This window comes from Streptomyces sp. NBC_00690, from assembly GCF_036226685.1.
Classification (GTDB): domain Bacteria; phylum Actinomycetota; class Actinomycetes; order Streptomycetales; family Streptomycetaceae; genus Streptomyces.
In genome coordinates this window covers 1,266,955-1,323,535 of sequence record NZ_CP109009.1, presented here as the reverse complement: position 1 = coordinate 1,323,535, position 56,581 = coordinate 1,266,955, and the positions used below count along the sequence as shown (strand labels likewise).

At 67.6% G+C, this 56,581-nt stretch carries 50 protein-coding genes and 3 pseudogenes (2 of these 53 running past the window's edge); 31 read left to right on the top strand and 22 right to left on the bottom strand.

What is annotated here, in order from left to right; genetic code table 11:
* The 3 genes from OID54_RS05830 to OID54_RS05820 form a co-directional block, all read right to left on the bottom strand.
* Nucleotides 1-819 carry the 5' portion of a F510_1955 family glycosylhydrolase gene (locus OID54_RS05830; RefSeq protein WP_329014915.1) on the bottom strand. Its footprint begins 57 nt before the window's first position, so only the first 819 of its 876 coding nucleotides appear in the window; the start codon lies at nt 817-819; the stop codon falls past the left edge of the window.
* Nucleotides 820-924: 105 nt separating this feature from the next.
* On the bottom strand, nt 925-1,674 hold the full coding sequence (locus OID54_RS05825) for a DUF305 domain-containing protein (RefSeq protein ID WP_329014912.1): 750 nt from the start codon (nt 1,672-1,674) through the stop codon (nt 925-927).
* 89 nt (nt 1,675-1,763) lie between these two features.
* Nucleotides 1,764-2,432 (bottom strand): hypothetical protein, encoded by a 669-nt coding sequence (locus tag OID54_RS05820; RefSeq protein ID WP_329014909.1) that lies wholly within the window; start codon nt 2,430-2,432, stop codon nt 1,764-1,766.
* A gap of 117 nt (nt 2,433-2,549) precedes the next feature.
* On the opposite strand from OID54_RS05820, the gene OID54_RS05815 reads away from it, so the two are divergent.
* From OID54_RS05815 to OID54_RS05805, 3 genes are read left to right on the top strand one after another with little or no spacing between them, the layout of a single operon-like run.
* Nucleotides 2,550-3,026: a hypothetical protein gene (locus OID54_RS05815; protein WP_329014907.1), complete on the top strand. Its 477-nt coding sequence runs from the start codon at nt 2,550-2,552 to the stop codon at nt 3,024-3,026.
* Between the two features lie 37 nt (nt 3,027-3,063).
* Complete coding sequence (locus OID54_RS05810; RefSeq protein WP_329014904.1) at nt 3,064-3,432, top strand: BlaI/MecI/CopY family transcriptional regulator; 369 nt, start codon at nt 3,064-3,066, stop codon at nt 3,430-3,432.
* Nucleotides 3,429-4,337 carry a M56 family metallopeptidase gene (locus OID54_RS05805; protein ID WP_329014902.1) on the top strand — a complete coding sequence of 303 codons (909 nt, stop codon included), beginning with the start codon at nt 3,429-3,431 and terminating at the stop codon, nt 4,335-4,337. Before OID54_RS05810 ends, OID54_RS05805 begins: the two co-directional genes overlap by 4 nt.
* 345 nt (nt 4,338-4,682) lie before the next feature.
* Here OID54_RS05805 and OID54_RS05800 read toward each other — a convergent pair whose 3' ends face one another.
* Together OID54_RS05800 and OID54_RS05795 are read right to left on the bottom strand one after the other, a co-directional pair.
* Complete coding sequence (locus tag OID54_RS05800; RefSeq protein ID WP_329014900.1) at nt 4,683-5,366, bottom strand: HAD family hydrolase; 684 nt, start codon at nt 5,364-5,366, stop codon at nt 4,683-4,685.
* 25 nt (nt 5,367-5,391) lie between these two features.
* Nucleotides 5,392-5,871 (bottom strand): Lrp/AsnC family transcriptional regulator, encoded by a 480-nt coding sequence (locus OID54_RS05795; RefSeq protein WP_329027283.1) that lies wholly within the window; start codon nt 5,869-5,871, stop codon nt 5,392-5,394.
* A gap of 986 nt (nt 5,872-6,857) precedes the next feature.
* Between OID54_RS05795 and OID54_RS05790 the strand changes: the two genes are divergently transcribed.
* From OID54_RS05790 to OID54_RS05760, 7 genes and pseudogenes are all read left to right on the top strand, one after another.
* Nucleotides 6,858-7,721, top strand: coding sequence for a metallophosphoesterase family protein (locus OID54_RS05790; RefSeq protein ID WP_329014899.1), 864 nt, complete (start codon nt 6,858-6,860; stop codon nt 7,719-7,721).
* Nucleotides 7,722-7,770: 49 nt separating this feature from the next.
* Nucleotides 7,771-9,359: pseudogene (locus OID54_RS05785) on the top strand (acyl-CoA carboxylase subunit beta).
* Nucleotides 9,360-9,466: 107 nt separating this feature from the next.
* Complete coding sequence (locus tag OID54_RS05780) at nt 9,467-9,700, top strand: acyl-CoA carboxylase subunit epsilon (RefSeq protein WP_329014897.1); 234 nt, start codon at nt 9,467-9,469, stop codon at nt 9,698-9,700.
* A 226-nt stretch (nt 9,701-9,926) separates the two neighbouring features.
* The gene (locus OID54_RS05775) at nt 9,927-10,370 is read left to right on the top strand and encodes a DUF3093 domain-containing protein (RefSeq protein ID WP_329014893.1); all 444 of its coding nucleotides are present in this window, start codon (nt 9,927-9,929) and stop codon (nt 10,368-10,370) included.
* A 329-nt stretch (nt 10,371-10,699) separates the two neighbouring features.
* Nucleotides 10,700-12,202: an FUSC family protein gene (locus OID54_RS05770; RefSeq protein ID WP_329027281.1), complete on the top strand. Its 1,503-nt coding sequence runs from the start codon at nt 10,700-10,702 to the stop codon at nt 12,200-12,202.
* 469 nt (nt 12,203-12,671) lie between these two features.
* A complete protein-coding gene (locus OID54_RS05765; protein WP_329027280.1) occupies nt 12,672-13,847 on the top strand; it encodes a nitric oxide synthase oxygenase in 1,176 nt (391 codons plus the stop codon).
* Between the two features lie 66 nt (nt 13,848-13,913).
* Nucleotides 13,914-14,963 carry a lactonase family protein gene (locus tag OID54_RS05760; RefSeq protein ID WP_329014891.1) on the top strand — a complete coding sequence of 350 codons (1,050 nt, stop codon included), beginning with the start codon at nt 13,914-13,916 and terminating at the stop codon, nt 14,961-14,963.
* Nucleotides 14,964-15,096: 133 nt separating this feature from the next.
* Here the strand turns inward: OID54_RS05760 and OID54_RS05755 are convergent, their stop codons facing one another.
* Together OID54_RS05755 and OID54_RS05750 are read right to left on the bottom strand one after the other, a co-directional pair.
* A complete protein-coding gene (locus tag OID54_RS05755) occupies nt 15,097-16,107 on the bottom strand; it encodes a sirohydrochlorin chelatase (RefSeq protein ID WP_329014889.1) in 1,011 nt (336 codons plus the stop codon).
* A gap of 118 nt (nt 16,108-16,225) precedes the next feature.
* Entirely contained in the window at nt 16,226-17,221 is a 996-nt protein-coding gene (locus OID54_RS05750) for an N-acetylglucosamine kinase (RefSeq protein ID WP_329014886.1), read from the bottom strand.
* Between the two features lie 356 nt (nt 17,222-17,577).
* Here OID54_RS05750 and OID54_RS05745 point away from each other — a divergent pair, with 356 nt between their 5' ends.
* Nucleotides 17,578-18,255: a uracil-DNA glycosylase gene (locus tag OID54_RS05745; protein WP_329014884.1), complete on the top strand. Its 678-nt coding sequence runs from the start codon at nt 17,578-17,580 to the stop codon at nt 18,253-18,255.
* Nucleotides 18,256-18,403: 148 nt separating this feature from the next.
* Here the strand turns inward: OID54_RS05745 and OID54_RS05740 are convergent, their stop codons facing one another.
* Complete coding sequence (locus tag OID54_RS05740; RefSeq protein ID WP_329014881.1) at nt 18,404-19,492, bottom strand: WD40/YVTN/BNR-like repeat-containing protein; 1,089 nt, start codon at nt 19,490-19,492, stop codon at nt 18,404-18,406.
* 389 nt (nt 19,493-19,881) lie between these two features.
* Nucleotides 19,882-20,961, bottom strand: coding sequence for an NADH:flavin oxidoreductase/NADH oxidase (locus OID54_RS05735; protein ID WP_329014878.1), 1,080 nt, complete (start codon nt 20,959-20,961; stop codon nt 19,882-19,884).
* Nucleotides 20,962-21,187: 226 nt separating this feature from the next.
* On the opposite strand from OID54_RS05735, the gene OID54_RS05730 reads away from it, so the two are divergent.
* The gene (locus tag OID54_RS05730; RefSeq protein WP_329014875.1) at nt 21,188-21,547 is read left to right on the top strand and encodes an ArsR/SmtB family transcription factor; all 360 of its coding nucleotides are present in this window, start codon (nt 21,188-21,190) and stop codon (nt 21,545-21,547) included.
* A 39-nt stretch (nt 21,548-21,586) separates the two neighbouring features.
* Here OID54_RS05730 and OID54_RS05725 read toward each other — a convergent pair whose 3' ends face one another.
* Entirely contained in the window at nt 21,587-22,966 is a 1,380-nt protein-coding gene (locus OID54_RS05725) for an FAD-dependent oxidoreductase (protein ID WP_329014872.1), read from the bottom strand.
* A gap of 185 nt (nt 22,967-23,151) precedes the next feature.
* Between OID54_RS05725 and OID54_RS05720 the strand changes: the two genes are divergently transcribed.
* Nucleotides 23,152-23,787, top strand: coding sequence for a DUF6214 family protein (locus tag OID54_RS05720; RefSeq protein ID WP_329014869.1), 636 nt, complete (start codon nt 23,152-23,154; stop codon nt 23,785-23,787).
* A 20-nt stretch (nt 23,788-23,807) separates the two neighbouring features.
* On the opposite strand, the gene OID54_RS05715 is transcribed toward OID54_RS05720, so the two are convergent.
* Nucleotides 23,808-24,428 carry a DUF305 domain-containing protein gene (locus OID54_RS05715; protein WP_329014866.1) on the bottom strand — a complete coding sequence of 207 codons (621 nt, stop codon included), beginning with the start codon at nt 24,426-24,428 and terminating at the stop codon, nt 23,808-23,810.
* Nucleotides 24,429-24,674: 246 nt separating this feature from the next.
* Between OID54_RS05715 and OID54_RS05710 the strand changes: the two genes are divergently transcribed.
* Complete coding sequence (locus OID54_RS05710; RefSeq protein WP_329014864.1) at nt 24,675-26,243, top strand: LVIVD repeat-containing protein; 1,569 nt, start codon at nt 24,675-24,677, stop codon at nt 26,241-26,243.
* On the opposite strand, the gene OID54_RS05705 is transcribed toward OID54_RS05710, so the two are convergent.
* From OID54_RS05705 to OID54_RS05690, 4 genes are all read right to left on the bottom strand, one after another.
* Nucleotides 26,222-26,884 carry a TetR/AcrR family transcriptional regulator gene (locus OID54_RS05705; RefSeq protein WP_329014862.1) on the bottom strand — a complete coding sequence of 221 codons (663 nt, stop codon included), beginning with the start codon at nt 26,882-26,884 and terminating at the stop codon, nt 26,222-26,224. The genes OID54_RS05710 and OID54_RS05705 overlap by 22 nt on opposite strands.
* A 190-nt stretch (nt 26,885-27,074) precedes the next feature.
* Nucleotides 27,075-27,776: a phosphatase PAP2 family protein gene (locus OID54_RS05700; RefSeq protein WP_329014860.1), complete on the bottom strand. Its 702-nt coding sequence runs from the start codon at nt 27,774-27,776 to the stop codon at nt 27,075-27,077.
* Nucleotides 27,777-27,836: 60 nt separating this feature from the next.
* A complete protein-coding gene (locus tag OID54_RS05695) occupies nt 27,837-28,772 on the bottom strand; it encodes a M56 family metallopeptidase (RefSeq protein ID WP_329014857.1) in 936 nt (311 codons plus the stop codon).
* Between the two features lie 171 nt (nt 28,773-28,943).
* On the bottom strand, nt 28,944-29,492 hold the full coding sequence (locus OID54_RS05690) for a DUF5134 domain-containing protein (protein WP_329014854.1): 549 nt from the start codon (nt 29,490-29,492) through the stop codon (nt 28,944-28,946).
* A gap of 257 nt (nt 29,493-29,749) precedes the next feature.
* Between OID54_RS05690 and OID54_RS05685 the strand changes: the two genes are divergently transcribed.
* Complete coding sequence (locus tag OID54_RS05685) at nt 29,750-30,319, top strand: GNAT family N-acetyltransferase (protein ID WP_329014851.1); 570 nt, start codon at nt 29,750-29,752, stop codon at nt 30,317-30,319.
* Nucleotides 30,320-30,471: 152 nt separating this feature from the next.
* On the opposite strand, the gene OID54_RS05680 is transcribed toward OID54_RS05685, so the two are convergent.
* Nucleotides 30,472-31,155, bottom strand: coding sequence for a glycerophosphodiester phosphodiesterase (locus tag OID54_RS05680; RefSeq protein ID WP_329014849.1), 684 nt, complete (start codon nt 31,153-31,155; stop codon nt 30,472-30,474).
* A gap of 455 nt (nt 31,156-31,610) precedes the next feature.
* Here OID54_RS05680 and OID54_RS05675 point away from each other — a divergent pair, with 455 nt between their 5' ends.
* From OID54_RS05675 to OID54_RS05655, 5 genes and pseudogenes are all read left to right on the top strand, one after another.
* Entirely contained in the window at nt 31,611-33,026 is a 1,416-nt protein-coding gene (locus tag OID54_RS05675; RefSeq protein WP_329014847.1) for a DUF6421 family protein, read from the top strand.
* A gap of 26 nt (nt 33,027-33,052) precedes the next feature.
* Nucleotides 33,053-33,805, top strand: a complete 753-nt coding sequence (locus OID54_RS05670; protein WP_329014844.1) for an SDR family NAD(P)-dependent oxidoreductase — start codon at nt 33,053-33,055, stop codon at nt 33,803-33,805.
* Nucleotides 33,784-34,863, top strand: a complete 1,080-nt coding sequence (locus OID54_RS05665) for a threonine aldolase family protein (protein WP_329014842.1) — start codon at nt 33,784-33,786, stop codon at nt 34,861-34,863. The genes OID54_RS05670 and OID54_RS05665 overlap by 22 nt, the downstream gene beginning before the upstream one ends.
* A 77-nt stretch (nt 34,864-34,940) precedes the next feature.
* Nucleotides 34,941-35,525, top strand: coding sequence for a transglutaminase domain-containing protein (locus OID54_RS05660; protein ID WP_329014839.1), 585 nt, complete (start codon nt 34,941-34,943; stop codon nt 35,523-35,525).
* An 11-nt stretch (nt 35,526-35,536) separates the two neighbouring features.
* Nucleotides 35,537-36,229 (top strand): annotated as a pseudogene (locus OID54_RS05655) (B3/B4 domain-containing protein).
* 36 nt (nt 36,230-36,265) lie between these two features.
* Here OID54_RS05655 and OID54_RS05650 read toward each other — a convergent pair.
* Nucleotides 36,266-36,988 (bottom strand): lysophospholipid acyltransferase family protein, encoded by a 723-nt coding sequence (locus tag OID54_RS05650; protein ID WP_329014836.1) that lies wholly within the window; start codon nt 36,986-36,988, stop codon nt 36,266-36,268.
* Between the two features lie 916 nt (nt 36,989-37,904).
* Between OID54_RS05650 and OID54_RS05645 the strand changes: the two genes are divergently transcribed.
* The 3 genes from OID54_RS05645 to OID54_RS05635 all read left to right on the top strand — a co-directional run bounded on the left by OID54_RS05645 (nt 37,905) and on the right by OID54_RS05635 (nt 41,204).
* A complete protein-coding gene (locus OID54_RS05645) occupies nt 37,905-38,690 on the top strand; it encodes an electron transfer flavoprotein subunit beta/FixA family protein (protein WP_329014833.1) in 786 nt (261 codons plus the stop codon).
* A 97-nt stretch (nt 38,691-38,787) separates the two neighbouring features.
* Entirely contained in the window at nt 38,788-39,747 is a 960-nt protein-coding gene (locus OID54_RS05640) for an electron transfer flavoprotein subunit alpha/FixB family protein (protein ID WP_329014831.1), read from the top strand.
* 176 nt (nt 39,748-39,923) lie between these two features.
* On the top strand, nt 39,924-41,204 hold the full coding sequence (locus OID54_RS05635) for a DUF6986 family protein (protein WP_329014828.1): 1,281 nt from the start codon (nt 39,924-39,926) through the stop codon (nt 41,202-41,204).
* A 21-nt stretch (nt 41,205-41,225) separates the two neighbouring features.
* Here the strand turns inward: OID54_RS05635 and OID54_RS05630 are convergent, their stop codons facing one another.
* On the bottom strand, nt 41,226-42,209 hold the full coding sequence (locus tag OID54_RS05630; protein WP_329014824.1) for a LacI family DNA-binding transcriptional regulator: 984 nt from the start codon (nt 42,207-42,209) through the stop codon (nt 41,226-41,228).
* A 214-nt stretch (nt 42,210-42,423) separates the two neighbouring features.
* Between OID54_RS05630 and OID54_RS05625 the strand changes: the two genes are divergently transcribed.
* The 3 genes from OID54_RS05625 (at nt 42,424) to OID54_RS05615 (ending at nt 46,208) form a co-directional block, all read left to right on the top strand.
* Nucleotides 42,424-43,383 carry an ROK family protein gene (locus tag OID54_RS05625; RefSeq protein WP_329014821.1) on the top strand — a complete coding sequence of 320 codons (960 nt, stop codon included), beginning with the start codon at nt 42,424-42,426 and terminating at the stop codon, nt 43,381-43,383.
* A 584-nt stretch (nt 43,384-43,967) separates the two neighbouring features.
* Complete coding sequence (locus OID54_RS05620) at nt 43,968-45,026, top strand: endonuclease/exonuclease/phosphatase family protein (RefSeq protein ID WP_329014819.1); 1,059 nt, start codon at nt 43,968-43,970, stop codon at nt 45,024-45,026.
* Between the two features lie 159 nt (nt 45,027-45,185).
* Nucleotides 45,186-46,208 (top strand): endonuclease/exonuclease/phosphatase family protein, encoded by a 1,023-nt coding sequence (locus OID54_RS05615; protein ID WP_329014817.1) that lies wholly within the window; start codon nt 45,186-45,188, stop codon nt 46,206-46,208.
* Between the two features lie 72 nt (nt 46,209-46,280).
* Here the strand turns inward: OID54_RS05615 and OID54_RS05610 are convergent, their stop codons facing one another.
* Both OID54_RS05610 and OID54_RS05605 read right to left on the bottom strand, forming a co-directional pair.
* A complete protein-coding gene (locus OID54_RS05610) occupies nt 46,281-47,867 on the bottom strand; it encodes a hypothetical protein (protein ID WP_329014814.1) in 1,587 nt (528 codons plus the stop codon).
* A 319-nt stretch (nt 47,868-48,186) separates the two neighbouring features.
* Nucleotides 48,187-49,029 carry a hypothetical protein gene (locus OID54_RS05605; protein ID WP_329014811.1) on the bottom strand — a complete coding sequence of 281 codons (843 nt, stop codon included), beginning with the start codon at nt 49,027-49,029 and terminating at the stop codon, nt 48,187-48,189.
* A 368-nt stretch (nt 49,030-49,397) separates the two neighbouring features.
* Here OID54_RS05605 and OID54_RS05600 point away from each other — a divergent pair, with 368 nt between their 5' ends.
* Nucleotides 49,398-50,366 carry a TIGR01777 family oxidoreductase gene (locus OID54_RS05600; RefSeq protein ID WP_329014808.1) on the top strand — a complete coding sequence of 323 codons (969 nt, stop codon included), beginning with the start codon at nt 49,398-49,400 and terminating at the stop codon, nt 50,364-50,366.
* A gap of 456 nt (nt 50,367-50,822) precedes the next feature.
* Here OID54_RS05600 and OID54_RS05595 read toward each other — a convergent pair.
* A pseudogene (locus tag OID54_RS05595) lies at nt 50,823-51,118 on the bottom strand (LexA family protein); the annotation flags it as partial.
* A gap of 11 nt (nt 51,119-51,129) precedes the next feature.
* Here OID54_RS05595 and OID54_RS05590 point away from each other — a divergent pair.
* The 3 genes from OID54_RS05590 to OID54_RS05580 all read left to right on the top strand — a co-directional run bounded on the left by OID54_RS05590 (nt 51,130) and on the right by OID54_RS05580 (nt 53,809).
* Nucleotides 51,130-51,603, top strand: a complete 474-nt coding sequence (locus tag OID54_RS05590; RefSeq protein WP_329014805.1) for a hypothetical protein — start codon at nt 51,130-51,132, stop codon at nt 51,601-51,603.
* 312 nt (nt 51,604-51,915) lie between these two features.
* The gene (locus OID54_RS05585) at nt 51,916-52,596 is read left to right on the top strand and encodes a hypothetical protein (RefSeq protein ID WP_329014802.1); all 681 of its coding nucleotides are present in this window, start codon (nt 51,916-51,918) and stop codon (nt 52,594-52,596) included.
* A gap of 163 nt (nt 52,597-52,759) precedes the next feature.
* The gene (locus tag OID54_RS05580; RefSeq protein WP_329014800.1) at nt 52,760-53,809 is read left to right on the top strand and encodes an NUDIX hydrolase; all 1,050 of its coding nucleotides are present in this window, start codon (nt 52,760-52,762) and stop codon (nt 53,807-53,809) included.
* A gap of 446 nt (nt 53,810-54,255) precedes the next feature.
* On the opposite strand, the gene OID54_RS05575 is transcribed toward OID54_RS05580, so the two are convergent.
* Nucleotides 54,256-55,623: a dipeptidase gene (locus OID54_RS05575; RefSeq protein WP_329014797.1), complete on the bottom strand. Its 1,368-nt coding sequence runs from the start codon at nt 55,621-55,623 to the stop codon at nt 54,256-54,258.
* A 108-nt stretch (nt 55,624-55,731) separates the two neighbouring features.
* On the opposite strand from OID54_RS05575, the gene OID54_RS05570 reads away from it, so the two are divergent.
* A protein-coding gene (locus OID54_RS05570) for a geranylgeranyl reductase family protein (RefSeq protein WP_329014794.1) crosses the window boundary here: on the top strand, nt 55,732-56,581 show its 5' portion. 425 nt of this gene lie beyond the right edge of the window; the window shows 850 of its 1,275 coding nt (coding positions 1-850); the start codon lies at nt 55,732-55,734; the stop codon falls past the right edge of the window.

Sequence of the window (56,581 nt, the reverse complement as noted above, 5' to 3'; positions counted from 1 at the left end):
CTTGGACTCGTAGACGCCGTCCTGGCTCGCGGCCACCAGATGGGTCGCGCTGACCGCGGTCAGCGCCTGGGGGCCACCTCCCGGTACGGTGCCGACCGCGGCCCAGGTCTTGCCGCCGTCGGCGCTCCGGTGGAGGGCACCGGCCGGATCGATTCCGTACAGGGCACCAGGAGTGACCCAGGACAGGAATGCCATGACGGGCTCTCCCGCCTCGCCAAAGGTCCTGCCGCCGTCGGTGCTGCGGATGACTCCGGACTCGGTGGTGGCCAGAATCGTCTGTGCGTCCTGTGGGCTGACGGCGATGTCCAGTGCGGTCAGTTTGCTGCGCTTGTCCCAGGTGGAGCCGTTGGCGCTCACCCGTAGGAGACCGTTCGTACTGTCGTAGCCGTAGATCGTTCCGTGGGCGTGGTCCAACGAGTGGAAGTCGACCTCGCCGACGAGTGATCGGTCCTTCCAGGTCTTTCCCCCGTCCGTCGACTCGATGAGGCCGAGGTTGTTCGGCGCGTCCCGGCCGGGGGCCGGATGGCCACTGGCCAGGAACGAGCCGTCGGCTGTGACCGTGAAGCCCATGAAGTCGTCCTTGCGGTCACCGACCAGTTGGGGGCGGCCCTTCTGGTCGGGCGTGTAGATGCCCTCATGGGTGGCGACGTAGAGCTTGTTGTCGGACGGGCCGACCTCCACTCCGTGGATATGGCTGATCGTGCCGCCGGACGAGTCCTTCGTGCCGTGGTCGTCGGATGCGGTGCTGTCCGAGCAGGCGCTGAGGACAAGGGCCAGTACGGCCGCTGCCGTGGGGGCGGCGAGATGACGCTTCTTCATGAGGTCCTGATCGTGTTGGGGGTTGTGAAGGCCCGAAGAGGCCAGGGTGGATGGGCCGCTGTCCGCTCCCTGGTGACAGCGAGCGGACAGCGGCCCCGGGAGGAATCAGAGCCGAGCGACGATCTTGTTCAGCTGGTCGATCTCGGCCGACTGGGTGCTGACGACGGCATCCGCCAACTTCTTCGCCGTGGCGTTCCTGCCGTCCCGCTGCGCTTCCTCGGCCATCTCGACGGCACCCCGATGGTGTTCGATCATCAGCTGGGCGAACTTCTTGTCGAAATCCTTGCCCTTCGCGGTCGTCAACTCATCGAAGTCCTTCTCGGACATCATTCCGGCCATGCCGCCGGATGTCCCGGAGTCCTCGGAGGAACCCATGTCATGGCCTCCGTGATCCGTTCCATCGCCTCCGGACTCGGGCTTGCCCCATGCCTTCAGCCAGGACTTCATCTTCTGGATCTCCGGGTCCTGCGCCCGGGCGATCTCCACCGCGAGCTTCTTGACCTCAGGGTCCTCTGCTCGCCCCTCGGCGAGTTGCGACATCTTCAGGGCTTGCTCGTGGTGGGGGATCATCATCTGCGCGAACATCACGTCCGCGTCGTTGAACGCGCCCGGTGCGGGGTTCTGCCCAGCCGGCGCACTTGCGGCACGGGAGCTCTTGCTCCCGTGGTCCATACCGTCCATACCGTCCGACTCGCCGCAGGCGGCGAGAACGAGTCCCGCGGCGGCGACCGTACTGACGAGGGAGATACGACGGCGGGCCCGTGCGCCACGCTTCCCTTCCTTGCCGTTCCTGCCTTCCTTGTTGGTGGAGCTTTGGGCGCCCGCGGCGCCCTGGATACCGGTGTTGCAGGTCATGGCGAAACCTCATTTGCTGTCCGTGTCGGGGAATCCCTACCGATGTATGCGTGGACGGGCAGCGCGAACCGCCCGCGGTGGCATTCGGCCTAGATCCGCAGAACGGACAGTCGGGTGAGGTGGGGCCGGGGCGGTGGGGCACCCGGGCGCAGCGCGGCGAGTGCGGCCGCTCGCAGGTGCGGCAACCAGTCCGACCCGCGGACCAGCGCCGCACGCAGCAACGCGGCCAGAATCCAGCTGCCGAGGATGGCCACGCACAAGGAGGCCATGTCCATGACCATGCCGTGGTGGTGCACTCCGGCTTGCTCGTCGTGCCCCGTGGCAGCCCCCTCTTCGTTGGAGGTGACGAGCTTCAGCGGGGCAACCGCGGAATCTTCGACGGTCGGTGGCACATGGCCCGTCGGGTCTGCATGGGTGGTGTGACGAAGCGGAGTGGCGACCGCCGGGGAGTGGTGACCACTGCCGTCCGCGGTGACGTTCCCGCCCGAGGCTCCACCCACGCTCAGTGGCTTCGTAGCCCCTCCAGCGGCGACCGTGCCGCTGGCTGCGGTGCCCTCATCGACCAGCCCGGAGTGCGCCGCCGAACCACTGCCCGAGACCGCCTCCTGCGGGCGGGCCGAGGCCATGGCTCCGTGGCCCCCAGCGGAGCCGCTCTCCGGGTGACCGACCGTATGCATCGCGAAGACACCTAGCGCAAGCACGACCAGCAACAGATGCCCCCAGGCACCCGCCGCTCGGATCGCTCGGCTCGCACTCACGGTCATGACCTCCACTCGGATCAGTGCGCTCGACGATACAGAAAGACCCCGGCCGGTGTCCTACCACCCGGCATTCCACTAAGGTTCTTGGCATTGCCTGCCTGAGAGGACTGTCGGATGCGGAACTGGATGCCCCGACAGTGGGCCGTGGCACTGGCCGTGACCCTGCTCGCCGCACTGGTCATCGGAGTGCCGACGGGCGTCATCCCCACATCGCTCTTCGCCCGGATGACCGCGGTGCTCTGGTGGAACTATCCGGTCTGGGCCCTCAGCTCCCTTCTGATGGGGCTGCTCGCCGCCACCTATGCGGCCGGCCGCCAAAGTCCTATGGAGAGCCGACCGCGCAGCGTCCGCGCACTCGCCGGAGGAGTTCTCTCCGCGCTCGCCGTCGGCTGCCCCGTCTGCAACAAGCTGGTGGTCCTCGCCCTTGGCATGAGCGGAGCCCACACCTACTGGGCTCCCGCCCAGCCGATTCTCGCGCTCGTCTCCCTGGGCCTGCTGACCCATGCGCTGGTGCGGCGGCTGCGCAGCGCGGACGCCTGCCCGCTCCCCGTGGCCGAATCGAACCCCACGACTACGATGAGCAACCGCTGAGACCGGGGCCGGGCAGCGGATCGAAAGGGGAGCGGGCGTGAGACAACTGGGCGGGCTTGAGGCCGAGATCATGGATCGCCTCTGGGCCTGGGGCCGTGCAGCCACGGCACGTGAAGTGCGCGACGACCTGAACAAGAAGCGTCCCATCGCCTACAGCACCGTGAAGACCGTCGCCGACATCCTGTTCGGCAAGGGGATGCTCACCCGCGAGAAGGACGGCCGCGCCTGGCTCTATCGAGCCACCTGCACCCGCCAGCAGTACACCGCCGCTCGTATGCACGACGCCCTGGAGGGAACTCCCGACCCGGCGGGCGTGCTGCTGAGCTTCGTCGAGCAGATCTCCGTCGAGGAGGTCCAGGCGCTCCGCGCCGCGCTGCGCGCCGCCAAACGACGGAGCGGAACATGATCATGGCCGGTGCTGCGGCGGGGTACGCCCTCCTGGCGGGTGCGGTCGTTCCCTACGCCTTGGCGCGGGCTCGTTGGCCGCATCGGGCACCCCTCTTGGGCATCCTCGCCTGGCAGGGGCTGATGCTCAGTTTCGTCGTCGCTGCCGCCCTGACGGTGTACCACCTGGTCCTCACTCATCGGCACGTGCACGACGGCCTGGTCGGTCTGCTCGGGGCATGTGGCTCGGGGCGGGCCGCGGACGCCCTCACCACCCCGCCGTCCGTGGCCGACGGCGGACTGTTGTTGATGCCAGCCGCGGTGATCCTGCTACCGCTCGGCTGGCTGGCGCGCACGCTCTGGCACACCCGACGCGAGCAGCGCCGCCATGCGGACCTGCTGAACATGATCGGCACCGATGCGATCGGGTTCGACGCCACCGTCGTCGACTACACCGTGCCCGCGGTCTACTGCGTTCCCGGCCGTGGCCACCGCATCGTGGTGACCCAAGGCGCCCTGGACGTGCTCGACGACGAGCAGTTGTACGCCGCTCTGGAGCACGAGCGCGCCCACCTCATCGGCCGGCACCATCTCCTGCGCACGATCGCCCGCGCCTTCAACCGTGCGTTCCCGGGGCTGCCGCTCGCTCGTCACGCAGAGGCACAGACGGCCCTGTTGCTCGAAATGAACGCCGACGACCGTGCGCTGCGCTTCCACTCCCGTGAGGCGCTGGCCACGGCATTGTGCGAGGTCGCGGCCGGGCGGGTGCCGTCGGGCGCACTCGGAGCGGGCGGTCCGGGCGCGTTGATCCGACTGCGCCGGATCCTGTCTCCGCAGGAGCGTCCGCCGCGGGCTGTGGGCGTCGGGGTCGTGGTGGCGTCCGTCACCGCGCCCTTGCTGCCGCTCCTGCTCGCCTGTATCCCCTGAGCGTCTCTCCGCGCATCCCCGGCTTCACGTGACGTACGCATACGGGCTCATGAAGGGGAACCGGGGCCCTCCTGCTTCCTGGTGGCCGGGCGCGGGGGCACGCCCGCCCAGGAGGCCCCCGGTCGAGTGGGTGCCCATCATGACTCTACAGCTAAATCACTTAGCTGATAGAGGTGCTGCCTCGGCAAGGTCGGGAGCGGTCCAGGCTTGACCAACTTCCACTAACGTTCTATCGAGGAGCCAGATCCAGCGGCCCGTCCATGAGCATCGGGATCGACATTTCGTTAAGTTGCTTAGTGAAAATAGGGATCGATGGTGGTGATGTACTACTGAAAAGCGCCCTGGCTAGTGAGAGTTGAGCCAGTCGTAGGTGGCTTGAGCGGAGAACTCGGCCTGTCCGCCCGCGTAGAGGAGGTCGGCTGATTGGAACGCCGGGTCCGCCGCGGTCGCGGGAACGTACGGGACGGCCACACATCGCATCCCGGCCGCACGGGCCGCGACCACCCCCGGCAACGCGTCCTCCACGACCACGCAGTCGCCGGGTGCGCTCCCCAAGCGTCGAGCGGCCTCCTCGAACACATCGGGCGCCGGCTTGCCCTGAGGGACCTCCTCGGCGGACACGATGGTGCGGAAGTAGACGTCGAGGCCCGTTCCCCGCAGGATCGCTTCGATTGCCGCGCGGGACGAACCGGAGGCCACCGCCATCGGCGTTCCATCGCCGTGCAGCAATTCGACGAACTTGCCCATCTCGGGAAATACGGTGGTCGAGGTGCCCGCCAGGGCGAGGTAGTGCCGGTTCTTGTCGGCCAACAGCGCATCCACCGGAGTGTCGATTCCGTACTCCTCGCGGAGAGTCGTCACGGTTTCCCGGGTACTGATGCCGATGAAATCGGTGTGACGCTCCCAGCTGAAGTCCATCACGCCGTGCTCAGCCAGCATTCTGCGTCCGGCTTCGTAGTAGTTGAGCTCGCTGTCCACCAGGGTGCCGTCGAGGTCGAAGATGACTGAAGTGCCGCGCTCGTCGCTCATGCCCCCAGGATGCCAAAGCGGCGATTCATTGCTGAGGGACCGCGCGACCGACGGATTCCACCAAGGGCAGCAGCCGATGGGGCACCCGCTCCCGCAGGGCCATCTCTGTGCGGGTCCGCACCACGCCGGGCAACTGGATCAGTTGCTGTACGACGTCTTCCAGATGGCCGTTGTCCCGGGCGACCACCCTGGTCAAGAGGTCCCCGCCACCCGTGATGGAGAACGCTTCGATGATCTCTGGCACTGCTGCGAGCGCATCGCCCACCTCGTCCAGATGCCCCTGGGTGACCTCGATGTGGACGAACGCCAGTACCGGGTGGCCCAATGCGGCGGGAGAGAGCGCCGGCCCGGTCCCCGTGATCACACCGTGGCGTTCCAGCCGGTCGATCCTGGCTTGGAGGGTGCCCCGCGCAATGCCGAGGATTCGGGCGTACTCCCGCACACTGGTGCGCGGCTGCTCGATCATCAGCCGCAAGATGCGGGTGTCGAGTGCGTCCACGGCCATGGTCCGCCAGCCCTTCTCACAGTCGAGTGTGGTCAAGGTTTTGACTCTACCGACGTCTGGTGACCCGCTCGAAGCCGACCGCCCGTGGAAAGGCTTTCCGTTGGGGGTTTTGACGGGAATTCCTACCTGCGGGAATGACAGTTCGAGGGCGTCGGGAGCATCAGGAATTGGTGGAGCGTCTCTGTCGGCGCGGGTACCTGAATGCGGTGGAATTGGGTCTCCCGTCCGCCCCATTTCACTGTTCCGGAGCAAGAAGCTGCCGGCGGATCAGGAGGACGTGATGAGGTACCCATGGCGCGCCTATTGCCGGTGTGGGGAGCGTGTCTGCCATGGGAGTGTGGGGCTCTGACCGGCCCCGGCTTCCTGGAGCCGTCCGAAGCGCACGCGGGGCCGTCGTGCGGGCGCGAGGCTGGCACGGCGGCCTCACCGGCCCGGCGATTTCGTTCAGGGCGCAGAGACGGCCCTCCACCCACGCGCATCGCTCCAATGGAGTAGTTGTCGGCTCCGAGTCGACAACCGATCGCGTTCCCCCGGACGATGACGAACTCTCGGCTGCGACACTCATCCGCCACTCTCGTACGAGAGGACCCTGAGGTCGCAGGCTTCTGGGCACTCGCTTCGACGTGTCAGTCGGGCGATGCCCCATGGCCCTCCCCTCGTTCCGGTTGCCCAGGGCGCCGTCGCGCCCCCCTCGCCGCCAGGGTGATCAGGGCCCGCCCTGGGTATCGACGGCGAGGCATCGAGAATCGAGCCGACAAGCCGTTCGACTCGACAGCAACCGCCCGATGGCGCCTCATTGGATGCTCGTTCAACAGCTTGCCGGGATGAAGAATAGGACGATGGTCGGGGTGCTCCGCGGCGGTCGGCGAGGATGTCGGGGAGGCTTGAAGGGGAGGAAGGTCTTGACCGCCGCTCCACCCGTCCAGCCGATGATCCGCCGCACCGGCACCCGCCGGTGTGGACCAGAGCAGTGAAGTGAGTGAGTGATGCCTGAGAAGCGCCCGGGAAGGCTCGTCGCGATCAGCGACCTCCACGTCCGCTACGACGAGAACAAGAAGATCGTCGATGAGCTGAGACCGGAGAGGGAGACGGACTGGCTGATCATTGCGGGAGATATCGGAGAAGTTGTCTCCGATATCGAATGGACGCTGAGTACCCTGCGGGACCGTTTCGCCAAGGTGGTGTGGACCCCCGGCAACCATGAGCTGTGGACTGCCCCGGATGACCCCATACAGCTCCGCGGGGAGCAGCGCTACCGCCATCTGGTGGAAATGTGCAGAAGGCTTGATGTCCTCACCCCGGAGGACCCCTTCCCGATCTGGGAGGGCGAAGGCGGTCCGGCAGCCATCGCCCCCCTGTTCCTGCTGTACGACTACACCTTCCGGCCCGAGGGCACCCACTCCAAGGAGTCGGCCCTGAGAGTGGCCGAAGACGCCGGCGTTGTCTGCACCGATGAGTTCATGCTCCACCCCGACCCGTACCCCAGCAGGGAAGCTTGGTGCCGGGCCCGGGTCGAACTCACCGAGGCCCGACTCGAAGCGCTGCCTGCGGATCTGCCCACCGTTTTGGTCAATCACTTTCCGCTGGTGCGGGAACCCACCAGGGTGCTGTGGCACCCGGAGTTCGCTCTGTGGTGCGGTACGACCGCCACGGCGGACTGGCATGTGCGTTTCCGTGCCCGTGCCGTGGTGTACGGGCACCTCCACATCCCCCGGTTGATCCATTGTGACGGCGTGCCTCACCAGGAGGTCTCCCTCGGCTACCCGCGCGAATGGCGGCGCCGGGCAGAGGCTCCGGGGAAGCTGGTCCAGATCCTCCCCGCCACCGCCGAGCAAGCCGGCCGGGCGTGATCCAGGATCGGCCGGCGCCGACCACCATCCCGATGAGAGTTGGTACGAGATGACGCTCTTGCACGAGCCCACCGACGGGCTTTCTTCGTCGGATGCCCGGGGCCGCGCCGCTGAACTCCAGGTGATGCGGGCGCGGGCGGTGGCGGGGCCGAGTGATCGGGCGACCGAGGCGCAGCATGCGAAGGGGAAGTTGACGGCGCGTGAGCGGATCGCGTTGTTGGTGGATGAGGGTTCGTTTCGTGAAGTGGAGCAGTTGCGGCGGCATCGGGCGGTTGGTTTTGGGTTGGAGGCGAAGCGTCCGTTCACTGATGGTGTGGTGACGGGGTGGGGCACGGTTGAGGGTCGGACCGTGTTTGTGTATGCGCATGATTTTCGGATCTTTGGTGGTGCGTTGGGGGAGGCGCATGCGGCGAAGATTCATAAGATTATGGATATGGCGATTTCGGCGGGTGCGCCGTTGGTGTCGTTGAATGATGGTGCGGGTGCGCGTATTCAGGAGGGCGTGTCGGCGCTTGCTGGGTATGGGGGTATTTTTCAGCGGAATACGCGGGCGTCGGGTGTGATTCCGCAGATTTCGGTGATGTTGGGTCCGTGTGCGGGTGGTGCGGCGTATTCGCCGGCGTTGACGGATTTTGTGTTTATGGTGCGTGAGACGTCGCAGATGTTTATCACGGGTCCTGATGTGGTGAAGGCGGTGACGGGGGAGGAGATTACGCAGAATGGTCTCGGTGGTGCGGATGTGCATGCTGAGACGTCGGGTGTGGCGCATTTTGCGTATGACGATGAGGAGACGTGTATCGCTGAGGTGCGGTACCTCCTGTCGATGTTGCCGTCGAACAATCGGGAGAATCCGCCGTTGGCGGTGTCGGATGATCCGGCGGATCGGCGTTCGGATGTGTTGTTGGATCTGGTGCCGGCGGATGGGAATCGTCCGTATGACATGCATCGGGTGATTGAGGAGTTGGTGGACGAGGGGGACTTCCTGGAGGTCCATGAGCGGTGGGCGCGGAACATCATCTGTGCGTTGGCTCGGTTGGACGGCCAGGTGGTGGGGATTGTGGCGAATCAGCCGCAGTCGTTGGCTGGGGTGTTGGACATCGAGGCGTCGGAGAAGGCGGCTCGGTTTGTTCAGATGTGTGATGCGTTCAATATTCCGATTGTGACGCTGTTGGATGTGCCGGGGTTCTTGCCGGGGGTGGATCAGGAGCATGGTGGCATCATCCGGCATGGGGCGAAGTTGTTGTATGCGTATTGCAATGCGACGGTGCCGCGAATTTCGTTGATTCTGCGGAAGCGTATGGCGGCGCTTATATCGTGATGGATTCGCAGTCGATCGGTGCGGATCTGACGTTCGCCTGGCCGACGAACGAGATCGCGGTGATGGGTGCCGAGGGCGCCGCGAATGTGATCTTCCGTCGGCAGATCGCCGATGCGGAGGATCCCGAGGCCATGCGGACCCGCATGGTCAAGGAGTACAAGTCCGAGTTGATGCATCCGTACTACGCGGCCGAACGCGGACTGGTCGACGATGTGATCGACCCCGCCGAAACCCGTCAGGTACTGATCTCCTCACTCACCATGCTCCGCACCAAACACGCCGACCTGCCGTCCCGCAAGCACGGCAACCCCCCGCAGTGAAATCCGGTGGGGACGGCCGAGCGGGCGGTGCACGGGATGTCGGGGCACCACAGCGCAGGTCCAGCACAGTGACGGAATTCCCTCCACACCGTAGGACGGAGCCCTTCATGGACGCAGCCATCCCCACCACACCTCAACTGCTGCCGTGCATCAATGTGATCCGCGGCCACCCCTGTCCGGAGGAACTCGCCGCAGTGACGGCCGTTCTGCTGTCCCGGTCGGTGGCACTGTCGACGCATGCCGTCGGCTGCTCCCGCTCCACCGCCGAATGGCGGCGGCTGGAGCGGAGATCCGGCTTCTGTCCGCCCCACAGCTGGCAGCGCGGCTCGGACCCGGCCTAAGGCCGTCGGCCGTCCGCATCCGAGTGGACGAGACGCTTCCCGGGCGACGCCCCCTGCAGCACCCCGTCGCAAACGATCGACCCGCACTGACGGCCCTTCACTGCCTGCGGTGTGCAGGGGGTGTCGGCCAGGGGTTGGCCCGTTCGAGCAGTACTGCTGCGTCGAGGAGGCGTCGGCGAATGGCCCCGGTGATCGGCAGGAGGCAGGGGCTTGTGAGGATATGGCCATGCACCTCTACGAAGAGCGCTTGACCGTGCCGCGTACCTGGTGGTTGCTGGCAGCCCTCACCGGTGTCGCACTCGGGTTGGTGTTGCTGCCTTTCGGTCCCCTCGTGGCCGCAGCCGCCCTCGCCGGAGGCGTCACGACCGTCTCCCTCCTCGGTCACGCCTATGGATCGGCCCGCATCGTGGTCACACCCGGCGCGCTGGTCCTCGGTGGGCGGCGCATCCCACTGGGGGCGCTGGGCGCGACCGAGATCCTCGACGAACGTGAGGCGTTCGCCTGGCGCACCTGGAAGGCCAACCCGTACGCGATGCTGCTGATCCGCGGCTACGTTCGCACCGCCCTGCGCATCGAGTTGAGGAACGACTACGAGGGCGCACCGTACGTGTACGTCTCCACCAGGCAGCCCATGAACCTCGCGGTCGTCCTGGCCTTCGCCCGCGGATGATCGATTGCCACTGGCACCGCCCTGCCGACGGTTGCCCCGCGCCACGGCTGCCGCGGTCATCGGAACTCTGATCCGTTGGCTACATCTGGCCGACTCATCCCCCGATTAGCTGTGCCAATGGCACAGTCGCTCGATGATGTGTTGAGCCAATGCCAAGGAAGGTGCTTAGCTGGACCTATCCAAGTACCACTGCGCGCCGCGCAGCGCCGGTCGGCAACGAAGCCGAGTTCGGAGCGCGGCGCTTTCGTCGTGTCCGCGCGCCCACCACCCTCGGGCGCCCTGATCGACGAAGAACGAAGACAGGGGGGCGGTACGCCGTCGTGAAGAAGATGTTCGTGGCTCCCGATCCGGGGCTCCTGAGGCTGAGGACCTCGCTGCGCGCTGTCATCGGCATCGCCCTGGCCGTCGCCGCGGCGGAGGTCGCCGGTCTTTCCCTGACCGCCTCCATCACGGGCGGCCTGGCGGCTCTGCTGGCCCTGTTCACGGTGACCGATGCGACCGTGCGCCGGCAGTCGGTGACCACCGCGCTGCTGCCGGTGGCCGGGTTCCCGGTACTCGCCCTGGCCACCACCCTCCATCAGTTGCCGTTCGCCCGTGACGCCCTGTGCCTCGTCGTTGTGCTCTGCGGTGTCTATGCCCGCCGATGGGGGCCGCGCGGCCATGCGCTGGGCATCTTCGCGTTCATGAGTTTCTTCACCACCCAGTTCCTGCACGCCGTTCCCGCTCAGCTGCCCGAGTTGTACGCGGCCGTGGGGATCGCCCTGGCATCCGCAGCCCTGGTGCGCTTTCTGCTCTGGCCCATCGAACGCCGCACTCCGCCCCCTGCCGCACCGGCGCAGCTGCCCGGTCGCGGTCTTGCCCGAGCCACCACCCGGCAGGCCGTGCAGGCCACGGCGGCCAGCGCCTTCGCCCTGTCCATCGGCCAGTTGCTCTCCGAGGACCGCTGGTACTGGGCCGTCGGAACCGTTTGGTGGATCTTCGTCAACACCACTTCACGCGGGGAGACGCTCGTCCGCGGCTTTCGCCGAGTACTGGGGACCGTGGTCGGCATCGGAGCCGGTCTGCTCATCGCCATCCCCCTCCAGGGGGCCATCGCTCCGACGGCCGCGCTGGTCGCCGTCTGCGTCTTCGCGATCTTCTACACGGCGCCCGTCTCCTACAGCTGGATGGTGCTCGCGGTGACGCTGATGGCGGGGCTGCTGTACGGACTTCTCGGGGTGCTGGACTCCGGGTTGCTCGTGCTGCGCCTGGAAGAGACGCTCGTTGGCGCCGTGTTCGCCGCGGTCACCGTGGTCCTGATCCTTCCGATCAGCACGCACACGACGAACAACATCTGGATCGAACGGGCCCTGGAGCGCGTCCGTACGTGCACCGCCGAGTCACTCGCCCGCCTCAGTGGTGTGGCGTCGGCTGACCCCACGCCCCATGCCGCTGAACTGGAGCAGTTGCTAGGGCGGGTGCGGATGTCCCTGGCGCCACTGGTCCATCCGCTCAGCCCCTACCGTGGCCGCAGAGCGCGCGCTCGTCGCGTTCTCGCTCTGCTAGACGAGTGCGCGGAAGAGGTACGGGGACTTGTGGCCGTGGCGGCGGACCCGGCAGCCAGCCACGATGCGCGGCTCGCGGCGGCTTGCTGGCGTGTCGAGGCAGCGGTGAAGTCCTTGATCACCCCGGGTGATGTCCAGGGCGGCGACCCCCGGCACGTACCGGTCGCGGACTCGCTGCCGGGTACCGGTGGAACAGCGCTCACCCATGCCCATGGGTTGGAACGCCTCCTGGTCGAACTGGTGGAGCCGCTGCACACATCGCCGCATTCCCGGCTCGTGACCTCCTGAGCCGACCGGGGGTGTCGACACCGCGGCAGTGTCGAGACCTCCCCGGTGTCGACACCGCGGAGGTCTCGACGGTGGTTGCGTGCCTGCCGTTGCGTGATTTCCGCACGGGCGCGGCCATGCGCCCACTCCCTCTTCACGGCCCCGCCGTCGTTGCCCGTAGTACCGCCGAAGGCGTCGATGGCCCAGTGCTGGCGCAACAGCCTCAGGAGGCTAGTGGAGTCACTCCGTCCACATTGAGGGGCGCATAGGGCCATCTACGCGCCCCCGTGCACCCCTGCGGACGCCTCTCGCAGCCCCATCTGACCTGCGTGCCGAGCGAAAGCGCCAACCACGGTAGGCACGCAGGGTAGACGATCGTGTTCGCAGGGTAGCCACGTCGGCGTCCGTGCCAGCACTGTCGAACCCCGGGATGCGCACCATGTGGAACAGATCGCCCAGCTCTTTCCTTCGCTCCGTCGCCGCACCTGAGCTGCCGGCGAAGCCGCCCGGCTGCCCGGTCGGGCCAGGGGGACGGGTCCCGAGCGCGCGCATCGCAGACGATGACCTGGCGGCGGAAGCGGCGGACTTCATCACCCTCTACCACCGCGAAGAACTCCCCCATCAGGATCCGGCACCCCGCATCGCCGCCGTACGCGAAGAGATCGCCGCCACCGGCACCTACCGCCATACGACGGCCGAACTCACCCACGGCGCACGGGTCGCCTGGCGCAACAGCAATCGCTGTATCGGCCGCCTGTACTGGCGTTCGCTCAAGGTTCGCGACCACCGCCATCTCGACGACGCCGAGTCCATCGCCCGCGAGGCCGCGATCCATCTGCGCCAAGCGTCCAACGGCGGCCGAATCCGCCCGCTGATCACGGTTTTCGCGCCGGACACTCCACACCGACCCGGGCCCCGGATCTGGAATGAACAGCTCATACGGTACGCGGGCTACCGCACCCCCAGCGGTTCCGTGCTCGGCGACCCACGCAACCTGGGGCTCACCGAGCTGGCCCTCGATCTCGGTTGGGCCGGCGGGCCCGGCACCCCGTTCGACGTACTACCGCTGATCATCGCGGACGGCGACGGCAAGCCACGGCTGTTCGAGCTGCCCCCCGAATCGGTACTGGAAGTGGCAATTGAGCCTCCGGACGGCCCTGACTATCGTGATCTCGCCCTGCGTTGGCATGCGGTCCCCGCGATCGCCAATATGTGTCTGGAAATCGGCGGGGTGTCCTATGCCGCGGCTCCCTTCAACGGCTGGTACATGGGCACGGAGATCGGTGCGCGCAATCTGGCGGACGTCGACCGGTACGACCTGCTGCCCCGGATCGCCGAACGGCTCGGCCTGAACACAGCGGACGACCGCTCCCTATGGCGTGACCGGGCCCTCGTGGAGCTCAATCGCGCCGTGCTGCACTCCTTCGACCGTGCCGGAGTCACCGTCGCCGACCACCACACCGAATCCCGCCGGTTCCTCGCTCACATCGACCGCGAAAGGGCGCACGGCAGGGAAGTGACCGCGGACTGGGCCTGGATCGTCCCACCGATCTCGGGCGCCGCAACTCCCGTCTTCCACCGCACATATGACGCGACGGAGCACCGGCCGGCCTATGTCCACCACCCCGACGCCGAGGCGCGGGCGCGCGGTGAATGGGCCGGGTGAAGACACTTGGTCTAGACCTTGCTACCGTCACCCCGGGCCATCAGCCGACCAGCGAAGGGGATCGACGTGGGCGACAAAAGCACCGTGCGGGCATTTATCGGGTCGTTCACCTCGGCGGGCGGCCGGGGCATCATCGCCGCCGACGTGGACCGGGAGACCGGAGCACTCACCGTGACGGGCGTCAGCGACGCCGTGGCCGACCCTTCATACCTGGCTCTCGCTGACATCGATGGCGGATCGTTTCTCTACGCGGTTTCGGAGACCACCGAAGGCGCGGTCGTGGCCTTCGCCATCGAGGACGTCGCCCCCCGCCCGATCGGTGCACCCGTACAGGTGTGCGGTGCGGGACCGACCCATCTCGCCGTCTCCGACGGGCACGTCCTGACCGCGAACTACGGGTCCGGAAGCGTCAGCGTGCTTCCGGTCAAGGGCGGCGGCGAGCCGGCGGCCGTCAGTGGCGTCCTCCAGCACGAGGGCCACGGCCCCGACCCCGACCGTCAGCGCGGCCCGCACGCCCACCAAGTGCTGCCCGACCCCAGCGGACGCTGGGTCCTCGGCATCGACCTCGGCACCGACTCCGTGCGCATCTGCGCGCTGGACCGCGAAGCCGGGGAGTTGAACCAGCACCACGAGACCGCGCTGCGACCGGGCAGCGGGCCGCGCCACCTCGCCTTCCACCCTGCTGGCACCCACGCCTATGTGGTCAATGAACTGGAGCCCACGCTCACCGTCTGTCGCTGGGACGCGGTGACGGGCGTGCTGGAAGTGGTGGGGGAGGTTCCCGTGGTGCCTGAGGACGCCGATGGTCAGGTCTACCCCTCCGAAGTGGTGCTGTCGCAGGACGGGCGCCACCTCTGGGTGGCCAACCGTGGGCCCGACACCATCGCGGTTCTGACGCTGGACGAGACGAGGGAGCGGCCCGAACTCGTCGCGACCGTGCCGTGCGGCGGCAACTGGCCGCGCGATCTGGCATTGGATCCGACCGGCCGCAGACTCTACGCCGCCAATGAGCGCTCCGGGGACGTCACCTGGTTCGACATCGACCCGAACACAGGTGTACCGCGGCGGGCGGGCTCCCTGACCGCCCCCGCGGCATCCTGTGTGATCTTCGCCTGAGTCGTCCGGTCCGACCGGGGGTGAACCCCTAGGGCTACGGGCCCGCGCTGCTGGGGCGGTGCGGGCCCCTCGTGTCGTCCTCCACGCGCACCGGCGGCTGAAAACCGCCGGGCACGGGTCGCGACCGCAGTGGTCAGCGCACGGGCGAACCCTGCGGCTGAGGGGCGATGCCCAGCGTCGTCGTGTACTGCGACAACACCAGCTTCCCGATCGCCGGATAGGGGCCGAGCGGCTCGGCCGCCGAACATCCCGCTTCCTTCACCGCAGCTTCCAACAGGCCCTCGGGCAGTTCGGGACCGATGAAGTACGGCGCCAGCGCGAGCTGTGTCGAGCCGGACTGGCGCAGCTGCTCGGCGATCGCCGCCACCGAGCCCTCCTTGTCGAGCGCCGCCGCCATCACCGGCACGGCCAGCCGCGCGGCCAGCAGCATTCCGGTGATTCCCGCGGCCTTGACCGCCTCGTCGCCACCGACCGACGCGAGGATGATTCCGTCGGCGGCGGTGGCCACCGTGAACAACCTCGCGCGGTCCGCCCGTGCCAAGCTCGCTTCGGAGAGCCGCACATGGACGGCCTCGGCAAGGAGCGGGTGCGGTCCGAGCACATCGGTCAGCTCGGCGGCGGCACGGTTTTCCAGGACCGCCTGCCGGATGCGACGCATCAGAACGTTGTCGGGGCCCGCGAGCAGGGGCACCACCACAGCGGCGGGGCCTTCCGGCTCGGCCACTTCCCGGCCGGCCGCCTTCGCGATCTCGTAACGCTCCGTGCGCAGGGTCGCGGTCCGGGCGAGAACGCTCTCCAGGGTCGGGTACTCGAAGTAGCCCGATCCGCCGGCGTTCTCGGTGCCAGCGGTCCCGTCGGTGTCAGAGGCGTTCGCCGCGTTGTTGGCGGCCCGGGCGGTCCTGGCGTCTTCGCCGTCGAGATAGCCGATACCGACCTCAAGGCCGGGCAGTTCCGACCTCGCAATGCTGATGATCTCTTCGGCCAAGCTGCGGGTGGCGGGCGAGGGGGTGCCGGGGACGGCCAGCACCAACGCGGGTGCGCCCTCGGGAGCGGCCACCGGTTCGGGTCGGCGGTGCCGACCTGACTGACGGGGACGCGGCATTCGTACTGGCAGGCCGGGTGCCGGCCCAGTGGGGGAGCTCATGGCGCCGCATGGTACTGGCTTTGTGGGTGCGGCTGTTTGGGGAGGGGGTGGTCAAGTGACATCTGTCCACATTTATCCGATGAGTTTTGTGAGCCTTGTCCGCACTGTCGCTTCCCGGCTACTCGGTCACCGCGAGCAGGGTGGGATGACCGGGCAGTTGCAGCGAACCGGTCGCCAAAGCCGCGGCCAGCAGCACGGCCCCGGCGAGCGGATCGCCCTGTGCGGACACCACGCGGACTTCAGGCAGTTGCGTCGACAGCTCTTCCCGAAGTGGCCCGAGCAGAGGGGCACCCAGCTTCAACAGTCCCCCGGTCAGGGCTACTTCATATCCCGGTCCGTCGCCCACCGCCCTGTCCGACGGAAGGGCCGCCGCGGCTGCCTCCGCGATATGACGGGCAGCCAGCGCCAGGATGCCCACCGCGACCTCGTCACCCTCCGTTGCGCAGCGGCCCACTCGGGGCGCGAAGGAGGCGAGTACCGCGGGTCGGTCGGACCGCGGGTACACCGCCTCCGGAATGGACTGCGCCGGACCGAATGACGCCTCGGCAGCCGCGAGCAGGCCCCGGGACCCACCGGGCCGCCCGTCATGGGAGCGCAACGCCGCCTCCAAGCCCGCGCGCCCGATCCATGCGCCGCCGCCGCAATCGCCCAGTAGGTGTCCCCAACCGTCGGCACGCCGCCAATCGACCAGATCGGTGCCCAATGCCACCAGACCTGTGCCGGCGGCGACCACCGCACCGGGACGCTGCCCGAGCGCGCCTGCGTACGCCGTCACGGCATCGGAGGCCAGCGCGAGACGCCGTACGCCCAGTGCCGTGGCGAGTGCGTCCGGCAGCACGGCACGCAACTGCCCACCGATGGTGGACATCCCCGCCGCACCGACGGCAGCCGCGGTCACCGACGTACGACCGACGTTCTCCAGCAGTGATCGGGCCATCGGCACCAACTGCTCCATCAGATGCTCGGCGTCGATCCCCGCGCCGCCCGTGCGCACCGGCTTGTCCGACACCAGCACGGAACGGGTCTTTCCACCGTCCGGTACGGAAGCGTCGGCGAGGGTCACCCGCAATCCGGAGCCACCCGAGTCCACCCCGAGCACCCATGGGCCGGTCATTCCGAGCACCTGCCGACCTCGGCCGTGCCGTTCCAGGGCAGACGTGCGCCCGACGGTTCGGTCGCCCCGTACCCCGTCGTTGCACCCGGCAGGTGGCACCAGCGGGTCCCACCACCTGGTGGCCTGCGCCTCGGTGATCTCATCGTTCGACTCCGGAAGAGCGGGCTGGGGTCTTTCGCTCGGACCAGGGTGTGATCAGCAGGATCCGAACGAAGGGCCCCGGGGAAAGGCCGACGGCAACAACCTATCCCGGGCCCCACCCTTCACCTCGGTACGGGGCAGTGGCCTGCCCACCAGGGTGACCACCCTGAGGAGAGGCGTCGGCCGGTGCCGATACGCCGGTAGAGTGACACCCCGTGGCAGCACTACCGTTGAATGAACTTGTTGAGGCCGGATGGGCGGAAGCACTGCGCCCCGTGGCAGATCGCATCGCCGCGATGGGAGACTTCCTCAGGGCCGAAATCGCAGCCGGACGCACCTACCTCCCTGCGGGGGCACACGTTCTGCGTGCCTTCCAGCAGCCTTTTGACGAGGTACGCGTCCTGATCATGGGTCAGGATCCCTATCCGACGCCGGGGATGGCCATCGGGCACAGCTTCGCGGTCGCGCCCGACGTGCGCAACGTACCCGGCAGCCTGGAGAACATCTTCCGGGAGTTGCACACCGACATCGGCCTCCCACGCCCCTCAAACGGTGATCTGACACCCTGGACCCAACAGGGCGTGCTGCTGCTGAACAGGGCGCTGACCACGGCGCCGCGCAAGCCCGGGGCGCATCGCGGCCAGGGCTGGGAAGAGGTCACCGAGCAGGCCATCCGCGCGCTCGTCGGGCGCGGCAAGCCATTGGTGTCCGTGTTGTGGGGACGCGACGCGCGCAATCTGCGTCCCTTGCTCGGTGACCTCCCGGCCATCGAGTCGGCTCATCCCTCGCCGATGTCGGCTGACCGCGGATTCTTCGGCTCCCGCCCCTTCAGCCGCACCAATGAGCTGCTCGAACGCCAGGGTGCCCAGCCGGTGGACTGGCGGCTGCCCTAGGAAATGGCTGGGTGTGCACTCCGTCGAGACCGGGTCAGCGGGACATCTCCCGCTGACCCGGGTGCAGTTCGGCACCGAACCCTCGCGGCACCGATGTCGCATGCCGGACGCCCGGCAGATGTCGCCCGGTGACGATCAGGGGATCCCATCAGCCACGGAGAACCGCGGCACGCACACAGAGGACGTCCGGCAGATGGGACAGCAGGAGCCCCCAGTTGTCGCCGTCATCCGCGCTGGCATAGACCTCGCCGTTGCGATTGCCGAAGTAGACGCCCGCAGGATCGCCGTCGTCGGTGCAGAGTGCGTCCCGCAGGACCGTGCCGTAGTGATCTCCCTCCGGTAGCCCGGTCGAGAGTTCCTCCCAGCTTTCCCCGGCATCGTTCGTGCGATAGACCCGACAGCGCCGTCCGGCCGGCACCCGGTCGATGTCCGCGGTGATGGGGAAGACGTACGCGGTGTCCGGGCGATGGGGGTGGGCGGCGACGGCGAACCCGAAGTCGGACGGCAGCCCGGCGCCGATGTCCGTCCAACTGCTCCCTGCGTCGTCACTACGGAAGACACCCCAGTGATTCTGGAGATATAGACGGTCCAGATCGCCGGCGTCCCGCGCGATCTTATGGACGCACTGCCCGAACTCGGGATGGGGATCGGGCATGAAGACCGCGGACACCCCTTCGTTGGAAGGTGCCCAGCTCGCTCCGCCGTCCCGCGTGCGGAACACTCCGGCCGCGGAGACGGCGACCGTCACCGCGGCCGGGTCCCGTGGGTCGGTCACGACCGTGTGGACCGCCTCGCCACCGCCCCCGGGCATCCACTGCGAACGCGTCGGATGCTCCCACAGGGGCCGGACCAGCTCGAAGCTCTCGCCCCGGTCGGCCGACCGGAAGAGAGCGGCTGGTTCCGTGCCGGCGTAGACCGTGTCGGGCTCGGCGGGGCCCGCGGGGTGGAGTTGCCAGACGCGCTCCAACGACGCACCGGTGTCTTCGGGGAACTTCACCGCCGGCCGGGAGGGCTCGACCCAACTGGCGCCCAGGTCGTCGGAGTGGAACACGGACGGACCCCAGTGGGCGCTGTCGCCACCGACCAGCAACCGCGGTGTGGGCGTACGGGTGTCGATGCCCACCGAGTACACCGCCTGCGCCGCAAAGTGGGGGCCGTCGAACGACCAGGCCCCGCCGCGTCGGCGGCCGATGAAGAGTCCTTTGCGCGTGCCGACCGTCAGTAGTACTTCGGACATGGCCCCTACCTCCTAGACACCGGTGTCATCCCTGAGGTCCGCCCGACGAGGAGCGCCGTCCGCACAGACGGCGGGGGCGCGGCGTCCGGCGCGTGCCGTTCGCAAGGCGGAGGATCATCCTCGTACCGCAGGTACTTGGATGACTCCGACCAACACGGCGGGGTGCGTGCCGGGGGTGTCGCGCGCCGGGCGGGAGTCGTCAGACACGACCTAGGGCCAGTCTGCACCCGCCCACTGACAGTGGCGCTGCGGCCGATTGTTTGCCCAGTTCAGGCCGCGTGGGAAGGCGGGGCGGCGGGCTGATCGTCCGGGCAGCCCACCGCCTGGACAGGGCAGGGCGCCCCGGCCCCGAGTCCTTCCGCACCCTTCGCCGGAGCGGGCCGCGCGGCTCAGACCGAGCGGAGGTACTGGGGTGGAACTGGCACCTCACCGCCCAGAGCCCGGGCCGCACCCCGTGCCCAGGAAGGGTTGCGCAGCAACTCCCGCCCGAGCAGGACCGCATCCGCCTCCCCGTGGGCGACGATCTTCTCCGCCTGGGCGGGTTCCGTGATCATCCCGACCGCGGCCACCGCCAGACCCGTCTCGGCGCGGACCCGTGCGGCGAACGGCACCTGATAGCCCGGGCCCGTGGGGATGCGGACCCGAGGCGCGTTCCCACCGCTCGACACATCGAGCAGATCGACGCCGTGCTCCTTCAGTAGAGCCGCGAAACGCACCGTATCGTCCTGCGTCCAGCCGGCTTCCTCCAGCCAGTCCGTGGCGGAGATACGGAAGAACAGCGGCAACCTGTCCGGCCAGACCGCCCGCACGGCGTCCACGACCTCCAGACCGAATCGGACCCGATTCTCGAATGAGCCGCCGTAGGCGTCCTGACGTTGGTTGCTGTGGGGCGACAGGAACTCGCCGATGAGATATCCGTGCGCCCCATGGATCTCGGCCACCTCGAAGCCGGCAGCCAGCGCATTGCGGGCCGCGGCCACGAACTGCGCGGTCACCGCGTGAATCTGTTCCACCGTCAGTTCGGTGGGCACCGGATGGCCTTCGTCGAAGGGCACCGGACTCGGGGCGACCGGTTGCCAGCCATGGGCCTCGGGGTCGACGGGGTCGCCGCCCCGCCAAGGCAGGTCGGTCGATGCTTTGCGCCCCGCGTGGGCCAGTTGGATGCCCGGAACCGTGCCCTGCTCCTTGAGGAAGTCGGTGATGCGGCGCAGGGACTCGACCTGGGTGGTGTTCCAGATCCCGAGGTCCCCGGGACTGATCCGGCCCTCAGGGCTCACCGCAGTCGCCTCGACCAGGATCAGGCCGGTGCCTCCGGCCGCGCGGGCCGCGTAGTGGGCGAAGTGCCAGTCCGTCGCAGCGCCCATGTTGGGTCCGGCCATCTCCGCCGAGTACTGGCACATCGGAGCCATCCACACCCGGTTGGGGATGGTCAGCGATCGCAGGGTGTAGGGCTGGAACAGGGTGCTCATGGCGGACTCCCTCGGTCGGGGGCGGTGGGGCGGCACGAACGGCAGAGAGCGGCGCCTCGGCTCTGAGAGGCGAGCGCCAACAGGTAGTACGATAGACCTCGTAGTACGGCACCTGTCAAACTACGAGGACTCTCGTACTATGGAGCTCGATGCCGCCCCTCAGCCGCTCAGTCAACCGGCTGCTCAGCCGACTGCTCGGTCAGCCGATCGACGAAGGAGAGCCAGCATGGACAGTGTGACCAGCACCCGTGAACTCGCCCATCCCACCCGTGCGGAGATCCGGCTGGAGAGCCTGCTCCACGCACTTTCGGACCCCATGCGATTGCGTGTGGTCAGCGCTCTCGCAGCATCCGAAGACCAGGTCTCCTGCTCGGACTTCAGTCTGCCGGTCACCAAGTCGACCACCACACACCACTTCCGCGTACTAAGGGAGAGCGGTGTGATCCGCCAGGTCTACCAGGGCACCGCCAAGATGAACGGCCTGCGCCGCGACGATCTGGACGCACTCTTCCCGGGACTGCTCGACGCCGTGCTCGCCGCCGTCGCTCGTCAGTCCGAGCGCATGACGTCGCTCACCGAGGACTGACCACCCGCCTGGCTGCACACCTGGCCGGACGGCACTGCTTCACGACCCGCCCCGGCCGAGGGCCGCCGCCAGGAGGTCGTCCCAACCCGTGATCTTCACCGACGGGCGGCCCAGGGAGCGGCCCAACTCCTCCTCGGCGGCCTCGATCGCCCGCCAGCCCGCCCAGAGCACCGGGCGATGACCCGAGGCCCTCAGCTCTCGCAAGGGATCCTCGACCACGGACCGTTGCACCAACGCACCCGCGTCGTCCAGCAGCGACGCCACCGTCTCCTTGGCGCACGGACGGTTGGTACCGATCACCCCGGTGGGCCCCCTCTTGATCCAACCGGCGACGTACTCGCCGGGCGAAGGCTTCCCACCGCGCAGCACCCGCCCGTCCCGGTGGGGCACGGTTCCCCGATCGGCGTCGAAGGGGAGGCCGGGCAGCGGCACTCCGCGATAGCCGACCGCCCGTAGCACCAACCCGGCTGCGATGTCCTCGTACGCGCCCGTGCCCTGCACGCCACCCAGCCCGTCCGGAGCGGTCCGCTCGAACCGCACCCCCGCCACTGCGCCATCCGCTTCCAAGAACTCCACGGGACGAAGGAAGAACCGCAGGTGGATACGGGGTCCGTTCGGTGATCGCGGAGCCGGGTCCGACTCGTCGCCCCAGGTCCGTACGGTGTCGAGATTGCGACGGTTGACAGCAGGGAGGGCGGCTGCCGTGACGCCCGAGGCGTCGGCATACGCGGGATCCAGGGCGAGATCGGCGGGGGTGACGACCATCCGAGCGGATGGCAGGGATCCCAACTCGCGCAGCTCCTTGGTGGTGAACCTCGCCTGGGAGGGGCCACGCCGACCCACCATGTGCACATCGCGCACCCGGCTGCGCCCCAGTGCGTCCAGTACGTCCTGGGGCACATCGGTCGGTGTCAGTTCCTGTGCCGAGCGAGCCAGGATGCGCGCCACGTCGACGGCCACATTGCCCACGCCGATCACTACGGCCGTCCCGGTGGAGAGGGCGAATCCGTTCCGCGTCGCGTCGGGGTGGGCGCTGTACCAGGAGACGAAGTCGGTAGCGGAGTGACTACCGGGAAGATCCTCACCCGGGATGCCGAGCTGGCGGTCCCGGGCCGCGCCGACGCAGTACACCACGGCGTGGTAGAGCCCAAGGAGCCGTTCCGGAGTGAGGCCGTGGGAGCCCACCTCGATATGCCCGACGAATGTGATCCGCTCATGCTCCAACACGGTCCGGAGGTTGGACTGGAGCGACTTGATCTTCGTGTGGTCGGGTGCCACCCCGTACCGCACAAGGCCGTACGGGCAGGGCAACCGGTCCAGGACATGGACCTCGATGTTCGGTACCCGGGCCTGTTGGACGAGGCCCTGTGCGGCATAGATCCCGCTGGGCCCCGATCCCACGACGGCGATGCGAAGCACGGTCGCACTCCTTCCACCAGGGCTTCCAGCATGGCACCGGTCGGAAGTCCCGGGGAGATGAGCTGACAGGGTGCCTTGCGTGTCGCAGCCTGTGCGGCGTCACAATTTGCAGGAGATTGACTGGTTACGTGCTAATTATGGAAGAAAGTGGGCTTCTTAACGTAACCGATGAATATCAACCAAATGTGCTGCCGTATCCGCCGGTCTGGGAAGTGCAGAGCCATGGCACTGCGACGACCACTTCCGCAGACCCGTCGGGCGATGTGCGGCGTGCGTCTTCTTCCTGGATCGATGTGCGACTGACCTTCGCCGATGGCGTTCGGCTCGATGTGATGGCGGTGGCCGACCGAGGAAACTGGGCGGTCGAGGAGATGCACGCCCATCCGCCCCTCCCGCTGGAGAGCCTCGCGGTACTGGGTGATCGGATCGGGACCCCTGTGACGGAAGCATGCCGGGCCATCGTCGACGGATCGGACGTCGAGGAGTGCGACACCTCCCGCTCGACAGCCGAGGACCACCGTCGCGGGCCCGCCCCCTCGGGCGAGGGGGCGACCGCCCTCCCGCAGTCGCCGGGCGATCGGATCGACGGAGGGTCAGCGGTGCCAGGCCACCGCCGTGTCCGCCCGGCCCGACTTCGCGGCAGGGCGGCACGACGGCGGGCCGCTGACGCCTATCTGGCCGCCCAGCAGCAAGGACTCGATCCAGTCCTCGCTGTGATGAGTGCTACCGGTCGCAGTCGTCGCAAGTCGCTGCGGGTCATCGCCGGCGCCCGTGACGAGGGCCTCCTCCCCTCACGACACAACCGCCGCCGGGGGTGGTGAGGGAGTTCGACGATTCTTCGTCACAACCTCTCCATGCGCCCGATCTCGCTGGTCTGTTGGGCGATCACATCGTTGGCCATCTCCTGGACGAGGATGTTGTTGCCGGTGGAGAGAGCTTCGGCCGCCATGGTGACGGCACCCTCATGGTGAACGATCATCAGCTTCAGGAAGAGTTCGTCGAACGCCTTTCCCTTCGCGGCGCCCAACTGCTTCAACTGCGCCTCGGTCGCCATGCCAGGCATCGGCTCGGAACCGTGTTCATGGTGGCCGCCCTTCGGCTTGTCCCGGCTGTGGTTCGCCAACCAGCCCCGCATCGCGGTGATCTCGGGCTTCTGCGATGCGGCGATGCGTTCGGCCAAACCCTTCACCTTGACGGATTCCGCTCGCCCCGGGGCCAGCGCCGTCATGGTGAGCGCCTGTCCGTGATGCTCGATCATCATCTCCACGTAGCCGAAGTCTGCGTGGTTGGGCGAGTCGTCGGGTATGGACTTGGCAGCCTCCTCCGCGGAGATCGTTCGCGCCGGCTCGCCCGGTTTGCCCGGTGCAACCACTGAAGCGGTGCTTGTCCCCTTGGACTTGGCCGGTGCGTCGGACTCCGACTCGCAGGCTCCCAGGGCGAGTACGGCTGCGGTGACGGCCATTGCGGTCACCGATATGCGAACACGTCTATTCCGTCGGCGGTTGAACACGGATACCTCCTGGGGCACTTGCGATGTTTGGCGACCGTTTGGTGCCTGTTTGGCGACAGTCCTAGCACGCTTCCCACGTGATTCGATCAGAAACTTTCATTACGTGTGTGTAGCCATCTATTGATATGGCCACGCAAAGGAAGATACTGCCGGGGTCCGTGAACCGTTCCGCTAGGAACGGAGACTAGGGAGGACGCAGTGACCCTGTTGCACACCACCCGCGTGCGGCGCAGACGTTTGGGCGTGGCAGCCGCCGCGGCCGGATTGCTTGCCACATTGCTGACGGCGGGCCCCGCCGTCGCCGTCCCCGGCCCCGGGGACCCCGTCGAGAAGGAGGCCACTTCCAGCGAACTGTCCAAGACGCGGTCCGCCATTCAGAACGGTGACATACCCGGCGTGGACGAGGTCGTCCGCAGCAAGAACGTCGAGCACATCACCAACATCCCCAAGGACGCGCTCAAGGGCATCAACTCTGACCTGGCTTTCCAGGGTAAGTACGCCTTCGCGGGCAACTACGACGGTTTCCGCATCTTCGACATCAGCAACCCGAAGGCGCCGAAGACCGTCTCGCAGGTTCTGTGCCCCGGTAGCCAGAACGACATCTCGGTCTCCGGGAACCTGCTCTTCCTGTCCACCGACTCCTCACGGAGTGACAGCTCGTGCGCCAGCACGTCGCAGTCCGGGGCCATCAAGGCTTCGTGGGAGGGCATGAAGATCTTCGACATCAGCGACAAGCGCAACCCCAAGTACGTCGCTGCTGTGGAGACCGCGTGTGGTTCACACACCAACACGCTGGTACCCGACGGTCGCAACGTCTACATCTACGTTTCCTCCTACTCGCCGAACGTGGCGCTCCCGGACTGCCAGCCCCCGCACGACGGCATCTCGATCATCAAGGTGCCGCGGAAGGCTCCCCAGCAGGCCAAGGTCGTCAACTTCCCGGTGCTCTTCCCGGGTGAGGGTCCCGACGGCGGTGGCAACCCCGGTGGGCCCACCAATCCGGGTGTCTCCAAGACCACGGGCTGCCACGACATCACCGTCCTGCCCTCGAAGGACCTGGCCGCCGGCGCCTGCATGGGTGACGGCATCCTGTTCTCGATCAAGGACCCCGAGCGGCCCAAGGTCATCGACCGTGTTCAGGACAACGTGAACTTCGCGTTCTGGCACTCGGCCACCTTCAACCAGGGCGCCAACAAGATCGTCTTCACCGATGAGCTCGGCGGCGGCGGTGCCCCGACCTGTAACGCAGAGGTCGGCCCGAAGCGCGGTGCCAACGGCATCTACGACCTCGTCGGCAAGGGAGACCGGCAGAAGCTGATCTTCCGTAGCTACTTCAAGATCCCGCGCCACCAGGGCACCACCGAGAACTGCGTGGCGCACAACGGCTCGATCATCCCGGTCAAGGGCAAGGACCTCATGGTCCAGGCGTGGTACCAGGGCGGTGTCTCCGTCTGGGACTTCACCAACTCGTCCCGCCCCCAGGAGATCGGCTACTTCGAGCGCGGTCCCATCTCCGCGACCCAGTCCATCTCAGGAGGCTCCTGGTCCGCGTACTACTACAACGGGTACGTCTACTCCAACGACATGGAGAAGGGTTTCGACGTCCTGAAGATCAACGACAGGCGTACGGACCCCGCGAAGCGCGTATGGCTGGATGAGCTCAACGTCCAGACCCAGCCCGACTACTTCGACCGTGACGATGATGACGACGACGATGACGACGATGACCGCGGTCACGGCCATGGTCACGACCGCGATCGTGACTGATCTCTGATCAGGCCGCTCGCCGCATGACGTGTTCCGCCGGGTGGTTCTCCACCCGGCGGAACACCCAGTTCCCAATCGAGTCCGTACCGTTGGAACAACTCCGAGCGCAGATCGCCGAGCGGCATCGCAGCGCCGGGCAACACCATGGCGAACACCGCACCCATCAGCTGGGCTCGCAACAACGGATAGTCGACGTCCACCTGATGGGATCCGTACCGCTCCACCGCACCCCGCAGAAGCGCCGCCAGTCGTTGTTGCTCGGGGCATTGCACGAACCCCTCCGCCTGGAGCACCCCCGACATGTGCGTCCGCATCAGAAGGGGACGGTCCGCAGCGAGTCCGAGCACCGCGTCGATCGCACGGGCCAGTACCTCAAGGCCGTCGTCCGAGAGCGGCTCGCGCTGCAGGGCGGCTTCGAGGGTTCGGTGCATCAGCCGGTGCACGGCCGACTGGAAGAGTTGGCGCTTGCCGGGAAAGTAGTACGAGACCAGGCCGCGCGCCGACCCGGCCCGGTCGGCGATGTCGGCGAGCGTCGTCGCCTCGAATCCCCGCTCGCCCACCAACTCCACGGTTGCCTGAAGAAGCCGTTCCCGGGAACGCCGACGGAGTTCTTCATTGACCGACGGGCGTCGTGGGGACATGCTGGTCTCCTGCGTTGACTGGCTCCGAGCCAATATACTCAGCGCATTCCGTCGTCGGGCCGGTGAGGTCCGTGCGGAGGGGCTGCCCGGACCGGGCGACGCGGGGGATCGCCCGGTCCGGGCAGCGCTGTATCCCGGGTGCGCCGCTAGGGCTGTCGTCGTGCGCCCGCCGAGTATTACGGGACAGCCCTTAAGGAGCGTCCGAGCCCTGCCGGGAGCGCATGAACCGGTCGTACGCGGTGATGGAGAAGGCCACCCAGGCCATGCCCATCAACCAGCCCTCCAGCACATCACTCGGCCAGTGCACACCGAGGAAGAGCCGGGTCAAGCCCACACCGATCACCGAGACGACTGCCGCGACCAGGCTCCACCGCCAGACCCTGGTGCCCGCGCCGTGGCGGACCAGCAGCCACAACAGCAGTCCGCAGGTCACCGTCGCCGTCAGCGCATGCCCGGAGGGGAACGCCGCGTAGTGCGCGGAATCCACCGGGTCGGGCCACTGGGGCCGCTCCCGTCCGACCGCTGCTTTGACGCCTTGCTGGAGGAAGGTCCCCGTCGCGCTGGTGACCGCGATCCAGACCGCGAGCAGTCGCTCGCGTCGCCACCACAACCAGCAGAAGGCCACCGCGATCAATGCGCGCATGGTCCATGGATCCCACACCCAGTCGCTGAGGATGCGGTTGAACCGGACCAGACCGGGCGCGTCCACGGCCCACCGGTGCCAGGTGGTGGAGATCGATCGGTCGAAGGAGATCAGCGGAGACCAGGAGAGGGCGACCAGCACCAGCAGGACGATCGCCGCGACGGACAGGGCGAGGCCGGCGCGGATGAGCTTGACGCGGGAGGAACTGGGCGCCTGACGGACGGGGGGCGCGGATCGTGGGGAGAGCATGGGGAGGATCTTCCCCCTCCGGCGGGATGTACCGCCATCGGTTGCGCGACTCCTTGAAGATCAGCCCAGAGCCAGGATCGCAGGTACGAACGCCACCAGCAGCGGAACCACCGGGACGAAAGCCGCTGCCGCCGTCAGTCGGAGCCTGCGGCCCGCGGTCAGTCGCGGTGTCGCGGACAGGAGTCGATGGACGCGCTGTGGCAGCTGGGCATCAGGAGTGGGGCAGGGGCCGAACACTCCGCGGTCCTCGTTGAGTTCGACGAGCGCGAGGGCGATCGTCAGCCGCCCGAACCGCTTGGAGGCCACATCGTCCGCTGCCAGTTCCACCAGGCGGTGCATCTCGTCCCGGAACGCGGCGAACACCGGGATCTGTGGAAAGCCGTTGGCGAGTGCGGCCGAGCAGTGGAGGAGCCAGTCGTGCCGGAAGCGGGCGTGTCCGTGTTCATGCGCCAGTACGGCATCGAGTTGGCGGCCCTTCAAACGACGCAACGCGGCCGTGGTGACAACGAGTTGGGGCGCTGTACCCGGTAGCCACCAGGCTCCGGGACGGGCACCTTCGAGCACCACGAGTCGATCGCCTGCCGTGGCCTCACCCGGCATCAAGGGGGCCCGCACCAAAAGCTCGGCACGATGTCGTTTGCGGCGGGTCCGGGCACCGGTGATCTCGCGCGTGAGCATCGCGAGAGTCCAGAGGCCACCGCAGGCCAGGGCCACTGCGAGACCTGCGGCCCACGGCTGGTCGGTCCCCAGTGCATAGGCGTCCACGACCGCGCTGGGCGCCGGGGCGAAGACCTGCCCCCTGACCAGTTGCCAGGCGGCAGCCGCACTGAAGGTCATCGAGAGCGCGAAGGAGAGCAGCACCGCCACCACCACGCACTGCCACACCCACAGGGCGACGATCGGCTCGCGCTCCAACCAATCGGCGCGCGACACGAGCCGCGGTGCCAGCACGGCGGCCAGTGCTCCGATCGACAGCAGCACAAGGGAGACCAACATGTTCGTCACCTTATGAGGCGGGAACTATCTGTGCGTACGATCACGCGCGGCAAGTGACGTACGCCACGGTTTCTGGCCGTCATGAGCTGTCAAGAGCGGACGAATGCCCAGAATGGATGGGTGTTCAGAAAAGGTGAAGAGCCTTCGGTCCTACCGTCCTGAGGTGACGATTCACAGCATCAGCAGCATCGCCAACATGGCGACCCCCATGGCCAGTCGGCAGGCCGTCAGCATCTCCGGAGGCACGTCGGAAGGTTCGATCAGGACCGTGCCGACCTTTTGCGCCGCCCTCGGGGCGAGCCGGGCGGCGAATGCCAGTACATAGCCGGCGTAGTACACCGCCAGAGCGCCCGTCAGCGCGGGCAGACCCCCCGCCGCATGGCCGGAGTGCGCATCGCCGTACGCCATCGCGATCGCCATATAGACCATGGCGAGGAGGCCGATGAGATGGTGCAGATGGTGGACGCCCCGGGGCGGCGCCCGCAGCGCCGCGACCGCGGCACCGCCGTAGACGACCGCGTACACCGTCCAGGCCCAGTCCGGAGGGGCGAACGCAGCCGTCGGCACCGCCATGGCGGCCATACCGCACCCCATCAGTGCCTCGCCGCCCACCGCCTCGCGGGTCGGACCCGAGCGGGTCCGCAGTTGGATCAGACCGTACGTACCGGTTCCGCCGCAGAGGGCGACGAGCAGCCAGCCGGACACTGCGGGGCCATGCATGGCGGCCTCCCCCTCCCACTGGCTCCTCGGTTCCCCCGACAGGTCGATGCCCATCGGGAGCAGGAGCGCACCGGGGCGCACAGGGGTGTGCCGGGAGCACAAGACCCGTGACCACTGCTCACGGGTCTGCACATGTGCGATGCATCCACCCCGGCGCGGAACGGGGGGCGCACCCCGTACCCTCGGGGCGTCCGTACCCAGCCGAACCGGGCCGGGTACCCGCCCGCCCCGTGCGGAGGAAGCAGGAGAGCGCCGCCATGGATACCGCACCACCCCGTGAGCCCGACGAGATCGCCTTCCCCGACGAGATCACCTTCAAGGATGCGGTGGAGGCCGATGCCCCGGCACTGGTCGAGCTGATCCACTCCGCGTATCGGGGCGAGGCGAGCCGGGGCGGCTGGACGACCGAAGCCGACCTCCTCGCCGGCGGGCGTACGGACGCGGACGATGTCCGCCGGGTCATCTCCACCCGCGGGAGTCGACTGCTCATGGTGGAGCAGTCGGGGGAACTGATCGCGTGCTGTCAGTTGGAGCACCGCGGTGACGCGGCGTACTTCGGCATGTTCGCGGTGCGTCCGAACGCCCAGGGCGGCGGTCTGGGGCGGCGGGTCCTCGCCGAGGCGGAACGGACCGCTCGTGAGACCTGGGGTGTTAAGTCGATGCAGATGACCGTGATCTCGGTACGGGACGACCTCATCGCCTGGTACGAGCGCCGCGGCTACCGGCGTACCGGCGAGATGACCCCGTTCCCGTACGGCGATGCCCGCTTCGGCATCCCGCTCCGCGACGACCTCGCGTTCGAACTGTTGGTAAAGAACCTCGCATAGATCGCATAGATCGCATAGGTCGTGCTCGACGACTGGCGCCGTACGGGGGGCTCGCGACGAGGGGGCTGCAACCGGTCATCGACTGGGCTCTGCCAGCCCTGCCGGCTCTGTCGCTCGACCCGTGGGCACGGGTCGAGCGACAGCTGTGACCGCTAGGCGGTGAAGCGTCCGGTGCGTTTGATCGCCGGGTAGTCCGTGGTCGCGCCGTCGAGTTCCAGGGCTCGGACCAGTCGAAGGTGTTCCGGGGTGTTCACCACCCAGCCGATCACCGCGATCGCTTCCTCGTGGGCGTGTTCCACGGTCTCCAGCGTCAGCCGCCGGATGTTGAGTGCGAGCGCGCCCGCGCCCACGGCCTTCGCCCGATCGACGATGTCCGACTCCCATCTGCTCGCGATCAGCACGGTCTGTACACCGGGTACGAGCGCGGCGATCTCCGCCACCGCCTCGTCATGGAACGACGAGACGGTGATCCGGTCGAGCAGGTCGCGACGGCGGATGACCGCGGCGAGCGCGCGGGCTGCCGCCACGTCCTTGATCTCCGCCTGGAGCGGAGCCTGCACGGCGTCGAGCACTTCCTCGAAGACCGGTACCCGTTCGCCCTTCCCCGCGTCCAGTCCGCGCACCTCGGCGAGTGTCTTCTCGGCGATGGGACCGCTTCCGTCGGTCGTGCGGTCCACGTCCGCGTCGTGCATGACGACGAGCGCGCCGTCCTTGCTGAGGTGCAGGTCCAGCTCGATCGCGTCCATCCCGGACCGTTCGGCCCGGATGAAGGAGCGCAGGGTGTTCTCCGGCTCCACGCCCATGACCCCGCGATGACCGATGGTGAGGAACGTCAAGATTCTCTCGCTTCCGTCGACGGCGGATTCCGTGCGGCGTCGCCTGACGGCACCGCTCGGCAAGGAGGCAGCCTAGTAGCCGGACGGGGTCGGGCAATGGTGCCCGCACGGTCGGGTGAAGTGGTCTGTCGGTGTGCTTCGTGGTCCCCTGGAAGAAGGAGTGTCCCCCGTCCGTGGGCGCGTCCTCCGGGAGCTTGACGCCGGACGGTGGCCGGGGCGCGACGGGACGTCCGAAAGTCGTGCCTGGCGGCTGGCGAGAAGGGAGCGATGGCGTGACGGGATGCCGACTCGATGCGGAGCATGAATAGCGGAAGACATCGCGGGTAGCTTCCTTCACCGGAAACCTTCCGGTGATCATGGGTAGTTGCAGGATATTTTGCTAGATGCCACTTGTCCGGAAGAAGGTTAAATGGATACGGTGTCTTGACGCGAGGTTCTCCCGTGGAGGAAGTGACATGACGGAAATTCTTGTGCAGGACGCTGTTGTAGCGGCCATATCCATTGCCGACCGGGTGGTGGACCACCCGGCTTGGCCCCGGCTCAAGAATGCCGTCGAGGAGATCCGAGGCTGGCAGTCCAAGGACGGCTCGATCGACCTCGACGCCGACGACGCACCGACCCGCGCCGGCGCCGAGACCGTGCTCGGCCAGGTCGCCGATGCGGTCGAGGAACTCTCCCCCCTCCTTCCGCACGACGCCGAATATCACCGCGCGCTCGTAGCGGATCTGCGCAAGTGGGCCGACGGCGCCTTCGGCGTGCCGGACTTCCTCGACTCCCTCCTCGCCTTCCAGCCCGCCGCTTCACGTGCGGACGGCCTCCAGCACCTGGTGGTCTTCCCGATGTACACGCAGAACGGCAATCCGGACCGCAATCTCGAAGCGGTCGTGCTGCGCATGGTCTGGCCCGAGTGGCTCGCCGAACTGGAGCGGACGCGGTACGACAACCCCCTCTTCTGCGGCATCACCTTCGAAGACTTCACCTCCGGCTACGACACCAACTCCGCGGTGCTCTTCCCGGAGACCATCGCCGTCCGCGAGGCTCCCGAACGCTTCACCTGGGGCGGTATCTTCTGTGACCGCGAGGCCGCGCGCTTCCGCGCCGTCACCACCGCCGCCGTCGACATCCTCGGCCTCGAACTCCCCGCGGACATCGAGGAGATGGTGGAGGACCAGCAGCGCTGCCAAGAGGCGTTCGTCCTGTGGGACATGGTCCACGATCGCACCCACAGCCATGGAGACCTGCCGTTCGACCCGTTCATGATCAAGCAGCGGCAGCCGTTTTGGATGTACGGGCTGGAGGAGCTGCGCTGCGACCTCACGGCCTTCAAGGAGGCCGTGCACCTGGAGGCCGACGGTGTCGCGCAGGGGCGGGACGTCCAGTACGCCGTCCTCTTCGACCGCATGTTCCGGTTCCCCGTCACCGGCGAGCGCGTGCGCAACTACGACGGTCTCGGCGGCCAGCTCCTCTTCGCCTACCTCCACAAGCACGACGTGGTGCGTTGGACCGACAACACACTGAAGATCGACTGGGAGCGGGCGCCCCAGGTCACGAACCAGCTCTGCGGCGAGATCGAGCAGCTCTACCGCGACGGCATCGACCGCCCCAAGCTCGTCCACTGGTTCGCGGCGTACGAGCTGGTCTCCACCTACCTCGCCCCGCACCCCGGCTCCCGCTGGGCCAAGGGTCCCGACGCCCTCGACCTGACCCAGCCCCCTCGTAAACTGGTGGACGACGTGCTTCCCGACGAGTTCCCGCTCAGCATGTTCTACGAGGCACTCGCCAAGAAGCTGAAGAACGTGATCGCCTCCACGAAGGGGATCACCGCAGAGCGCACCCGGAACGTCGAAGCCGCTCCCGGGGCAGCCGCGTGAGCATACGTACACAGGAGGCGACGAGTATGACGAACGCAGGCGGTCCGTTGGAAGGTGCCGTCATCGCGGTCGCCGGAGCAGCAGGCCCCGCTGGTCGGGCGACCCTGCTGCGACTGGCCGAGGCCGGGGCGATCGTGGTGGGGTCCGACGCCGACCCGGAGCGCCTGGCCTCCGCGGTCGACGCCGCTCGCTACGCCCACGGCGGAGCGACCGTCACCGGTGACACCGTCGACCTCCTCGATCTCGCCGCCACCCGCGAATGGGCCGACAAGACGGAGAAGGAGTTCGGTCGGATCGACGGACTGGTCCATCTGGTCGGCGGCTGGCGGGGAAGCTCGTCCTTCGCCGCCACCGAATTGGGGGACTGGGACGTCCTGGAGCGACTGCTCATCCGTACCGTCCAGAGCACCAGCCTCGCCTTCCACGACGGACTGCAGCGCAGCGATCGCGGCCGGTACCTACTGATCAGCGCCGCCGGCGCGAGCAGTCCCACGGCGGGCAACGCCGCCTACGCTTCGGCCAAGGCCGCAGCCGAGGCGTGGACGTTGGCACTCGCCGATGCGTTCGGCAAGGCCGGAGGCGACCAGGGCCCCAAGGCCGCAGCCGCCATCCTGGTCGTCAAGGCCCTGGTCCACGACGCGATGCGCGCCGAACGCCCGAACGCGAAGTTCGCGGGCTTCACGGACGTGGCCGAACTGGCCGAATCCATCGCCGGCGTCTGGGACCGGTCGGCCGCAGAAGTGAACGGACAGCGCCTGTGGCTGACGCCCCGACCGTGAAGACCGACGCACGACGCCATCACGACCCCGCGCTCCGTGGCTTCGCCAGCGACAACTACGCGGGGGCGCACCCAGAGGTCCTGGCCGCACTCGCCCTCGCCAACGGCGGCCACCAGGTCTCCTACGGCGAGGACGAGTACACGGACCACCTTCAGCGGCTGATGCACAGCCACTTCGGTTCTACGGCCGAGGCGTTCCCCGTCTTCAACGGCACCGGCGCCAACGTCACCGCCCTCCAGGCGCTGACCGACCGCTGGGGCGCGGTGATCTGTGCCGAGAGCGCACACATCAACGTCGACGAAGGCGGTGCGCCCGAACGCATGGGCGGGCTGAAGCTCCTCACCGTGCCCACGGAGGACGGGAAACTCACCCCCGAGCTCATCGACCGACAGGCATGGGGTTGGGAGGACGAGCACCGTGCGATGCCGCAGGTCGTGTCCATCACCCAGAACACCGAACTGGGCACGGTCTACACGCCCGGTGAGATCCGCGCCATCGTCGAGCACGCTCATGAGCGGGGTATGAAGGTCCATCTCGATGGGGCCCGCATAGCCAATGCCGCCGCCTCGCTGGACGTTCCCATGCGGACGTTCACCAATGCGGTGGGCGTGGACGTGCTGTCCTTCGGTGGTACGAAGAACGGGATGCTGTTCGGGGAGGCGGTCATCGTCCTGAACCCGGACGCCGTCAGCCATATGAAGCACCTTCGCAAGATGTCCATGCAACTCGCCTCGAAGATGCGTTTCGTCTCCGTGCAACTGGAGGCACTGCTCGCCCGTGATCTGTGGCTGCGCAACGCGCGGCACTCCAACTCGATGGCCCAACGGCTGGCGGCCGGAGTGCGCGACGTCGACGGAGTGGAGATCCTCCACCCCGTCCAGGCCAATGCGGTGTTCGCCCGGCTGCCCCATGATGTCAGCCGCCGTTTGCAGCGCCGCTTCCGGTTCTACTTCTGGGACGAGACCGCGGGGGACGTCCGCTGGATGTGTTCCTTCGACACCTCCGAGGACGACGTCGACTCCTTCGTCCAGGCGCTGAAGGAAGAGATGGCGCACTAGCGCCGACCTATGCATGAATATGTGGCCGACCGGAAATGTATTGCATCCGGTCGGCTGCTTGCTTAGGGTCGACGGGCATGAAGCTCATTCAGCAGGACCCGGACATCGCTGCCTATCTGGCGGCGAGCGAGGCCGTCGATCACCAGCACCCGCTGGTGCGGGAGATCGCTGCCGACCTCCGCTCGTCGGTTGCCCACGATGACCCCTCGGCGTACGCCGAGGCCGCCTTCGACTTCGTACGCGATGAAGTGCCGCACTCCCACGACGCCGACGACCCCCGTGTGACCTGGCGCGCCTCTGACGTGCTGAGACTGCGGACGGGTATCTGCTACGCGAAGGCCCACGCCCTGGCGGCGCTCCTCCGGGCCGAAGGCATCCCCACGGCGCTCTGCTACCAGAACCTCGGGGTGATCCACGGCCTGGTCGCCGTACGGATGTCGAACGGGGGTGAATGGGCGCGACAGGATCCGCGCGGCAACAAGCCAGGCGTCGACGCCCGGTTCTCACTCGGCGGGGAGCGACTGGCCTTCACCGTGAACCCAGAGTCCAATGAAGTGGACTATCCGGTACTGTACGCTGAACCGCATCCGGTAGTGCTTCGCGCGCTCACCACCGCAAGCGATCGTGAATCGCTCTGGCTCCACCTCCCCAGAGAACTATGAGGCACTCCGGCATGGCGCTCACCCTTGATGTCTCCCCCGACGTAGCGGCTCTCGCTCCCGGCTTCACCCATCTCGCCATCGAGGCGCACGGCCTGCTGAACGGGCCCAGCGACGACGCGAGTTCGGCCTTGCTGGACGACGCCGCACGCCGGTTGGCCGTACGCCTCGACGGACGCGCCCCGCACGAGGACTCGCACATGATCGCCTGGCGAGCGGCCTACACCGCCTTCGGCGCCAAGCCCTCCCGGACGCGAAATTCCGCCGAGGCCCTGGCGAAGAGGGCTCTCACGGACGGCGGACTCCCTCGCATCAACCGTCTGGTCGACCTCTACAACGCGATCAGCGTGGCCCATCTGATTCCCGTCGGAGGCGAGGACCTCGACCACATCGCGGAAAGGATGCGGCTGGTGCGAGCCACCGGACAGGAAACATTCGCCACGCTCGCGGCCGGCCAAGAGACGGTGGAGCACCCGGAACCGGGCTAGGTCATCTGGCGCGACGACACGGGCGTCACCTGCCGCCGGTGGAACTGGCGGCAAGGGCCCCGCACCCGACTCACGGAGGAGTCGGTCAATGCCGTCTTCCTCCTGGAGTCACTGCCCCCGATGTCCCGCGCGGAACTGGAAGCGGCCGGCGCCGAACTCGTCGAAGCGCTGGAGAAGGTGAGCCCCGGGGTGCGGATCATCGTGCACCCGCCGCACTGACCGGCCGCCTCGTCGAGAGAAACGTTCGACGGTTGCTCAGCGAGCCTCGCGCACCTCGGCCGGAGTCGGCGCCGTCCCCCCGAGGTGCGCCGGGACCCACCAGGTGTCCGAGGCATCCTTGGGGCGCACGGGGTAAGCGCGCTGGGCATCTTCGAGCAGTTCCTGCACCCGCTCGCGCACCCGACGGGTGATCGCACCCGCGTACTGGTCCTTGGGAGCCTCGATGGGCTCGCCCACGCGGATGGTGACGGGGATGTGGCTGCGCCGGAAGTTGCGCGGGCGCCCCTTGGTCCACAGCCGCTGCGTGCCCCAGAGTGCGACCGGGATCAGCGGTACGCCCGCCTCTTGCGCCATGCGGACCGCACCGGACTTGAATGACTTCAAGGTGAACGACTGCGAGATGGTCGCCTCGGGGAACACACCGATGATCTCGCCGGAACGCAGGGATTCAAGGGCCAGCTTGTATGCGGCCTCACCTTGATCGCGGTCCACCGGAATGTGCTTCATTCCGCGCATCAACGGTCCCGACACCTTGTGGCGAAAGACCGCGTCCTTGGCCATGAAGCGGACCAGCCGCTTCTGGGGGAGCGCGGTGAGCCCGGCGAAGATGAAGTCCAGATAGCTGATGTGGTTGCTGACCAGAACGGCACCGCCCGTGCGGGGGATGTTCTGGGCACCTTGAGTGTCGATCTTCAGGTCGAGTGCCTTGAACAACGTGAGCGCGGCGCCGACGACCGGTCGATAGACCAACTCTGCCATCTGGGGAGGACCCTTCTGTCGTGCCCGGGGAGGGTTCGCCCGGTGGAAGTTACGCAGCCGTAGGTTTTTCGGCACTGTGGCAGATCGTGCCCCATGTGCGTCGCGCTGACCAGTCCTGGAGACTTTGGCGTGCGAGATTCTTGTCACGTCGAACATTTCCGGCCGTACTTGACTGTACTCCCCATGTACAGCGGGGCCGGCGGGCCACCCAAGGAGCTCCACTCGCCCGGCCGGGCGACCTCCCCGCGACTGCCTCGATGGATGTTGACCATCAGCGGAAAACCTTGGCTGAGCTGCTCGACTCTTCCTTTTGATGTCAGGCGGCGGAGTCGCGGGCCCTCGCCGCCCACGGTGAAGGGCTTGCCGCCTTCACGGCCGCTGTGCTCACCGCGTTCGCCATCGGGCCGCAGATGCCGATTTTGGGATGGGCGAACACCTTTTTGAGTTGGCGAGTTTTCGCCCCAGAAGGGCGACCGGGTTCCGGGTGCCCGATGAACATCCAGAGGGCCCGATTGATGACCTTCACCAAGGGGGAAGTGACGCTCTTCGCACCCCGACTCGATGGAATCCGGACCAGGCAGGTGCGCCGCCCTTCGATGGAACCCGGCGCGGCTGGTCTGCCCTTTTGTGTCTGGCCGCCGGATCCCGAGCGATGCGGCGAACGTACGGAGTGTCATGCCATGTTCGGGCCATTGGGCGCCGCCGGCACCCCGTTCGGGTCGCGTTGGCAAGGTCACAGTTCTCGGAGCCTGCGCAGCGGGTAGGTTAAGGACCGTACTGGTGAGTAACGTTTGACTCGGGGTGTGCCCGTCTCGACCGGACACTTCCAGTTCGGGGTCGAGGGCTGCCGAGGAGGTAGTCGCTCGTCCGACGTCAAGACCGCTCGGCAGAAGCCGTTTCAGTAGGAGGTTTGGTTGTGAGTTTGCGGATTGTGGTGTGTGTGAAGTATGTGCCGGATGCTTCGGGTGATCGGGGGTTTGGTGAGGATTTGGTGGTGGATCGTGTGGGTGTGGATGGGTTGTTGTCGGAGTTGGATGAGTATGCGGTGGAGCAGGCGTTGCGGTTGGCGGAGGGGGTGGATGGGGCTGAGGTGACGGTGTTGACGGTGGGTCCTGAGGATGCTCGGGATGCGGTGCGGAAGGCGTTGTCGATGGGGGTGGATCGTGGGGTGCATGTGGAGGATGAGGGGGTGCGTGGGTCGGATGTGATGGGGACGTCGTTGGTGGTTGCGGCGGCGGTGGAGAAGGTGGGGTTCGATTTGGTGGTGTGTGGGATGGCGTCGACGGATGGGGTGATGGGGGTGTTGCCGGCGTTGTTGGCTGAGCGGTTGGGGGTGGCTCAGGTGACGTTGTTGTCCGAGGTGTCGTTGGTGGACGGTGTGGTGGTGGGGCGTCGTGATGGTGATGCGGCGTCGTTGGTGTTGGAAGCACCCCTACCGGCGGTGGTGTCGGTGACCGACCAGTCGGGCGAAGCACGCTACCCGTCGTTCAAGGGGATCATGGCGGCGAAGAAGAAGCCGGTCACCACCTGGGATCTAGACGATCTGGGCCTGGACGCCGAACAGGTCGGCCACACCGGAGCATGGACAACCGTGGACGACGTCACCGCACGACCCGCCCGCAGCGCGGGAACCATCGTCAAGGACGAAGGCGAAGGCGGCCGACAGATCGCCGACTACCTCGCCACCCACAAATTCATCTAACCCACCCCACACCACACCCCGCCCCGCCACACCACGTCGCCCCGCCCCATGTCGCCCCGCGTCGCGTCGCGCCCCGTGCAGGAGTTGAAGGAAACCCATGGCTAACGTCCTCGTCTACGTCGACCACCACGAAGGCACCGTCCGCAAACCCACCCTCGAACTCCTCACCCTCGCCCGCCAATTCGGCGACCCCATCGCCCTCGTCCTCGGCCCCGGCGCCGAAAACACCCACACCACCCTCGCCGAATACGGCGCCACCCACATCTACACCCACAACACCCCCGAATACACCCAACACCACACCACCCCCCACACCCACGCCCTCCACACCGCCTACACCGACACCCAACCCACCACCGTCCTCCTCACCTCCACCCCCGACAACAAAGAAATCGCCGCCCGCCTCGCCCTCCGCACCAACTCCGGCCTCATCACCGACGCCACCGACCTCACCCCCACACCCCACGGCCCCCAAACCACCCAAACCGCCTTCGCCGCCACCTACACCACCCAATCCCACACCACCCACGGCACCCCCATCATCACCATCAAACCCAACTCCACCACCCCCCAAACCCACCCCACCACACCCACCCACCACACCCTCAACCCCACACCCACCAAACACCCCACCACCACCATCACCCAACACACACCCCGCACCACCACCGGACGCCCCGAACTCACCGAAGCCACCATCATCGTCTCCGGCGGACGCGGACTCGCCTCCCAAGAAAACTTCCACCTCATCGAAACCCTCGCCGACACCCTCGGAGCAGCCGTCGGCGCCTCCCGCGCCGCCGTCGACGCCGGCTGGTACCCCCACACCCACCAAATCGGCCAAACCGGCAAAACCGTCTCCCCCCACCTCTACATCGCCACCGGCATCTCCGGCGCCATCCAACACCGCGCCGGCATGCAAACCTCCAAAACCATCATCGCCATCAACAAAGACCCCGAAGCGCCCATCTTCGACCTCGCCGACTACGGCATCATCGGCGACCTCTTCACCGTCATCCCCCAACTCACCACCCACATCAACAACCACAAAAACTAACTAAGAAGATGGATCTTGAGATCCTCTGGCGTGCCCCCGGGGTGCATGGTTCCCAGCCTGCGGCCCTGGGGGTTTCTGTGGTGGTTCGATACTCGATGGACGTTGACGGAAGTCAAGATCGCCGACTAGCTTCGCGATACGGATAGAACATTCCGTTCAACGGAAAGGTCGGGGTCATGTCGGAGGAGAGCCTGGAACAGGCGGTGACGAGCCTCGACGGCGCAGTCTCCCGGGAGATCGGTGAGCTCCTCGGGCCGGTCGACGCCGAGCTGGCGCGGAGGTATCCAGGCGACCCCGGCACCCGCCAGCCCGTGCACACCGTCTATGTCCCCGCCGATCTCTTCGCCGCCGAAACGATTCGCACCTGGGGTGACCGGGCGCTGGCCGCCTTGGACGAGCATGCGCCGGACGCTGCCTCCTTCGCCGCGGTGCTCGGGCTGTCCGACGGTCTCGCCGAATCCGTCCACGATCGGGTTCGTGCACGACTGGCACACGAGCCCGTCGATGATCTGCGGGTCGATTTCGAAGACGGCTACGGCCTACGCTCCGATGCCGAAGAGGACGCAGCGGCCGTACGCGTCGCCCGGCTGATCTCGGATGCGTACCGGAAGGGCACCGCCGCCGCGCAGATGGGCATCCGGATGAAGTGTCTGGAAGCAGCCGTGCGCGAGCGGAGCATCCGCACCCTCGATGTCTTCCTCACCACGCTGGTGCACGGCGGCGGACTGCCCGACGGCCTCGTCCTCACCCTCCCCAAGGTCACCTATGCCGAGCAGGTCAGTGCGTTCGTTCGGCTCCTCGAAGCCTTCGAGCGCACTCATGCCCTGCCCGCGGGGCGACTCACCTTCGAGATCCAGATCGAGACCAGTCAGGCGATCCTCGGCTCGGACGGTACGGCCACCGTCGCCAGGATGATCGGCGCCGCCGACGGACGCGCCACCGGACTGCACTACGGCACCTTCGACTACAGCGCGGGTCTCGGCGTCAGCGCCGCGCACCAGGCGAGTGACCATCCCGCCGCCGACCACGCCAAGGCCGTCATGCAGGTGGCCGCTGCCGGCACGGGCGTGCGGGTTTCCGATGGTTCCACCAATGTGCTGCCGGTCGGCCCCAGCGCCCAGGTGCACGATGCCTGGAGGTTGCACTACCGGCTCACCCGTAGGGCGCTGGCGCGTGCGTACTACCAGGGCTGGGACATGCACCCCGGGCACCTGCCCACGCGCTTCGCGGCCGTCTTCGCCTTCTACCGGGAGGGTTTCGAGCAGGCCGCCAACAGGCTCGCGGCCTATGTCGACCGGATCGGTGGCGATGTGATGGACGAGCCGGCCACCGCCAAGGCGCTCAGCGCGTACTTGCTGAGGGGGGTCGACTGCGGGGCCCTTGACCTGGCCGAGGTCATCGAGCGGACCGGGCTCTCGCGCAGGGAACTCGATGGCTTCGCCGCGCGGGGGCGTTGAGCAGCACGGGGCTCCCGCGGCTCAGACCGAGGCCGGAGGGAGTTCGCCCGAGCCCCGGGGTATGAGCGCGGTCCGCAGTGTCACCTGGGTCGGTGTGTCGTCGGCGCCGTCCAGCCGGCGGAACAGCCGTTCCGCGGCGGTGCGTCCCAGCGCCGCTGCGTCCTGGGCGATCACGGTGATCCCCAGTAGATCCGCCAACTCGATGTCGTCGAACCCGACCAGAGCGATCTGTCGTTGGTGGTCCGCCAGTGTACGAACGGCGGTCACCGTCACCCGGTTGTTCCCGGCGAACAGCGCCGTGACCGGCTCCGGCCCGGTCACCATGCCGGTGACGGCGTCGCGCACGACATCGGGGGCGGTGGATCCAAGCGTCATCCACGAGTCGTGCACGGGCAGTTCGGCGTCCTCCATGGCCGCCCGGTAGCCGCGCAGCCTCTCGGTGGCCGTGTGGATGCGCGGTTGGTCACCGACGAACCCGATGCGGCGATGGCCGTGGGCGATGAGGTGGGCCACGCCGGTCCGGGCGCCGCCGTAGCTGTCGGACAGGACGACGTCCGCGTCGATCTGGCCGGCGGGACGGTCGACGAACACCGTTGCGACGCCTGCCTTGATCTCGGGCTCCAAGTAGCGGTGGTCGTGTCCCGCAGGAATAACGATCAGTCCGTCCACCCGTCGAGCACAGAGGGCGAGTGCCAACTCCTGTTCCCGTTCGGGGTCTTCGGCGCTCGATCCGTTGATGAGCAAGGCGCCGTGCGCTCGTGCCACTTCCTCCACCGCGCGGCTCAGGGGACCGTAGAAGGGGTCCGCCAAGTCCTCAAGCACCAGACCGATGGAGGCAGTTCGGCCCTTGCGCAGGACACGGGCGCTGTCGTTGCGCCGGAACCCCAGGGAATCGATGGCTTCCTGCACCCGTCGTTCGGTCTCGACGGTGACCCCGGGTTCGCCGTTCACTACGCGCGACACGGTCTTCAGACCGACTCCTGCACGCGCAGCGACGTCCTTCATCGTGGGCCGAATGCCGTAGCGCGGCTCAGGTGATCGGGTCCGTCCTGGCACGCGAGAAAAACGATCGGTACCGGCCACAGTGTGTAGTCCTGTCGTCATACGGTATGTGTGAAGGTGCAGCGCGTCGAGCATAGGGCCTGGACAACGTTGTCAGGGGCACGGAAACTAATCCCACGCCGTACGTCCGACCAGTTCACCGGGGGATGCCACGCAGATGCATACCGACCTTGTCGTCGCGCTGGACATAGGTGGTACCAAGATCGCCGGAGCGCTGGTGGACGGTGAGGGCCGTCTGCTGGTGAGGGTGCAACGTCCCACTCCGGCCCAGGAGGACGCCGAGACGGTGATGAGGACCGTCGAAGCGGTCCTGCACCAACTCGCGCGCTCGCCGCTCTGGGCGCGTTCCACGGCGGTCGGCATCGGCAGTGCGGGCCCGGTGGACGCCCTGGCCGGCACGGTCAGCCCGGTCAATGTGCCGGCATGGCGCGACTTCCCCCTGGTGTCCCGAGTGGGGCGGGTGACCGGCGCGCTACCCGTCCAACTCATGGGCGACGGAGTGGCGATGACGGCCGCGGAGCACTGGCAGGGCGCAGCTCGCGGCCATGACAACGCGCTGTGCATGGTCGTCTCCACCGGAGTCGGCGGGGGACTGATCCTCGGTGGCAGACTGCATCCCGGGCCAACAGGCAACGCTGGGCACATCGGCCACATCAGTGTCGACCTGGACGGCGATCTCTGTCCCTGTGGTGCGCGCGGTTGTGTGGAGCGCATCGCCAGCGGCCCCAACATCGCCCGGCGCGCATTGGAGGCCGGTTGGCAGCCCCGCCCCGACGGTGACCGTTCCGCGGCTGCGGTCGCCGCTGCGGCCAGGGCGGGCGACCCGGTCGCCGTCGCCTCCTTCGTACGAGCCGCCCAGGCCCTCGCTGCTGCGATCGCCGCCACGGCGACGCTCGTCGAGATCGATATCGCCGTCGTGGGCGGTGGAGTGGCCGGGGCGGGCGATGTGCTGTTCAGACCTCTGCGTTGCGCCCTCCGTGACTACGCCACCCTGCGCTTCGTCCAGCGGCTCACGGTTGCGCCCGCACTGACGGGTGCTGACGCCGGTCTCGTAGGGGCCGCAGCCGCCGCCGGGCTGGGCAGTCGAGGGGGGACGGCGGCGCCCATCGGGGCCTGAGGCCGCCTCAGGGGTCCGGTGTCCGCCGAGTGACGGGGTGAACATCGGGGGAGGGCCGGCAGACAACTGCCCAAGGCCCGTGACCGGCCTCTCCGCGGTTCCGAGGAGCCACCGGGGCCGGCCGGCGCGGGCCCCGGTAGCTGCCCCGAGTCTCCGTGGCAGGGTGTGCCGGACATTCGGCTGTCGGCCACAAGAGGGGGAACCGTGATCGCGCGACCCAGAAAGTCGCTGGTCATCGGCTTACCTGCTGGCACGCCTTGCAGGTACCTGACCCAAGTCAGCTTGTTCTTGGCCTGCTTAGCCCTGATGGGCAAGATCCTTCTTCCATTCGTCTCCCATGGGGCAAGGAGCTCCCGGGCTGTCATGGAGTTCAGGGTGTCCCCGGGGCTCGGTCGAATCCCTGCTCCCCAAGTGCTGGTGGCGAGACCCAGCCTTGCCCCACCGGCGCTCGCGAGACCTGAGATGTCCGCGGACAAACCGAGTTGTCCGTAGTCGACCTGCGGTTTCGCCCGTATCGCGAGACGGACAAAGGTAGGGGACCGCACCGTGGAAACGAGTCGTCCACGTGCCGAGGAGGTCCCGTAGTGTCTGCCCTTCGCTCCCGCTTTCCCTCCCACAATTCCGCGTCCCAGCCCGCCAGTTCTCCACTGACCCGGCTCCGCCCCTCACTCATCCGCGCCACTCGCAGCGCGGTGGTTCTGCTCCTCTCCGTGCTGCCGCTCGCCGCCGACGGCACCGCCGTCGCAGCCGACACGACGAACCTCCCCAGCAAGGTCTCGGCCCTGACCTGGAACGTCTGCGGCGCCTGGCGGGGTTGTGTGGAGTGGGACGAGCCCGAGGCGAAGGTCGAGCGGGTGGTGGAGGTCGTTCGCCAAGACCCGACCGTCGCCGTCATCATGCTCCAGGAAGTGTGCCTGGGTCTGCACGCCGAGCCACTCCAACAGCGGCTCGGGGACGGTTGGTTGGTGCGCTTCCGAGCCGCTCCGCACACCGGGCCGGGCGAGAGCCCGAACGGCGTGGTCTCCTGCGACGCTGACCGGCGAGGGCTACCTCCGGGCGACTCGCCGAGCCCGCTACTCGGCGGCGACGAGCAGGGCGGGCAAACCCAGGATCAGCGCGCCCAGATCGGCGGAAGGCGGGATGTCGCTGGAGTGCTCGTCGCCATGAAGAATCTGCCGGGCAGCCAGCTACACCCGGTCAACATGACCTTCGTCCAGGACCCGTCGCAGGGGGCTGCCTGCATCAAGGACACCGGCAACCTGCTGTTCGCCTGTAGCAGCCACTTCATGAATGAGCGGGCGGACCCGGATCGTCGCAGCCGCATCGCGAGCGGTCACAACTACCGAGACCAGTCCTTCTTTCTGCAGGAGCAGGGGTACCGGACCGTCATCGGCGGAGACCTGAACGCTGCACCGGACAGCGGCCCCCTGCAACCGTTGTACGACGGGAACTTCGAGGCGGATTCGACCATGAAGACACCGACCTTCTGGTCGAAGTCGCTCGTCAAGCTCGATCACATCTTCTTCAGCGATCACGGCTGGGACTCGCTCGGGGCCGGCATCTTGTTCCCCGGCGACCTGTCGGACGGGCACTGGCTGAGCGACCACCTGATGCTCAAGGGCTCCGTAGCCCCAACGGGTTGACCCCGACGAGCTGACCCCGCGCCGCTGATCGCGAGAGGAACCCACCCCGATGAGTTGGCCGCGAGAGGCACCGCTGCGAAGCGAACAGACCGTGCAACGCGGTGACCCTGAACCTCACCGACGTGCAACGCAGTGACCGTGAATCGAGAGAGGAAGCTCATGAAATCACATACCCGAATGGTGCTGGTCATCGCCGCAGTCCTGTTGGCCACCGACACCGTCAATTCCACAGCGGCCGTCGCTGAGCCGCCGGCCGCAGTGGAGTACCAGATCGGCACGTTCAACATGGCTGGTGGCAACAAGCACCACGGGTCCAAGGGACCCGAGGCGCCTGAGGCACTGGTGCGCAGCATTCAGGAGCGCGGGCCGGCCTTTGTCGCCGTACAGGAGGGCTGCGCGGACTGGAGCGACCATCTGCGGGCCCGGCTGGGCGGGACGGATGGGAGCCGCGAGCACGCGGTCTTCTTCAACCCGGTGAAAAGGGGCGTCTCGGGACCCGATGGAAGGTTGGGGGACCCTGGTGTTCCGGATGAAGCGCTCGCCGATGCCACATGCGACAAGAAGCCGGTGGCCTTCGGCAACGCCGTGATCGTCCGTACGGACGTCTTCGGGCCGGCTCAGGACCTGCGGGTCGAGGAGCACCCCCTGACGAGTGCGGTGATGCGTCACGCCGTGTCCGAAGGCGGGGAGAAGGCCGGTAGGTACGCCACGAAGGAGCGTCGCGAGATGTTCTGCGTAAGGTCGGAGGCACGGCGGATGGTCGCGTGCTCGGTGCATCTCACGCACGACGACCGTGACCTGCGCATCGCCGAGGCGTCCATGGCCCAGGGCATCCTTCGGGATGCCTATGCGGGATACACCACACTACTGGGGGGTGACTTCAACGACGATCCGCTCTCGGCCACGGCCGATCAGTTCTACGCCCCGGGCTATGAGCGCGGCGCGCAGGGCGAGTTCAAGGAGGTTGACAGCCCGTGCGGAAACGAGGTCAAGCGCGGCTTCACCACCCGGGAACTCTGGTGGCCCTACACCTACTGCCGGTCCGGTGAAGCCACTCTCAACGGTGACAAGATCGACGCGTTGTACGTGCCCCTCTCGGTCGAGGTGAAGTGGGCGGACGCCACGAGCGCACAGCACTCCGACCATGTACCGCTGTGGGCTGGGGTGATGCTCCGGGCATGAGACCGAGCGCGTTCCGATGGGGCACGGGGGCGAGCCGCCCCCGTGCCCCGCTCCGAATGGAGGTACCGGCCCTCAGCCGGCCCTCAGCACTCCGCCCGGCGGGCCGCCCATCGCACTCCAGGACCCCCCTTCCGTCGATCGACGGAAGACGGCCTTGCCATCGGTGCTCACCCGGTATACCTGCCCGCCACCCGCGGTGAACGCCGACCCGGCCTCACCCCAAAGGATCCAGATATTGGGCTTGCCGGTGTACTTCCACAGCCGGCCGGTCTTCGGCGCCTCGCTGAACACCGCGTCGGCGTCGGCGTGGATGCGGTCCGACGGTCCGCCAATGTAGATCCACTTCTTACTGTGGCCGCTCCGCGCGAAGACGCCGGTCCGCTCGGGGTCAAGCCCGTAGAGCTGGGAGTCGCCGACCGCGAACTGAGCGCCCGGCGTACCGGCGAAGACCCAGTCGCCCGGCTTCCCCCGGTACTCACGCAGACCACCGTCGTCGGGGGCGCTGGCGTACAGGCCCGCTCCGCCGCCATAGAGGTGCTCGGCCGGCCCGCCCACCGGCGACCATGCCTTTCCTGGTCCGTTCCACCGATGGATCGCGGAGCGGTCCGCGGCCAGTCGGTAGACATGCGTGCCGCTGATCGCGAACTCGGCGCCCGGTTCACTCACCGGCTGCCAGCTGTCCGGCTTGCCCCCGTAGACGAGTAGACGGCCATCGGGAGTGGTCACGAAGACACCGGCGGGACCCGTCAGGAGGCTCGTGGCCCGGGCGCCGATTCTCGTCCACCCCGAGTCCCGGATCGTCCAGCGGTACACCCCGCCCGGGGCCAGTACATAGACGTCGTCTGCGGGTCCCGCCGAGATGACCGTGGGAACGACTGCCTCCGCGGCGCCGCCCCGGCGCGGGCTGACGGGGGAGGGGCTGGGCGTCTGGGCAGCCGCTTGCGGGGACGAACCGTGCGGCCCCTGCACGGCGATCAGTGTGATGGTGGCGATGGCAGCGGAGAGGGCAGCCGCCGCGAGCCAACGGGAACGACGGGTCTGCGGTAACGACTTGACCAGCGCCACGAGGAGAATCCGCACTCGTCGCCTACCACCTGACGATTCGTCGGTCCGGGGCGGCACTGTCACGCCGCTCGCCCCGACGCCCGGAACCGGACCGGTCGCTTCGCCCGCGTCCGGATCGGCACCGCCGACGACGGGGCCCGCGGGCAAGGCTGTGCTCCCCGCGTCCGGATCGGCACCGCCGTCCCCCGCCGGTGGCCTCTGACCCCCGGTGCTGTCCGGGGCCCTCGCGGCACCGACCGACCCGGCGGAGCCCTCATGCTTCTCACCAGGTAATGGCTCCCCGGCCAGCCCGCCCTTCGCCGCCTCTTCAGCAGCCTCATGGAGGCGGAGCGCCCGCTCCCACAACGGGGCACGTGCCCGGGGGTCGTGGGCCGTCAGATCATGCAGCAGCCGTTGCAGCAAGTGAAGAGGGATGATCTTCTCGCCGGACCGGTAGGTGCTCCAGGTGGTTCTCTTCCCTCCGTACCCTCCGTATCGGTCCTCCAATTCACGGAGGGTCCACATATGTGTCAGCTCGCGCAGGAACCGGGCGAGCGCATTCGCGGCCTCGGTCTCCCCCTTGAGCTCCCCCTGCGCACGTCCAGGTCTGCCCATGGACCGCTCCCCCTCTCGCGGCCGTCGCCCGGTACCTCTGGCAGCGGCCATGACATGCGAGAAGGGTCTCAGCCCAACCCATCGCGCGCCGTGGGTTTGGGCTCTCACTGCGGAGACCGTCCAGGCGATCGCATCGATCACCCCACGATGATCCCTCCACCGGCCACCCGTTGCGGCGTCCGGTCAGGCGACGAGGGCTCGATCCGAGCCCACTGCGCGTCAGTCAACGACACGCCCAGTCCAACGATCAGACGACTGAAACCGCCTAGGAGTGACGTGCGAGGGCGTTGGACGGGGTCCGCGTGCCTGGGGACCGATGTCAGTACGCGCCGAAGGACCAGAAGACCCCGACCTCGTCGCCCGACACGGCGATGAGGCCAAGTTCTTCGAGCAGGTCGAGCCCGTTGATGTACTCGCTGGTGGTGAACCCGTGGACCCTCGTCCCCTTGAGGCCGGCCTGGACGAAGTCCCGGGCGGGGTCCGACGCTGCGTCCAGGGCGTTTGTCCAGAATTGGGTGTCCGGGCCATAGCGGTCCAGTAGCAACTGTGCGTCAGCCAGCAGGGCGTCGCGCTCAGGCCGGTCCCGGACGGGCCGGTCGTCGTTCCACTCCTCCGCCATGACGGCGAGCGTGGTGACGGCCCCCGCTGGCTCCAGCCGGTGGAGGCGGTCCCGGAACCCGGCGGCGGACGGCGGCTCGAAGGGGTACGCCGGTAGGGCGTGCCGGGCATCGTTGGTGCGGTCGACGTCGATTCGCAGCCAACCGCGTGGGTCTGGGACCTCGCGGTGCATCAGTTGGAGCACGTCCTCGGCCCAGTCCTCGTGCCTGCGCGGGCCGGTGGCGAGGAAGATGTACGGGTCCTCCAGCAGGCGCAGGGCCGCCGCGTTCCAGGGGCTTCGGCGCCGCCGCAGTTCCATAAGTGAGCTGCCGACGCTGCGGGCGAACACATCGGCAGGTGAGCGCGGGATGCGGGCCAGTTCTCCGTGCCCCCACCGCAGGAGTTCCATGGCCGCACCATCCGCAGCGTGCCCTTCCAGCCCGCGCGGTGCCTCGGGGACGACGGCGCGGTTTCCCCGCTGGAGTTCGCAGGCTGCCCGCCACAGGCATTCCAGGTGGGCGTCGAGAAGGTCGAGGGCGGTGCGGTCGTCGTCTGCCGTGCTCATGGACCAACTCTAGGTGTGTATTGAATCCCAGGGTTGTTTGCGCGGGTGATGGGTGGGTGTCCGTCAAGTGCGGTGTGGCATCGGTGGAGGGCGGCGGGCTTACGCGGCGCTTGTAGGGCTGGTTGTCCAAGGACGGTGGACGCCCGCCCCAACTGCCTCGCCGGGGCCGGTCGCGAACCTGGTCGGCCCGCTCGGGAGCGGTGTGGCTGATGTTGCGGAACACCATTCCCGACCGGAGAACTCGGATGATGTTGATCGGAGTGTGCCCCGCGGCGAGGGCTGTGGTTCAACTGATGAAATCGCAGCACAATTTTGAACACGTTCAAGTATTTGGTCTAAGCTTGCCCTGAGACGAGGGAGGGTCGCCGATGAAGATTGTGATTCCTGGTGGGACCGGGCAGGTAGGTGCGATCCTGAAGCGCGCACTCGATGCCGCTGGCCACGAGGTCGTGATTCTCGCCAGGCGTCCCAGGCACGAGGGCGAGGTCCCATGGGACGGTAAGACCCTGGGGCCATGGGCGGCGGCGGTGGACGGCAGTGATGCCGTGATCAATTTGGCCGGACGGACCGTGAGTTGCCGCTACACGGCGGCCAATCTCCAGGAGATGATGGACTCCCGGGTCGACTCCACCCTGGTGGTGGGCGCCGCGATCGCGGACGCTGCCCGACCGCCCAGGGTCTGGCTGCAGATGAGCACTGCCACGGTGTACGCGCACCGCTTCGACGCTCCCAACGACGAGTTCACCGGTGTGATCGGCGGCACCGAACCGGGTGTGCCGGACTACTGGGCGTACAGCGTCGAGATCGCCAAGGCATGGGAGCAGGCTCAGCAACAGGCCGAAACGCCGGCCACACGCAAGATCGCACTGCGCTCGGCCATGGTGATGAGCCCGGACACCGGCGGTGTCTTCGCCGTCCTACTGGGACTGGCCCGCCGGGGTCTCGGCGGGCCAGTCGCCGGCGGTGCGCAGTACGTATCGTGGATCCACGAACTCGACTTCGTGCGCGCGGTGGAGTTCCTGATGAACCGAGAAGACATCGCAGGGCCGGTGAACCAGGCGGCTCCCCATCCACTGCCGCAGCGCGCATTCATGCACGCTCTACGCTCCTCGTGGGGTGTACCGGTGGGCCTCCCTGCGACCAAGTGGATGGCCGAGGTCGGCGCTCTCGCGCTGCGTTCCGATACCGAGCTGCTGCTGAAGAGCCGCCGCGTAGTCCCCGGCCGACTGTCCCAGGCAGGATTCGACTTTGCGTACCCCAAGTGGTCGCAGGCCGCGGATGAGTTGGTGCACCGGGTGCGCAGCCGGGTCGGGGGCGGTTCCCCGGCACGCCGGTAGACAACCTGAGACGCTGGATGATCTGGTTGCCCCGGTCGGGCCCAGGCCAGCCGGTGCAACCTCGTCAACGGGCCGAGCGCACTGTGGTGCTCGACCCACTGGTCTTCCGGGCGGTGTACCCCCCGGGTGCCCTCTTTGCGGGCATCTTTCCTGCTCAGGGGCTTCTCAGGCATCTAACGTCAGCACACCCGACATCGTCGAGCTAGCCGTTGTGCACCGCACCTTCAGGTTGTCGAGAAGACAGCAGTGTCTTCCACATCGCGGATCACCTCATGTCCTGTGTTGTGTGGTTCGTTCGGTGTCGGACACGGAACGGATGAAGGCGATGGTGCGGGAGCGCATGCTTTCGCGGCGGGCGGCGATGATTTCGTCTACCGGGGGATCGAAGGCGTGGCGGATCGGTTTGGTGTGCATTTTCACCGCGCAGTCGAGATCGGTGCACAGGAGGAGGCCGTTGCCGCGGATGGTTGCGTCGTCGCCGGGGGTTGGTTCGTAGGCTGGGTTGCGGGGTGTGAGCCACACCTGGCCGTTGCGCGGCGTAGGCGCTTGAGGGTGGCTTCACCGTCCGCGAGCGCCGCGACGATGTCCTCGTGGTCAGCGGTGCCTTGAACGCTTCACGGCGATAGTGCCCCCTCGCAGATCGCGGCTTCAATCATGCTGTCACCCACAACTTTGAGCGCGAACAAGTCGCCTTTGCCGACGAGGTTGCGTGGCAGGGGGCTGTGGGCCTGGCATGTCGGAAGGGCCAGTAGCCTCAGGCGCCATGGGCATTCAGATTGATGTAGTAGCGGGCTACCCGATCAACGATGAGATGGAGAGGGTGCTCGGGTTGGCCGAGGCGGTCGGCGAGCCCGTCTCTGTCACGTTCATGTGGGAGGGGCGCGAAGAGTCGGAGCACGCGGTGATGGTGCCCGCGGCCACGCTGGCGCTCTGGGAGCATTGGGCTCCCACCGCCTATCCGACGAGTGGAGCTGGAGACGAGAACCAGGCTGTGGCGGAGGAGCCGGAACTGGCCCATCCAAAGGAATTCGGCGCATTCACGCTCTTTCGTCGTCGCATAGGAGGGCGTACGGCGGTTGCTCGCAAAGGCGTGGTGGTCGCCGAGCTCCTGGACCCCGACGAGGCTCACTGGCTCCAGGAGACGGCCCGCAATGTCCGCCAAGGCTTCATGGATCCGAAGCAGAGGGCGGCGTTCGAGGAGTTCCTTGCCCGGCAGGCATCCCTAGATGAGCAGTGACACGCCGACTCACCTTCGTGGCTCTGTGATGAATCTACGGCTCTTGTCCGCTTCTCATAAGGTGGTGACACTGAGTCACGCCAACAGGACACGATGACGCAGAAGTTCGAAACCTGCGCGGTACGACTCCGCTAGCGACCCCGAGCCCGGTGGGATGTTCCAGGATGAGAGCGAGGCGTACACCTACGGCGTCGACCGAGAGTCCGACGTCCGCAACAAGCGCAACAGGCCGCCAGGCGGGTGACCCTACGAACATGGCGGTCTACATCGGTCGAAGAGATCACACCGCTTGAGGACGCCTTCCGTGACTACGTGACCGTCAAGTACTCGGTCAACTACAGCAAGAACATCCTCGGGCTTCTCAAGTCGCTGATGGACGACGCGGTCGTGAAGTGCAAACTCCGCGAAGAAAGCCCGATCGTGGAACAGCGTCGCCGCGGCCGGCACGAGCGAAATCAGATCCGCCGCGTTAAGCGCAAGCTGTCCATCCAGTCCGTGCACCAGTTGGCTGACGACGAACTGCGCGAGGAAGCCGAGCAGCGGTACGAGGCGATGCTCGCGATGCGGGTGCAGTATCAGATGTACGTCGCGGACAAACGGCGTGTGCTGGCAGCTCCGAAGTACGACTCATGGAGAACACTGGTGATGCCGCCCTCTCTCCATGGGATGCATGTGGCTCTGCTGGCAACTCACGAGAAGCCGTGGACGCTTCTGTCTGTCATGGGGAAACCGCTTCTGGGGACGGATTTCGATCGGGACTACCGGTACCCGATCCGGGACGGAGCCGAGAGTCGGAACTCCGGGCCACGGTATGTGCGGTGGGCGCGGCCCGCGATGCCGGCGGTCTCGGAGATGGCCGGGCGGGGCATCTACCGATTGCGGCACTGGCACAAAGCGAAGCTGGATGAGCCGGGTGACATTCCCCGCGTGGCGGGGTGGAGGCCCGAATGGGGCATGAGCTTCCGGGTGTGGAAGGTGTGTACAGCGAGGTGACGGTTGCGATGGAGGAGAGAATCGGGGAATACCTTCAGCGCGTATGGGAGAAAGAAGTAGTGGGTGCGGGGTTGTGGACGCCTCCTTTTCCCATGCCGCTCCCAGCTGACCTACGCAATGCCGCTACGTCCCCGTTCAGCGGCCTTCCTGTCTTGGAGTACGAATGATCGTCTGGATCAACGGTGCGTTCGGAGCGGGCAAGACCACCGCCGCACGCGAACTGATCGATCTGATCCCGAACAGCACGCTGTACGACCCCGAGCTCATCGGTGCGCAACTGCGTCTGCTCCTGCCCGCCAAGCGGCTCGCCGAAGTGAGCGACTACCAGGACCTGCCGATCTGGCGCAGGTTGGTGGTGGACACCGCGGCGGCCCTGTCGTCCGAAGTGGGCGGGGTGCTGGTAGTGCCGATGACCTTGCTCCGCCAGGAGTACCGGGACGAGATCTTCGGCGCGCTCGCCTCACGCAGAATCCCCGTACGACATGTGCTGGTACGGCCAGATGAAACGATCCTGCGCCGGCGGATCGCGGAGCGCCCCGAGCCCGTCGTCCCCCAGGCCGGTGGCGGGGGCGGTCCGGAGACCAGCTGTCGACAGTGGGCGTACGACCACATCGAGCCCTACTCCGCCGCCCTGGAATGGATCACTTCGGAAGCACTCGTCATCGACACCAGCGAACTGACACCCCATGAGGTCGCCCTGCGGATCGCGGATGCGGTCCGCACCGGTGAGGCGCACCCCTGCGAGATCGTGCAGAGCGATCCCCCGACCGGAGAAACACTGGCTGCCGGGGTGCTGCTCTTCGACGAGGAAGGTCGGGTGCTGCTCGTCGATCCCACCTACAAACCCGGTTGGGAGTTCCCCGGTGGTGTCGTGGAGCGGGGTGAAGCGCCTGCCCACGCGGGAGTGCGCGAGGTCGCGGAAGAACTCGGCATCGAACTCGACCGGCTTTCGGGCCTGTTGGTCGTCGATTGGGAACCCCCGGCGCCGCCTCGTTTCGGCGGTGTGCGGTTGCTGTTCGACGGGGGAGAACTCCCCGCCGAGGTTGCCCAACGCATCCGGTTGCCCGACGCCGAGCTCAGAGCCTTCCGGTTCGTGGCGGAGCAGGAAGCCCAACGACTGCTGTCACCTCGGCGGTACGAGCGGCTTCGCTGGGCCCTGCGTGCCCGTGAACGCGGCACACCGATCTACTTGGAGGGAGCCGCGCCCCTCTGACTCGGTAGCCCGGTAGCCCGGTAGCCCGGTGGTCCCGGGTGCCTCCGGTGCAGTGGTGTGCTCCGGGACCGACCGATCTCCGGGACCGCCTTGTCCCTTGGGCCGTCCCTACTTCGGGACTTCTCGGGGACTCCTCCGGGGCGGCCGAATCACGGCCCGGACGGCGGTGTCCGCGCACCCCTTGGAGCTGCGCCGGTGCCGCCTTCCTCGGCGGATCGTCGGCCCGCCGAGTCTTTCGTACCGGGCTGGGGGCGCACCCCGACACCCGGATGGTCGTACGGCCCCGGCTCCTCCGTCCCTGTCGCAGAGAAGAGAGGGGAGGAGGAAACCAGGGCCGTACGGTAGGAGTTCAGCGCGGTGACCTGACCTGACCTGACCTGACCGGCGCTCGGTCCGTCAGCTACCGGGCGGAGGTGAACCCGGGGACGGTAGTCGTGCCGGTGGGCTCAGGAGGTCGACCGGCTCACCGCGTAGTTGCGCAGGAACAGGGCCTCCGTGATGGACAGCCGTTCCAATTCCTGTGGCGATACGGACTCGTTCACCGCGTGGATCTGGGCCTCCGGTTCGCTGAGCCCGATCAACACCATCTCCGCCTGCGGATACAGCTCCGCGAGTGTGTTGCAGAGCGGGATCGAGCCGCCCATCCCGGCGGACTGCATCTCCTGGCCCGGGTACGCGATCCGCATCGCATCGGCCATCGCCGCATAGGCCGGACTGCTCGTGTCCGCCTGGAACGGTTCGCCCTGGCCTACCTGTTCCACCGCTACGCGCGCTCCCCACGGAGTGTGCGCCTCCAGGTGCTTGAGCAGCAGTTCGGTCACCTTGCCCGCGCGCTGGCCCGGCGGCACCCGCAAGCTCACCAGGGCGCGGGCGCTCGCCTGCACCGAAGGAGTGGCTCCGACCACCGGAGGGCAGTCGATGCCCAGCACGGTGACTGCGGGCCGGGCCCAGATGCGATCCGCGATCGAACCCGAGCCGATCAGTTCGACTCCGTCGAGCACCTTCGCATCCCGACGGAAGTCCTCCTCCGGATACTGGAGCCCCTGCCAGGCGTCGCCGTCGTCGAGACCGTCCACGACCGTCGAACCGTCATCGGAGCGCAGGGAGTCGAGCACACGGATCAGCGCGGCCAACGCATCGGGCGCGGCACCGCCGAACTGACCCGAGTGGAGGTTCCCTTCGAGCGTGTCGATGTGAACGCGCACCATCGTCATTCCACGCAGGGTCGCGGTCACCGTCGGCACGCCGGCCCGGAAGTTGCCGGAGTCCCCGATGACGATGGCATCGGCGCGCAGGAGGTCGGGGTGGGCTTCGGCGTACCTCTCCAGGCCACCCGTACCCTGCTCCTCGGATCCCTCGACGATCACCTTGACCGCGACGGGCACACCGCCGTTCGCCTTGAGCGCCCGCAGTGCGAGCAGGTGCATGATGAACCCGCCCTTGCAGTCGGCGGCTCCCCGGCCGTACCAGCGGCCGTTGCGTTCCGTGAGCTCGAACGGCGGACTGACCCACGACTCCAGGTCCAGCGGGGGCTGAACATCGTAGTGTGCGTACAACAGAACGGTCGGCGCGCCCTGTGGGCCGGGCAGGAAGCCGTAGACGGACTGGGTGCCGTCCGGAGTGTCGAGGAGTGCCACGTCCTCGAAGCCCTCGGCACGCAGTGCATCGGCGCACCAGGCCGCGGCGGCTTCACACTCGCTCCGGGGGAACTGCGCCGGATCCGCGACCGATCGGAAGGCCACCAACTCCGCCAGCTCCGCCCTGGCCGCAGGCAGCAGGGCGCCGATGGTCTCGGCAATCGGATCGGCAGTCATGGGCACGCTCCTCGTGGGTGCGACGTTATGAGTGTGTGTACGGCGAATGTGCGGTCGATCCTCCCACAGCGGTGCGGGACGAACGCGCCGTAGGATGCCGTCGAGAGCATGGGGCACGCGTCGGATCGGGAGCAGAAGTACATCGTGAGCAGCGAGAACGGCGGCACCGGGGCAGAGGCGGAAGCACAGGGGCACGACGGCCCGGTATGGGACGTCGTCGTCGTCGGCGCTGGGCCCGCCGGGGCATCAGCGGCGTACGCGGCGGCGGTGGCGGGCCGTCAGGTGCTTCTGCTGGAGAAGGCCGAACTCCCGCGGTACAAGACATGCGGCGGCGGCATCATCGGCCCGTCGAGAGACAGCCTGCCACCCGGATTCGAACTCCCGTTCCGTGACCGCGTGCATGCCGTCACCTTCTCCTTGAACGGCCGCCTCACCCGCACCCGCCGCTCGAAGAAGATGCTCTTCGGGCTGATCAACCGTCCGGAGTTCGACGCCCAGCTCGTCGAGCATGCGCAGAAGGCGGGGGCCGAACTGCGGACCGGGGTCACGGTCTCGCGCGTGGAACAACACGGGCCCGCCGTGCCCGACCGGCGTACGGTCGCTGTGGTCACCTCGGACGGGGAGACCATCCTGGCGCGGGCCGTCGTCGGCGCGGACGGCAGCGCCAGCCGGATAGGAGCCCATGTCGGGGTCAAGCTCGACCAGGTCGACCTGGGTCTGGAGGCCGAGATCCCGGTGCCTGACTCCGTTGCCGAGGACTGGGCGGGGAGGGTTCTCATCGACTGGGGACCGATGCCGGGCAGTTACGGTTGGGTCTTCCCCAAGGGCAAGACGCTGACCGTCGGTGTGATCTCCGCCCGCGGGGAGGGTGCGGCGACCAAGCGCTATCTGGAGGACTTCATCGCACGGCTGGGGCTCGCCGGTTTCGAACCCGCGATCTCCTCTGGGCATCTGACCC

Excerpts from the sequence above, each read along its gene's own strand:
- OID54_RS05775 (WP_329014893.1), top strand. The coding sequence starts at position 9,927 with ATGCACCTCTACGAAGAGCGCTTGACCGTGCCGCGTACCTGGTGGTTG.
- OID54_RS05590 (WP_329014805.1), top strand. The coding sequence starts at position 51,130 with ATGGGCATTCAGATTGATGTAGTAGCGGGCTACCCGATCAACGATGAG.
- OID54_RS05750 (WP_329014886.1), bottom strand. The coding sequence starts at position 17,221 with ATGACCGGCCCATGGGTGCTCGGGGTGGACTCGGGTGGCTCCGGATTG.
- OID54_RS05815 (WP_329014907.1), top strand. The coding sequence starts at position 2,550 with ATGCGGAACTGGATGCCCCGACAGTGGGCCGTGGCACTGGCCGTGACC.
- OID54_RS05715 (WP_329014866.1), bottom strand. The coding sequence starts at position 24,428 with ATGGCCGTCACCGCAGCCGTACTCGCCCTGGGAGCCTGCGAGTCGGAG.
- OID54_RS05805 (WP_329014902.1), top strand. The coding sequence starts at position 3,429 with ATGATCATGGCCGGTGCTGCGGCGGGGTACGCCCTCCTGGCGGGTGCG.
- OID54_RS05705 (WP_329014862.1), bottom strand. The coding sequence starts at position 26,884 with ATGTCCCCACGACGCCCGTCGGTCAATGAAGAACTCCGTCGGCGTTCC.
- OID54_RS05650 (WP_329014836.1), bottom strand. The coding sequence starts at position 36,988 with ATGGCAGAGTTGGTCTATCGACCGGTCGTCGGCGCCGCGCTCACGTTG.
- OID54_RS05660 (WP_329014839.1), top strand. The coding sequence starts at position 34,941 with ATGAAGCTCATTCAGCAGGACCCGGACATCGCTGCCTATCTGGCGGCG.
- OID54_RS05700 (WP_329014860.1), bottom strand. The coding sequence starts at position 27,776 with ATGCTCTCCCCACGATCCGCGCCCCCCGTCCGTCAGGCGCCCAGTTCC.
- OID54_RS05695 (WP_329014857.1), bottom strand. The coding sequence starts at position 28,772 with ATGTTGGTCTCCCTTGTGCTGCTGTCGATCGGAGCACTGGCCGCCGTG.
- OID54_RS05675 (WP_329014847.1), top strand. The coding sequence starts at position 31,611 with ATGACGGAAATTCTTGTGCAGGACGCTGTTGTAGCGGCCATATCCATT.
- OID54_RS05575 (WP_329014797.1), bottom strand. The coding sequence starts at position 55,623 with ATGACTGCCGATCCGATTGCCGAGACCATCGGCGCCCTGCTGCCTGCG.
- OID54_RS05630 (WP_329014824.1), bottom strand. The coding sequence starts at position 42,209 with ATGAAGGACGTCGCTGCGCGTGCAGGAGTCGGTCTGAAGACCGTGTCG.
- OID54_RS05735 (WP_329014878.1), bottom strand. The coding sequence starts at position 20,961 with ATGAGCACCCTGTTCCAGCCCTACACCCTGCGATCGCTGACCATCCCC.
- OID54_RS05580 (WP_329014800.1), top strand. The coding sequence starts at position 52,760 with ATGATCGTCTGGATCAACGGTGCGTTCGGAGCGGGCAAGACCACCGCC.
- OID54_RS05740 (WP_329014881.1), bottom strand. The coding sequence starts at position 19,492 with ATGTCCGAAGTACTACTGACGGTCGGCACGCGCAAAGGACTCTTCATC.
- OID54_RS05795 (WP_329027283.1), bottom strand. The coding sequence starts at position 5,871 with ATGGCCGTGGACGCACTCGACACCCGCATCTTGCGGCTGATGATCGAG.
- OID54_RS05790 (WP_329014899.1), top strand. The coding sequence starts at position 6,858 with ATGCCTGAGAAGCGCCCGGGAAGGCTCGTCGCGATCAGCGACCTCCAC.
- OID54_RS05640 (WP_329014831.1), top strand. The coding sequence starts at position 38,788 with ATGGCTAACGTCCTCGTCTACGTCGACCACCACGAAGGCACCGTCCGC.
- OID54_RS05610 (WP_329014814.1), bottom strand. The coding sequence starts at position 47,867 with ATGGGCAGACCTGGACGTGCGCAGGGGGAGCTCAAGGGGGAGACCGAG.
- OID54_RS05615 (WP_329014817.1), top strand. The coding sequence starts at position 45,186 with ATGAAATCACATACCCGAATGGTGCTGGTCATCGCCGCAGTCCTGTTG.
- OID54_RS05600 (WP_329014808.1), top strand. The coding sequence starts at position 49,398 with ATGAAGATTGTGATTCCTGGTGGGACCGGGCAGGTAGGTGCGATCCTG.
- OID54_RS05625 (WP_329014821.1), top strand. The coding sequence starts at position 42,424 with ATGCATACCGACCTTGTCGTCGCGCTGGACATAGGTGGTACCAAGATC.
- OID54_RS05635 (WP_329014828.1), top strand. The coding sequence starts at position 39,924 with ATGTCGGAGGAGAGCCTGGAACAGGCGGTGACGAGCCTCGACGGCGCA.
- OID54_RS05780 (WP_329014897.1), top strand. The coding sequence starts at position 9,467 with ATGGACGCAGCCATCCCCACCACACCTCAACTGCTGCCGTGCATCAAT.
- OID54_RS05770 (WP_329027281.1), top strand. The coding sequence starts at position 10,700 with ATGTTCGTGGCTCCCGATCCGGGGCTCCTGAGGCTGAGGACCTCGCTG.
- OID54_RS05825 (WP_329014912.1), bottom strand. The coding sequence starts at position 1,674 with ATGACCTGCAACACCGGTATCCAGGGCGCCGCGGGCGCCCAAAGCTCC.
- OID54_RS05690 (WP_329014854.1), bottom strand. The coding sequence starts at position 29,492 with ATGCATGGCCCCGCAGTGTCCGGCTGGCTGCTCGTCGCCCTCTGCGGC.
- OID54_RS05685 (WP_329014851.1), top strand. The coding sequence starts at position 29,750 with ATGGATACCGCACCACCCCGTGAGCCCGACGAGATCGCCTTCCCCGAC.
- OID54_RS05605 (WP_329014811.1), bottom strand. The coding sequence starts at position 49,029 with ATGAGCACGGCAGACGACGACCGCACCGCCCTCGACCTTCTCGACGCC.
- OID54_RS05800 (WP_329014900.1), bottom strand. The coding sequence starts at position 5,366 with ATGAGCGACGAGCGCGGCACTTCAGTCATCTTCGACCTCGACGGCACC.
- OID54_RS05755 (WP_329014889.1), bottom strand. The coding sequence starts at position 16,107 with ATGAGCTCCCCCACTGGGCCGGCACCCGGCCTGCCAGTACGAATGCCG.
- OID54_RS05670 (WP_329014844.1), top strand. The coding sequence starts at position 33,053 with ATGACGAACGCAGGCGGTCCGTTGGAAGGTGCCGTCATCGCGGTCGCC.
- OID54_RS05730 (WP_329014875.1), top strand. The coding sequence starts at position 21,188 with ATGGACAGTGTGACCAGCACCCGTGAACTCGCCCATCCCACCCGTGCG.